This window comes from Amycolatopsis sp. NPDC005003 (assembly GCF_053600695.1).
The window spans coordinates 1-55,425 of record NZ_JBSGAI010000043.1; the positions used below are offsets into that span (position 1 = coordinate 1).

The window sequence follows — 55,425 nt, forward strand, 5'->3', positions numbered from 1 at the left end:
CGGGTTTGTCAAGGCACGCTTTCCCGCCTTGACGAACCCGACCGCCGACTGAAAATCCCACCGGAGGGGCGGGGGAGGTCGGACCCGCTCAGCCGCGGGTTCACCCTGCCACGGCAGACTCCTACCGCAGCTGTCCCCTGCCGCGGCAGCCCTCTACCGCGGCCAAAGCAAAGACAGAACAAGCCCGGACCTTCTACCGCGGCAAAAAGACAAAAGAATGTCCTCGCCGGACGGCAGGCTCCGGGATGACCCCTCCGAGCGTTGTCTCCTCACCTTATGGAGTTGTGCCGCTGGGTGGTCATCCCGTCGCCTGATCGAGGCCTATCACTTTGAGCCGGGCCCGCAAGCCTGCGTCGTCTGGTCGCGTAAGTCTGTTGGTTGCGGGCCCGGCTCAAAGTGATTTCACGGCCTCAGGCGACGGGATGACCACCCTGCTCCTTTATTGGGCTTTGCGCCCTTCAGCGCACCGCGTCCAGGGCGTCTACCAGGCCGTGGCCGTAGTACGAGTTGTTCTTCGCCGGGCCCGTGCATGCGGTTTCGGTGGGTGCGCACTTCACCGCGTCCGCTTCGCTCTCCAAGATCTGCTCGATGAACCGGGGCTGCGCTCCGCGGTACTTCGATGCCAGCAGGGCCGCCACTCCGGCCACGTGTGGGGAGGCCATCGATGTGCCGCACTTCGAGCCGTACCCGCCGCCCACCACTGATGACAGCGGGCAGGCCGGGCCCGCTCCCTCGGGCGGTGTCTGGACGAAGTCGCCGCCCGGGGCCGTCACGTCTATTCCGCCGTAGTTGCTGAAGATCGACTTCGTGCCCGCGTAGCCCACCGATGACACCGTCACCACGCCGTCGAGCATGCCCGGGAGGATGGCGCACGATGCGTCCACCGGGTGTGGGCGGACCTTGTCCGTCGTCTGGTTCGTCGTGTCCAGGCTGTCGTTGCCCGCCGCCGCCACGTTCAGCACGCCTCGGTGCGTCGAATACGCCACCGCGCGGCGGACCGCTTCGAACGCCGCCGCGTCGCCCGGCTGCTTCGGGCAGTAGAACATGCCCGGGTCGATGAAGTAGCTGTTGTTCGTCACCGCGAAGCCGTGCTCGGCCGCCCAGACGAAGCCGCAGACCACCGCCTCCGGGTAGATGTAGCCGGCGTCGTCGACCACCTTCACCGACGCCAGCCGCACGCCCGGGGCGACACCCACGAAGCGTGCCACCGGGTCCCGGCCCGCGATCGTGCCCGCCACGTGCGTGCCGTGGTCCCACGTCGTCGGGGCCCAGGCCGCCGGGGACACGTCCGGCGCGCCGGTCAGGCAGCCCGCGGACGAGCCGGCGTCGACGGCGGCGCGCAGGGCCGGGTGCGTCGCCTCGATGCCCGAGTCGAGCACGCCGACCGTCACCGAACGGCTGCCTGGGAAGATCTTGTTCGCTTCCGGCGCGTGGATCGCCTTCATGTCCCACTGCTGCGCCGACAGGTCACCCGCGGCCGCGACGGACCGCGTGTCCTCCAGCGTCCGCACCGCGCCCAGCGAAGCCCGGGCGGAAGAAGCCGCCGAGGCCACGTCCTTGGCGCCCGAATACGCCCGGTACACGCCGATCTTCTGCTGGAAGTCCGCATTGCGCGAGCTGGCGATCGCGACGCCGATCGGGGCGTAGTAGGCGACCTTGGTGCCGCACTTCGCCGCCAGCTCCTTGTCGACGGCTGAGGCGCGGGTGCCCGGCTGGTAGGTCACGACGTAGGTGTACGGCGTGCTCGTCGTGTCGCAGGCGGCCGGCGCGGCCTCCGCCGCCGGGGCCGCCGCGAACAGGCCGCCTCCGACGGCCAGCACGAGCGGGGCCGCCATTCGACGTAAACGGGACATTCCACCTCCAGGTTCGGTGGCGCCAACGTAAACCGGGCCGCCGGGCCGCGCCACCGACCAAGGAGGGGATTCAGGCAGACGATTCAGGCGTGTGCGCGCGCACCCCGCGCCAGCCGAGCACGCCGATGATCGTGCCGAGCACGAACGACACGACGGTCAGCACGGCGTGCACGACGAAGTAGGCGGTCGGCGAGCCGTCGGGGGTCCAGGCGCGGTCGCTGTCCCACAGGTTCTTCGCGAAGGTGATCCAGATGATCCACGACCACACACCGAAGGCCAGCAGGAACAGCGAGGTGCCTCGTGACATGCGCATGCCCCTGAGTATGCGACGCGGGCCGCGGCGCTAGATTGCGTGGGTGCACTCCGTTGTCTCGCGGTCGCTCAAGGTCTTCACGACGACGCTCGCCGCCGCCCTCCTGGCCCTGAGCACCCCGGCGCTGGCGGCCGCGGCGCCGCAGCAGCAGGGCCAGTGCGCGAACCGGCAGGCTCCCCCGCCGCCGGTCGACACCTCGGAGAAGCCCGCGCCGGGCAAGCAGGTCCCCGCGCCGCTGGCCGTGCCCGCGGTCCCGGTCGGCGGCACCCGGATGGCGGAGTGCGGCCTGATCACCCCGGACGGCGCGCTCAACCCGCCGGACGGCAACACCGCGGCGTCGTGGCTGGTGCAGGACCTCGACACCGGCGCGGTCGTCGCGGCGAAGGACCCGCACGCCCGGCAGCGGCCCGCGTCGCTGATCAAGACGCTGCTCGCGCTGGTCGTCGTCACCCAGCTGGACCCGCAGCAGACGCTCGTCGCGACGAAGGAGGACGCGGAGCAGGAGTGCACCTGCGTCGGCCTCGTCGCCGGCGGCCAGTACACCGTCGACCAGCTGCTGCACGGTCTGCTGATGCACTCGGGCAACGACGTCGCGCACGCGTTCGCCACCGCGCTCGGCGGAGTCGACGCCACCGTGGCGAAGATGAACGCGCTGGCGGCGAAGATCGGCGCGCTCGACACGCGCGCCGCGACGCCGTCGGGCCTGGACGGGCCGGGCATGTCGACCTCGGCCTACGACATCAGCCTGATCTTCCACTACGCGATGAAACAGCCGGAGTTCGCGAAGGTCGTCGCGACGAAGAACTTCGAGTTCCCGGCGGCCGGCGGCAAACCGGCCATCCCGATCTTCAACGACAACAAGCTGCTCGGCGTCTACCCCGGCTTCCTCGGCGGCAAGACCGGCTTCACCGACGACGCCCGCCACACCTACGTCGGCGCGGCGCAGCGCAAGGGCAAGCGGCTCGCGGTCGTCATGCTGCGCGCCGAGCAGAAGCCGACCAGGGTGGTCGACCAGGCGGCGAAGCTGCTCGACTACGGCTTCGCGCTGGAGGACGACCGCGCCGCGCCGGTCGGCCAGATCAGCTACCAGGCGCCGGCCGCGACCCCGGCGGGCGGCGACCCGTCCGTGCTCGCCGACGGCGGCACCGGCAACGGCGGCACGTCCGCGGCCGCGCCGGCGGCGAAGGAGGACCCGTTCGGCGTCACCGGCTGGATCATCACGCTGGTGGTGTTCCTGATCATCGTCGGCGGGTTCGTGGTCGGGAACCAGCGCAAGAAGGCCACGGGCTAGCGGAACCCGGGGCCGGGCTCCGGCGTCACCCGATCGGTGGCGATCGCGCCGCCGCAGTGTCCACAAGCGACGTACGCACCGGCGATCTCGCCACAGTCCTTGTGCCGCAGGAGGATCGGTGGTCCCTCGGGCCCGGCGAGGTGCTTGTCGCCCCACTGCATGAGCGTGACGACGGCGCCGAACAGCTCGCGCCCGGCGGCGGTCAGCACGTACTCGGGCACCGGCTCGACGCGTTCGAGCACACCCGCGTCGACGAGGGTCTTCAGCCGGGCGGACAACGTCGGGCGCGGGATGGCCAGGTTGCGCGCGAACTCGCCGTAGCGGCGCACGCCGAAGAAGCTCTCCCGCAGGATGAGCAGGCTCCACCGCTCGCCGACCAGGTCGAGTGCGCGGCCGACCGAATCCGCCGTGAACCGGTGGCCGAGGCCGGTCACAGCTGGTCCGTCCGGGCCTCGACGCCCAGCAGGAGCTTGCCGGGCAGTTCGTAGCTGGCCGGGTTGACCTGGAAGTGGGCGGTCGCGGTGTGCGCGTCGCGGAACCGGCGCTGCAACGGCGAAGTTTCGTAGATCGCCGCGCCGCCGCCGAGGTCGTACATGCTTGCCGTGACCTTCGCGGCCGTGCGCGTCACGTGCGTGGCGGCCAGCCGGAGGCCGAGCTTGAGCGCGTCCGGGACCGGTTCGGTGCCCTGCGCGGCCTGCCAGGTGTCGTCGATGCTGCCGTAGAAGAGCAGCCGCGCCGCCCGCAGGTCCGCCTCGGCCGCCGCGACGGCGGCCTGCGTCGCCGGCCGCTCGGCCAGCGAGCGGCTGGAGCCGAGGGGGTGCCGGGTCGAGGCGAGTTCGACCAGGTCGTCGATCGCGCCGCGCGCGTTGCCCAGCGCGGCGGCCGCGACCGACAGCGCGAAGAAGCCGAAGAGCGGGAACCGGTGCAGCGCAACGGCTTCCGGCGGCGGACCGGCCATCACCGAGAAGACGCGGTGGTCCGGGACGAACAGCTCGTCGGCGACGCAGTCGTGGCTGCCGGTGCCGCGCAGGCCGTTGGTGTGCCACGTGTCGAGCACGTCGATCTCGGCCTTCGGCAACGCGGCGATGCGAAGCGCTTTCTCGTGCACGAACCCGGCGAAGAGCCAATCGGCGTGCGGGATGCCGCTGCAGAACGCCCACCGGCCGGTGACGACGTACCCGCCGTCGACCTTCCGCCCGGTGCCCCGCGGGGCCCAGACCCCGGCCGCGACCGTTTCGGGGTCGCCGAACACCTCCTCGGCGCACTTCCGCGGGGCGTAGGCCGAGAGCAGGCTGCTCGTCACGGCGATCGAGACGCACCAGCCGGCCGAGGCGTCCCCGCGCGCGACCGTTTCGGCGGTTTCGAGGCTGACCGCGGGCGGCGCTTCGGGGCCGCCGAGGTAGCCGGGGACGCCGGTGCGGAACAGCTGGGCGCCGGTCAGCTTCGCGACCAGTTCGGGCGGCAGGGCGCGCTGCCGCTCGGTGACGGGCGCGAGGGTCTTGGCGAGGTCGGCACACTCGCGGGCGGCGTCCAGCAGCACGAAACCCCTCCGGTTCAGATTTCTTACCGGTTCAGTTTCTTTACTGGCCGGACGGCTGTCAAGACCTGCGGCGGCCACCCAACCACGCGAGCAGCGCGCCGGCGCTGAAGGCGCCCGCGACGGCACCGAGGCCCGGCCCGCGCTGCACGGTGACGCGCTGCTCGAGCCGCACGGGTGGCGGCGGCGCGATGACCTTGCGCTCGTTTTCCTTCGCCGTCGCCGTCCACGCCGTGACGAGCAGGAGGAAGCGGGAGACGAGGTTGGCGAAGACGAGCAGGCCGATGACCGGCCCGAAGAGCGCGAAGGCGGGCGACTTCGTCACGCTGGCCAGGTAAACCGTGGCGGCCTGCTGCAGGATGACGAACCCGACGGCGGCGAACACGGCTCCCTTCACGGCGCTGCGCAGCGCCACGCGCTCGCGGGGCAGGCGGGCGATCACCCAGAGGAAGACGAGGGTGTTGGCGGCCAGCCCGAGCACGATGGTCGCCCCGCGGAGCAGGACGATGGCCCAGGTGGCGTGTTCGAGCCCGACGAGTTCGAGCAGGAACTGCCCGACCCCGCCCCCGACGGCGGTCAGCGCGAAGGAGACGACGAGCGCGACCCCCAGCCCGATCAGCGCGACGAGGTCCTTGAGCGTCTGCTTCACGATCGGCTGCGACTGCTTTTCCTGGCCCCACTGCGCGGTGAGGGCGTCGCGGAGGTTCGACATCCAGCCGATGCCGGAGTAGAGGGCGATGAGCAGACCGAAGATGCCGAGCCCGCTGCCGGACTTGAGCGCGGCGTCGACGATGCCGGTCACCAGGGTCTGCAGCCCGCCGGGCACGGACTTCTTGATGCCGTCGGAGATCTGCCGGATGATCTCCGGATCGTTGTTGACCGCCAGCCCGACCACGGCGAAGGCGACCATCAGGATCGGGATGACCGACAGCACGCTGAAGTAGGTGATGGCGGCGGCGTAGTGGTTGCCGTACCGCTCGGTGAAGGCGTCGTTGGCCCGGATGAGGTGATCGAGCCACGGGTACTTCCGCCGCAGCCGCGGCAGGAGCTTTTCCTTCTCTTCGTTCGCCACCGTGAAACGCTAACCACGCTTGGTGAGCCCCGCAACGCGAGCGGCTCACGTGAGGGAGGCCAGCAGCGCGGGGTAGGCGTCCGCCGCGGTGAGCACTCGCGCCCGGCGGCTCGCGGCGAACGCGGCGACCGCTTCGTAAGCCCGGTCCAGCTCCGCCTCGGTCAGCGGAGCGGCGACCTCGACCTCCGAAGAACCGCGAGCGGCGAAGCGCCGGAGCGTCTCCTCCAGCCCCGGCAGCAGCACGATCTCGTGGAAGCTCGCGCCCGTCTCGCTCGCCAGGGCTTCGAGCCGCTCGGCGAATCCCGGCCGCGCCAGCAGCTGCGGCACCACCACGTCGTGCCCCGCGCCGAGGTGGGTGCGCGCCGCCGCCACCGCGATGTTGCGCGCCAGCAAGCCCGCCTCGTCCGGGGACGCGCGCCAGCCGCCGAGCATTGCGCGGATTCGGTCCACGTCCAGGGCCAGTGCCGGCGGGTGGTCTTCGGCGTAGCGCCGGGCGAGTGTCGACTTGCCGCTGCCCGGCGGGCCGTTGAGCAGGATCAGCTTCACCGCACCGGCGGCAGGAACCCGATTCGCTGGTACGTCTTCGCCAGCGTCTTCGACGCCACCTCGCGCGCTCGTTCGGCACCCACCGCGAGCACCTTGTCCAGCTCCGCCACATCGTCCAAATAGGACTTCGCGCGGTCCTGGATCGGGGTCACCCACTCGACGAAGACCTCGCCGAGGTCCTTCTTCAGGTCGCCGTAGCCCTTGCCCTCGTACGCCGCTTCGAGGTCCGGGATCGGGCGGTCGGTCAGGGCCGAATAGATCGTCAGCAGGTTCGAGACCCCGGCCTTGTTCTCCACGTCGAACCTGACCTCGCGGCCGGTGTCGGTGACCGCCGAGCGGATCTTCTTCGCCGAGCGCTTCGGGTCCTCGAGCAGCTCGATGATCCCGTTGACGTTCGACGCCGACTTGCTCATCTTGGCCGTCGGTTCCTGCAGGTCGTAGATCTTCGCCGTGTCCTTGATGATGTACGGCTCCGGCACCACGAACGTCTTGCCCAGCCGGTTGTTGAAGCGCTGCGCGAGGTCGCGCGTCAGCTCCAGGTGCTGGCGCTGGTCCTCGCCGACCGGCACGGCGTCCGCCTGGTACAGCAGGATGTCCGCCGCCTGCAGGACCGGGTACGTGAACAGGCCGACACTCGAGCGGTCGGAACCCTGCTTCGCCGACTTGTCCTTGAACTGCGTCATCCGGCCGGCCTCGCCGAAACCGGTCTGGCACTCCAGCACCCAGCTCAGCTGGGCGTGCTCCGGGACGTGGCTCTGCACGAACAGGGCGCTGCGCTGGGGGTCGATGCCGATGGCGAGCAGCTGGGCGGCCGAGACGCGGGTGCGCTGCCGCAGCACCTTCGGGTCCTGCTCGACGGTGATCGCGTGCAGGTCGACCACGCTGTAGAAGGTTTCGTGCGTGTCCTGCAGCTTCACCCACTGGCGCAGCGCGCCGAGGTAGTTGCCGAGGTGGAACGAGTCGGCGGTGGGCTGGATCCCGGACAGGACCCGCGGGCGGCGCTCTGCTGCGACGGTCTGCTCTTCGGACACGTCAGGATTCTTCCAGGCCGGGACGAGCGGCGGGCGCCGAGGGCCCTCAGGCGTTCGGGCGCGGCGCGAGGAACGGACGCGTCGGCGTGACGTCGGGGTCGGCGAGCACGGCTTCGGCCATCGCGGTGACCGGCCCCGGGACGTCCGGCACGACCGGAGCGGCCTCGGCGAGCGCCGCGGCGGCCCGGGTCTTGCGACGCTGGCGCAGCACACCCAGCGTCATGCCGACGATGCCGAGCGCGACGGCGACCAGCCCGACGGGGCCGAGCACGCCGAAGCTCGCGGTGTTGGTGTCGGCCTGGGCGGTCGTCGTGACGGCGGCGAACGCGCTGCCACCGGCCAGGAGCAGGCCCGCCGGGACGAGCGCGAGCACAGCGACCGCGCGAGAACCGCGCAGGGTGGACCGCAACAGGGTTCGACCTGGGTTGCGCACCGGAGTGCCTCCCGCGAGTAACGCTCACCCATCCGAGTGAGACGTTGCGTGCTACTGGTCAGAAAACTACCGAGCGTGTCAAGACCTGACGGTGCTGATCAACTCGAGATCGAGGGTAGCGCTCTACCGGTAATACGCTCCGGGGGCCCCCGCGGTTCACTCCGGCCACCCGATTGGGTCAATCACTACTACGCGAAGTAAGGCGTGCCCGGAGCGTGTCCGATCGGGTGACACCCGTCCCTGGGAACGGTCGCTCACGCCGGACCGATGCCGGTCCTTCACCGGATAGTGATTGGTCAATACCTTTGGCGCAGGCTAGCGGGGAAAGTCGATGTCGTAGGTCGCGGTGACCGGCGCGTGGTCGGACCAGCGCTGGTCGTAGGCGGCCGCCCGTTCGACCACGACGTCGACGACCTTTTCGGCCAGTCCGGGCGTCGCGAGCTGGCAGTCGATGCGCCAGCCGGAGTCGTTGTCGAAGGCCTGGCCGCGGTAGGACCACCAGGTGTACGGGCCGGGGCCTTCGGGGTCGAGGCGGCGCTGGACGTCGGTGAAGCCGGCCTCGGTGTAGACGCGGCCGAGCCAGGCGCGTTCTTCGGGCAGGAAGCCGGAGTTCTTGCGGTTGCCGCGCCAGTTCTTGAGGTCGACGGTGTCGTAGGCGATGTTCCAGTCCCCGACGACAACCGCCTCCCGCCCGGCCGCGGCGGCCTTCGCCCGCAGCTCGACGAGGTAGGGCAGGAACGCGGCCATGAAGCGCTCCTTTTCGTCCTGCCGTTCGGTTCCGACGTCCCCGCTCGGCAGGTAAAGGCTCGCCACCACGACGTTCGGCAGGTGCACCTCGAGGTACCGCCCGCTGTCTTCGAACTCGGGCTCACCAAAGCCGACGCGGACCTCTTCGGGCTCGACGCGGCTGTAGACGGCAACCCCGTTGCGCCCCTTGACGGCGGAGGGGGCGTGCACGGAGAACCACCCATCGGGTTCGACGACGGCGGCGGGCAGCTGAGCGGCTTCGGCCCGCACCTCCTGGCAGGCGACGACATCGGCCTTCGTGGCGGCAAGCCACTCGACGAAGCCCTTTTTGGCGGCGGCGCGGAGGCCGTTGACGTTCACGGTGGAGACGGTCAGCACACGGGGCACGCTACCGGCCGACGCGGTGCGGCCGAGGTGTCGGGGCCGCGGCGGCGGTGATCGTGGCCGCGGGGCGGGAAATCGGTGCGGGAGCCAGGACTGCTTTGCCACTCTGCCGCGCATGGCCGAAGCAGCGAGGCGGCGCGCAGCTCGGCGACCGGCCCCGGCCGCTCGGCAGCGGCGACCAAGCCCGGGACCGGTCCGAGCACGGCAACAGGTCACCGCCCGAACACGCGCCCCACGCCACGGCACCCACCCCCGGCGAAGATCCCACCGTCGCGCTCTGACCCCCGTCCGAGCGCGGTCCCCAGGCCCGATCCCCACCGAACCCGCCGTGCCACCAGCCGAGCGCCCGGCCCGCGAGACTCCCCCTGGAGACCCCGCGGACACTCCGGCTCGTGCCGCGATTCAGTTGTCGCCCGCCCCCGGACGTTGCCTCCTTCCCGGCGCGGCCCGACGCCGCCACCTGCGGTTTTCGCTGGGATCAGTTCTAGCACCGCCCACCGACAAAAACCGGGCCTTGACCCGCAAAGCTACGAGCATTAGCTTTAAAGCTATGCCAAGTAGCCACAATGTCACCTAGGGTCGGGCTGACCACCGGCGCGGTGGTCGACCTCGCCATCGGCCTCGTCGACGAACTCGGTCCCGGCGGGCTCACCCTCGCCAAGGTCGCCGAGCGCGCCGGGGTGGCCGCGCCGTCGCTCTACAAACACGTCAAGAACCTCGCCGAACTCCGGCGGCTGATCGATCTGAGAGTCGTCCAGGAAATGGCCGACACCCTCCGCACCGCCGCCACCGGCCGGGAGGGCGGCGATGCGGTCGGCGCCATCGCCGACGCCTATCGCGCCTACCTCCGGCGCTACCCCAACCGCAGCCACGCCCTCGTCACCGCTCCGGACGACACCGACACCGAACTCAGCCGGGCCACCCACGCCGTCGCGGAGGTCGTCTTCGCGGTGCTGCGGCCGTTCGGTTTCGACCACGCCCAGGCCGTGCACGGGACCCGCTGTCTCCGCGCCGCCGTCCAGGGCTTCGCCGGGCTCGAAGCGTCCGGGGGGTTCGGCCGCCCGGAAGACGTCGACAAGAGCTTCGAAGTCCTCAAGAACATGCTCGTCCAAGGACTCACGATCTACGCACGGAAAGCAGAAAAATGACCTTCATCCTCGCCGTTCTCCTCTTCACCGTGGGGCTGGGCGTGCTCGACGCCCGCTTCCCCTGGACGGAGGCCCGCCGATGATCGCCGGACACTTCGGGCTGGCCGCCGCCGTCAAGGCGGGCCGTCCCGCGATCCCCGTCTGGACACTCATGCTCGCCACCGCGTGGCTCGACGTCGTCTTCGTGCCGCTCTACCTGAGCGGTGTCGAGAAGATCGACGGCGAGGGCTACGGCGGCGGTGTCATCCACGCCGACTACACGCACTCCCTCGTCGGCGCACTCGTGCTCGCCGCGCTGTTCGGCGCCGTCGCCGCCAGGTGGCTCGGCCGTGAAGCCGGGCTCATCCTCGGCGGTGTCGTGTTCTCACACTGGCTGCTCGACCTCGTCGTGCACCGTGCCGACCTGCCGATCCTGCCCGGGAACGCCGGCGATCTGCCCGTCTTCGGCTTCGGGCTCTGGCGGCTGCCCGCCGTCTCGGTCGTCGTCGAACTGCTCATGCTCGCGATCGGCATCGGCCTCTACTGGCGCGCCGCCGCCAAACGGGACCCGAAGCGCGCCAGGACGCTCGCCCTGTCGGCCGCGGCCTTCGGCGTCGTCACCCTCGCGGGCGATCTGATCGGCCTCTGAAGGCTCAGCAGGCGGAGCCGGCGACGGGCTGGGTGAACTCGGCCGCCACCCACTTGCCGTCGGCCACCTTGCGGAAGCCGTTCTGCACGCCCGGCATCGCGTCGAACTGGGCGTCGCGCAGGTACTTGCCGACGACCTTCGCGTTGCCGTCGGCCGCCTCACGGGCGTTCAGGACGTCCGCGGTCACCGTCACCTTGCAGCCGGTGGCCGACGCCCCCGACGCCTGCTTGCCCGACGAGTTCACGTAAACGATGACGACCAGGACGAGCGCGCCCAAGATGAGCAGAGTCTTCTTCGACATGCCTTCCTCCAACCCGCGAGCCCGTCCCCACGCCAAGGGTAGGCAATCCTTTACCCGGACGGCAGCGCCGGACGTCGCAACCACCCGGAGGCGCCAGCGGATCACGCGAGAGGTGACAACGCGTGATCAAAGCGGAAGCCCCCTCCCCGGGCGAACCGGGAAGGGGGCCTCCGCGCAAAAACTCAGCCCTGGGCGATCTTCTTCGCCAGGTTGTCGTCCAGCGTCGCGAGGAACTCCTCGGTCGTCTGCCACGGCTGGTCCTTGCTGATCAGCAGGGCCAGGTCCTTCGTCATCTGACCGCTCTCGACGGTCTCGACGACGACCTGCTCCAGCTTGTTCGCGAAGCCGATCAGCTCCTGGTTGCCGTCCAGCTTGCCGCGGTGCTCGAGGCCGCGGGTCCAGGCGTAGATCGACGCGATCGGGTTGGTCGACGTCGGCTTGCCCTGCTGGTGCTGGCGGTAGTGCCGGGTCACCGTGCCGTGCGCGGCCTCGGCCTCGACGGTCCGGCCGTCCGGCGTGCGCAACACCGACGTCATCAGGCCCAGCGAGCCGAAGCCCTGCGCGACCGTGTCGGACTGGACGTCACCGTCGTAGTTCTTGCACGCCCAGACGTAGCCGCCCTCCCACTTCATCGCCGCGGCGACCATGTCGTCGATCAGGCGGTGCTCGTAGGAGATGCCCTTGGCGTCGAAGTCGGCCTTGAACTCGTTCTGGAAGATCTCCTCGAACACGTCCTTGAACTGGCCGTCGTAGGCCTTGAGGATGGTGTTCTTGGTGGAGAGGTACACCGGCAGGCCGCGGTCCAGGCCGTACTGCAGGGACGCGCGCGCGAAGTCCTCGATCGACTTCTTGAAGTTGTACATCCCCATGGCGACGCCGCCGCCCTCGGGGAACTGCGCGACCTGGAACTCCATCGGCTCGGAGCCGTCGTCCGGGGTGTAGGTCACGGTCAGCTTGCCCGGGCCCGGCACCTTGAAGTTGGTCGCCTTGTACTGGTCGCCGTGGGCGTGGCGGCCGATGATGATCGGCTTCGTCCACGTCGGCACCAGCCGCGGGATGTTCTGGATGACGATCGGCTCGCGGAAGATCACGCCACCGAGGATGTTGCGGATCGTCCCGTTCGGGGACAGCCACATCTTCTTGAGGCCGAACTCTTCGACGCGCGCCTCGTCGGGGGTGATCGTGGCGCACTTGACGCCGACGCCGTGCTTCTTGATCGCGTTCGCGGAGTCGACCGTGACCTGGTCGTCGGTGCGGTCCCGCTCCTCGATACCCAGGTCGTAGTAGTCCAGGTTCACGTCCAGGTACGGGTGGATCAGCTTGTCCTTGATGAACTGCCAGATGATGCGGGTCATCTCATCGCCGTCGAGTTCGACGACGGTGCCCTGGACCTTGATCTTGGCCATGAGCAGCGGTGCTCCTTCCGCGGATCTTCGCGTTGCTTCATACGTCTCGCCGGTAGCGGTACAAGCGTACTGCTTGACGGAGCTGGATGGTTCCAGTAGTGGTCGGCATCAAGTCTCCACCCGCGCTTTGTGGCACGGATCACCGGGCACGAACCCGCCGGTCAGCCGATCCGACCGCTTGCCGAGCGACCGTCGCTTTCGGGCCTGAACCAGGGCACGATGCCACCCGTGAATTCATCATGCGGGAGGTGACGGCCATGTCGACCCATCGGTACGCCGACTACGAAGACGACTACCCGGGCTCCGAAAACACCACTGACACCAGCGACGTGCTCGACGAGCGGCCGCGCCGCGGCGCCGCGCACGTCGTCAGCGCGCTCGGGGGGCTCGTGCTCACGCCGGTCGCGCTGGGCCTGCTGAGCTGGGGCGGGCTGCGCCAGCAGCAGCTGATCCAGGCGACGCTGAGCACCAACCGCGACCCGCTCGGCATCGCGCTGCTGGCCGGCGGGGCGATCCTGCTGCTGGTCGTCGCCGCGCTCGGCGCGCTGTCGGCGGTCGGCCCGATCCTCGGCGGCCTGATCTACGGCGTGCTGCCCGGCGTCGCCGCGATGGCGGTGCCCGAATGGGGGTTCCGGCTGGTCAACCTGATGCCGAAGAGCGACATCGCGTACGGCGTCATGGACTTCCTCTTCATCGGCGGCCTGCTCGGCGTGGGCTTCCTGCTGGTCGGCAGCGGGCTGGCCAACGCACTGGTCCGGCGGCGCCGCGAAGGCTGACGCGGGCCGGTGGCATCATCGGGCGATGGGACTGTTCACCGTCGCGGAAGCTCGCGACGAACTGGCACGCCTGCGACCGGTCCTCGACGAACTCGTGCGCGTCCGCGCCGACGCCGCCGAGCTCGCGGCGTCGCTGCGGCCGGGCGGCCGGGCCACCGAGCTGGGCGGGCTGCCCGAGTGGAAGGCCGCGCAGGCCCGCCTCGACGACCTGATGACGACGGTGCAGCACACCGGCGCCGAGCTCAAGGGGTTCGCGCCGCTGCTGGTCGACTTCCCGGCCGAGCTCGACGGCACCGACGTCCTCCTGTGCTGGCTCGAAGGCGACGACGAGCTGGGCTGGTACCACCGCACGGACCTCGGCTTCGCCGGTCGCCGCCCCCTGAAAATCCCTGGTGGCCCTCGCTAGGTTGAGGTTCGTGAGCGACGAATCCCGGGCCGCGTTCTTCGACGGCACAGCCGAGCACTACGACGACGACACGTTCCACGCCCGGGTGGCCGACGCGCTGGTCGAGCCGCTGCCGTCCGAGCCGGAACTCGTGCTGGACGTCGCCACGGGGACCGGCTTCGCGGCGTACGCGGCGTTGCGGCTGAAGCCGGTGCGCGTGCTGGCTGTCGACCTGTCGCCGGCCATGGTCGCGCGGGCCAAGGCGAAAGCGCCCACGCAGGACCCGGACGGGCGGATCGAATGGCGCGTCGGGCCGGCGGTGCCGATGCCGGCACCCGACGGATCGGCCGACGTCGTGATCTGTGCGTCCTCGCTGCACTTCCTGGGCGCGGTGGCGTTCGCCGACTGGCGGCGGGTGCTGAAGCCGGGCGGGCGGCTGGCGTTCTCGGTGGTTTCCGGGGCGCGGTTCAAGCCGTCCGGGCCGTTCGCCGAGTTCGTGCCGAGCGACCTGAAGTTCCCGCTCGACGAGGCCGGGGCCGCCGCGCTGGCCACGGACTTCACCGACGTCTCCGCACGGACGTTCACCGTCGACGACGGCGAGCGGGTGCGGAGCGTCTTCGTGGTGCACGCGACGGCCCCGTGACTCAGGCGTGGAAGTGCACCTCGCCGCGGGTGGCGGGGCCGTCCGGGCTGCCGCAGTGCTGGACGAAGGTCGCGTCGACATCGGTCGTGCGGCCGTCGGCGTCCTTGTCGAGGCGGTCGATGGTGAAGTCCGCGTAGTCGTCACCGCAGCCGAAATGGGTGCTGACCACGAAGATCCCGGGCGTGGTCAGTGCCGGGTCGCTCTGCCCACGCCAACGGGCGCCGGTGTAGGTGCCGGTGTGCAGTGCTTCCCCGGCCGGCGCGCTCAGCTCGACGCGCATGTCCTCGAAACCGGACTGGACGTCGATCTTCAGCACGCCGTTGCTCTCCCAGACGGCGATCTCGTCGCCCGGCGCCGCGTAGTGGGCGCTGCCCTGCAGCGGCCAGGCGCCCTCCTCCGAGACGTAGTCCACCGTCTGCAACGGGTCCGCCGAGGCGACTGGCACGAGGGCCAAGCCCAGCCCGGCCGCCGCCGTCAGGACCACGCACGCACGACGAAGTGAATTCACGGAACCTCCCCAGTTCGAGCCGCCCTCCGCGGCACTGCCGATCATGCTGGCAGTACCCCCCGACCGGGGGACAGAGCAGTTCTACTCAGTGGTGCAGCGACGCCCCCTTGAGGATCTTGTCGACGGCGTTCTTCGGCCCGTGCACCGCCAGCCCGGCCAGCGCCAGCTTCTCCCCCGGCACCTCGCGGACCGCCGCCCGGTTGTCGGCGTCGTTGCCGGTGTGGAACAGCTCGTCGGTGAAGATCGAGAACCGCAGGCCGCGGCCCAGCGCGCGCCCGTGCGCCGCGGTGAGGACGTCCGCCGTGCCGGAGAAGACCAGCACCGGCTGGCCGAACATCGGCAGGTACTCGGTGCCGTCGGCGTCGGCGTACGGCTCGCCCATCAGCTCGGGCGTCACGTGGGCGATCCCGCTCACCAGGAACGCGGTGACGTTCAGCCGCTGCCAGGACGCCAGGTCGTCGCGGAGCAGAACGGCGATCTTCGTGTCGAAGGAACTCATGCCGGTCAGACTCGCCCGGGCGCGGCGCCCGCGTCTTGTACGTTCTTGACATGGCGGACGTCGCGGCTTGGCGGCCGGCGGTCCCGGGGATCGCCGAGGTCTTCCACGCGCGCTTCACCACGCACGCCTACCCGCTGCACACGCACGACACGTGGACGCTGCTGATCGTCGACGACGGCGTCATCCGCTACGACCTCGACCGCCACCACCACGGCGCGCTCGGGCCGGCGGTGACGCTGCTGCCCCCGAACGTCGCCCACGACGGCCGCGCCGCGACCAGCCACGGCTTCCGCAAGCGCGTGCTCTACCTGGACACGCCGGTGCTGGGCGAGGACCTGATCGGCGCGGCGGTCGACCGGCCGAGCCTCGCCGACGGCCTCCTGCGCACCCGCATCCACCAGCTCCACCAGTCGCTCGCCGAGCCCGGCGACGCGCTCGAAGCCGAGAGCCGCCTGGTCCTGGTCGCCGACCGCCTGCGCACCCACCTGGGAAAGCCGGCGGCGCACGAGCCGAAGCGCGGCCTCGCCGACGACCTGCGGGATCTGCTGGACGAGCGCCTGCCGGAAGCGCTGACGCTCGCCGAAGCGGGCGAGACGCTCGGCGCGCACCCGGCGTACCTCGTCCGCTGTTTCGGGGCGCGGTTCGGCCTGCCGCCGCACCGCTACCTGACCGGCCGCCGGGTGGACCGGGCCCGGCGCCTGCTGCTCGACGGCACCCCGGCGGCCGAAGTCGCGACGGCGGCCGGGTTCACCGACCAGGCCCACCTGACCCGGCACTTCAAGCGGTACCTGGGCACGACGCCGTCCCGCTACGCGAAAACCCGGTGACGACGCCGTTACGATCCGGACATGGGGTTCCTCGCCAGGCTCGGCGGCCTGCGGTTCGCGGTCGTCGTCCTCACCGCCATGACCGCGCTCCAGATGGCGCTCATCGCGTTCGGCAACATCACCGACTTCGGCACGAACCAGGCGTTCGTGCAGCACATGCTCGCCATGGACACGACGTTCCGCTCACCGGACATGATGTGGCGCGCGATCACCAGCCCGGCGCTGCAGGACGCGGCGTACGTGGTGATCATCGCGTGGGAGACGCTGACCGCGCTGGCGCTGATCGCCGCCCTGGTCCAGTGGATCCGCGGCCGCGACGGCACGGCCCGGCGGCTGTCGACGCTGGGCTGGGTGATGTGGGTCCTGCTGTTCGGCGTCGGCTTCCTCGCCATCGGCGGCGAGTGGTTCCAGATGTGGCAGTCGGAGAAGTGGAACGGGCTGCAGCCGGCGCTGCAGAACTTCCTCATCGCGACGGTCGCGCTGGTCGTCGCGCACCTGCCGGAGAAGCAGGCTGTGTCAAGATGACCGCATGCTGCGCGAACTGCACCTGACCGGCGACCCGGCGGCCGACAAGCTGCTGAACGACGACCCGTTCGCCCTCCTCGTCGGCATGCTGCTGGACCAGCAGTTCCCGATGGAGCACGCCTTCATGGGCCCGCGGAAGATCGCGGACCGGATGGACGGCTTCTCCCTGGCGAAGATCGCCGCGACCGACGTCGAGGAGTTCGTCGAGCTCTGCGTCGTCCCGCCGGCCATCCACCGCTACGGCGGCTCGATGGCCCGCCGCGTCCACGCGCTCGCCCAGCACATCATCGAGAACTACGACGGCCGCACCGAGGGCATGTGGCTCGACGGCCGCCCGAAGCCCGACGGCCCCGAAGTCCTCAAGCGGCTGAAGGCCCTGCCCGGGTTCGGGGAGCAGAAGGCCAAGATCTTCCTGGCCCTGCTCGGAAAGCAGCGCGGCGTGCAGCCGAAGGGCTGGCGCGAGGCGGCCGGCGCGTACGGCGACCGCGGGTCGCGGCGCTCGATCGCCGACGTCACGAGCGCCGAGACCCTCGCCGAGGTGCGCGCGTTCAAGAAGGCCGCCAAGGCCGCGGCCAAGTCGGGCTAACGCAGCCAGACGCGCAACGGGCCGAGCGGTTCGGCACCGTGCGTGAAGGCGACCTGCAGCGCGTCGCCGTGTTCGTAGCCGACCACCGGGTGGCCCGGGAACGCCGAGGCCACCGCCGCCACCGCGCCGGGCCAGGCGTCGGGCGGTCCCGTGAAGTTGGACAGCCCCACCACGCCGTCGCCGCGGTGGGCGACGACCGTCGCCGGGCCGCGGGACAGCACCGCCACCGAGTCGTCGACCGGGAAGCCGCGGCCGGCCGCCCGTCGCCAGCCCGGCTCGGGCACCCCGGGCCCGCACTCGATCCACGTCGCTTCGAACAGCACCGAGAACCCCGGCAGGTCGAGGCACGCGAAGCTGTCCTTCACCGAACACCCGGCGGTGTCGTCCACGAAGGGGAGGATGTCGGCGGCGGTGGCGTCCGGGGTCAGCGTCACCGCGTCCGGGTAGTACCGCGGGGTGCGGGCGGGCGAAGTCCACGCCCGCGGACCGAACTCCCCGCCGCACACCAGATCGCACCACGCCGCGTTTTCCACGACCGTCCACTCGAGACTCGTCACAGCAACCCGGCCAGCTTGTACAGCACCAGGCTCCCGGCCACCGCGACGTTCAGGCTGGCGCCGGTGCCGACCATCGGGATTTCGACGACGGTGTCGAGCAGGTCGAGCGCCTCCGGCGGGATCCCGGTCTGCTCGTGGCCGAGCACGGCGATGGTGCGGCCGCGGGCGGCGGGCAGGTCGGCCAGCCGGACGGCTTCCTCGGCCAGTTCGACGCCGACCACCTTCGTGCCCGCCGCCCGTTCGCGCGCCACCCAGCCCAACGGGTCGTGCACCCAATGCACACAAGCCGGACGCCGCAACGTGTTTCCTCTCCGCAGTGCTTCGGGCACCCACGGGAACCGCGGCACGGCGAGACACGCGCCGACGGCGTCGCAGGTCCTCAGGAGCGTGCCGAGGTTCGCGCCGTGCAACGGCCACAGCGGGGCGGCCACCAGGTGACGCCAACAGGAATGTGCGTTGCTCCGCCGGGACTTCCGCAGCTCTCGAGGCGTGCGGACCCGGACCGAAGGGCTCACCGGCGCCGAGGCGCGGCGCCTCCGAAGTCGCTGATCATGCCCCGGAGTCTAACCCGTTCGCGGGGTCCACGGGACGAGTTTCCGCTCCTACCCTGGACACGGAGGTGAAGCCCATGCACGCAGGAGTAGGAGACGAAATCCAGGTGCACGGCCGGACGGTCGGCTCGGCCGAGCAGCGCGGCGAGATCCTCGAAGTCCGTGGCCCCGACGGCGCCCCGCCCTATCTGGTGCGGTTCGCCGACGGGCACGAAGGGCTCGTCTACCCCGGGCCCGACTGCGAGGTCCAGGCGCACGCCGACTAAGCGGCGACCTGTTCCCGAGGCTCGCGGACCCGCCCCCACGCCGCGCCCACCAGCAGCAGGGCCACGAGGGTCAGCGCGGCCGCGACCTCGGGCAGCAGCAGCGGGCCGCCCGAAGCGAGCACCGCTCCGCCGACCACGCCGGACAGGCCGACGCCGAGGTAGATCGCCGACGCGTTGAGCGAGAGCACCAGTCCGGCGTGGCCCGGCGACAGCTCGATCAGGCGGTGCTGCACCGGCGGGTTGAACGACCAGGTCGCCAGCCCCCAGACGAACAGCGAGATCCCGGCCGCGACCGGCGTCACCGTCGTCAGCGGCAGCAGTGCCATCACCGCGGTGATGGCCACGGTGACCACCAGCAGCGGCGTCCGGGAGCCCCAGCGGTCGACCGCCCGGCCACCCGCGAAGTTGCCGATCGCGCCGCCGACGCCGTAGCAGAAGAGCAGCACCGTCACAGTCGTGCCGTGCAGGCCCGCGGTCGCGGCCAGCAGCGGCGAGACGAACGTGTAGACCATGAACGCGGCCAGGCAGGCGAGCACCGTCGTGGCCAGCATGACGAGCACCCGCGGGTCGCGCCCGGCGGCGAACCGCTCGGCCAGGCCCACCCGCGGCGGCGCGGCGACCGCGGGCAGCGCGAGCCGCACGGCCAGCGCGCTCGCCAGCGAGAACGCGGCGACCAGCGCGAACGCCGTCCGGTAGCCGAGGTGCTGGGAAATGAGACTGCCGAGCGGGACGCCGAAGATGAGCGCCACGGTCAGGCCGCCGAACACCAGCGCGACGGCGCGGCCCCGGCGCTCGGGAACAGTGAGCTCGGCGGCCACGGCGCTGGCCGCCGGCGTGAACACCGCGGCGCCGATCGCGGTCACCACCCGGGCGACGAGCAGGGAGCCGTAGCCGGGCGCGAGCGCGGCGAACAGGTTGCCGGCGCCGGTGACGGCGAGCGCGGCGACCAGCAGCGTGCGACGTTCCCAGGTGCCGGTGGCGGCGGCGAACAGCGGCGAGCCGACCGCGTACGCGATGGCGAAAGCGGTCACGAGCTGCGCCGCGGCCGTGGCCGAGACGTGCAGCTCGCCGGTCAGCGCGGGCAGCAGCCCGGCGACGATGTAACCGCTGGTCCCGACGCCGAAGGCGCCGAAGGCGAGGACCGAGATCCTCGACGGAGCAGGTGCGGACATGGGCTGGGCCCCCAAGCGAAGCAGGGATAAGTTCGACGAACGTCGTAGTTCGACAGTCACCGTACTACGACTCGCCACCGAATTTCGACCGACGTCGTACAATGAGCGCATGGCCAAGCACGGGACCCTGCCGCCGCTCTACTACCCGGCACGGGACGAGATCACCGTCGAAGGCGTGCTCCGCGCCCTCGCCGACCCGGTGCGGCTGGCCATCGTCCGGCAGCTCGCGGGGACCGATCAGGAGATCTCGTGCAGCGGGCTGACCGTGCCGGTGACGAAGTCCACAATCACCCACCACCTGAGCATCCTGCGCCAGGCCGGCGTCGTGGCCGGCCGCCAGGAAGGCACCACGCGGTTCAACTCGTTGCGCCGCAACGATCTTGACGCCCTGTTCCCGGGCCTACTGGACGGCGTCCTGGCCGCTCCGCGCTGATCGCCGCGTTACGGTGTGGATCGTCACCCGATATCGGGATGACAACCGCCCCCCTCGCTTGTTGGACTGGGCGTAGGCAGCTCACGGCGCTGGGGCCGATTGGCTGCCTTTATTTCTGCCCCCTTACTGAACCGATCCAGAGATCGGCTCGGTAATCGTTTACCCACCCTGGAAGGAGTGCCGTGCCCGTCGCGCTGCTCGCGCTCGCCATCGGAGCTTTCGGCATCGGGACCACCGAGTTCGTCATGATGGGCGTGCTGCCCCAGGCGGCCGCCGACTTCGGCGTCGACATCCCGACCGCCGGCCACCTCATCTCCGCTTACGCCCTCGGCGTCGTCGTCGGCGCCCCCCTGCTCACCGCGGTCGCCGTCCGGCTGCCGCGCAAGACCATGCTGCTGGCCATGATGGGCCTGTTCACGCTGGGCAACGCCCTCTTCGCGCTGTCGCCGAACCAGGAGTTCGGCGTCGCGTTCCGGTTCCTGGCCGGCCTGCCCCACGGCGCGTTCTTCGGCGCCGGGGCCGTCGTCGCCTCCAGCCTCGTCGGCCAGGGCGACCGCGCCAAGGCCGTGTCGCTGATGTTCCTCGGCCTGACCCTGGCGAACGTCATCGGCGTGCCGCTGGGCACCCTGCTCGGCCAGCAGGTCGGCTGGCGCGCCACCTTCGGCGTCGTCGCCGTGATCGGGCTGGTCGCCATCGCGGCCATCGCCAAGCTCGTCCCGCACCAGGGCAAGCCCTCGGCCGACGCGTCGCTGCGGAACGAGCTCGGCGCGTTCAAGCGCCCGCAGGTGCACCTGGCGCTGGCGATCGTCACGTTCGGGCTGGGCGGCGTGTTCGCCTGCCTGTCGTACATCACGCCGATGCTGACCGACGTCGCCGGCTACTCGCCGTCGAACGTCACCCTGCTGCTGTCGCTGGCCGGGGTCGGCATGACGATCGGCAACCTGCTGGGCGGCCGGCTCGCCGACCGCGCGCTGATGCCGAGCCTCTACATCGCGCTGCTGGCGCTGGCGTCGGTGCTGGGCATCTTCACCATCACGGCGCAGGGCAAGATCGGCGCGGCGATCACGATCTTCTTCGTCGGCGTCGCCGGGTTCATGATCGGCCCGATGATGCAGGCGCGGATCATGGAGAAGGCGGGCGGCACGCCGTCCCTGGTGTCGGCCGCCGTCCAGTCCGCGTTCAACATCGCCAACTCGATCGGGGCCTACCTCGGCGGGCTGGTGATCGCCGGCGGCCTCGGCCTGGTCGCCCCGAACTGGGTCGGCGCCCTGCTCGCGGTGTTCGGCCTCACGCTGGCCGTCGTGTCGGGCACTTTGGACCGTCGCGAGGCGAAGGCCGAACGCCGGGAACTCGCCCTGGCTTCCTGACCGCACCTGCCAAAAGCGGCACTTTCCCTGGGAAAGTGCCGCTTTTGGCGTCCTAAGCGGACCCGAGCGGGCCGCCGATGATCGTCAGGGCGACGTACAGCACCGCCGCGGCCAGGCTCGTGAACGTCACCACGTCCACGAGCTTGCCGCGGATGGCCAGCAGGCCCGCCCTGGCCGTCGGCAGCACCGCCCGCAGGACCGCGGCGAGCAGGAGCGCGGCGCCGATCAGCGCCGCACCCTCCCGCCAGTGGTACTGGAAGATCCGCAGCGCCGCGACGGCCACCACCAGCAGGACCACCGCGAACGGCACCTGGGTGAACCGGGACGGCCGGTGACCGGACACCTCCCGCCGGTCCTCGGTCATCGTCATCGGCCCTGTACCGAGCGTTCCGCCGCTTCGACGACGTTGCTGACGAGCATCGCCCGGGTCATCGGGCCGACCCCGCCCGGGTTCGGCGAAATCCAGCCGGCGACCTCGGCGACGCCGGGGTGGACGTCGCCGGTGAGCTTGCCGTCCACATGGGACACGCCGACGTCGAGCACCGCGGCGCCCGGCGCCACCATGTCCGGCGTGATGATCCCCGGCACGCCGGCCGCGGCGATCACGACGTCGGCGCGGCGGACCTCGGCGGCGAGGTCGCGGGTGCCGGTGTGGCAGAGCGTCACGGTGGCGTTCTCGCTGCGGCGGGTCAGCAGCAGGCCCAGGGTGCGGCCGACGGTGATGCCGCGGCCGACCACGGTGACGCGCGCGCCGTCCAGCTCGACGCCGTGGCGCTTGAGCAGCTCGATGATCCCGTACGGCGTGCACGGCAGCGAGCCGGGTTCGCCCAGCGCGAGCCGGCCGAGGCTGATCGGCGCGAGGCCGTCGGCGTCCTTCTCCGGGTCGATCCGCTCGAGCACCGGGTACGGGTTCAGGTGCTTCGGCAGCGGCAGCTGGACCAGGTAGCCGTGGCAGGCCGGGTCGGCGTTCAGCTCGTCGATGACGGCTTCGAGCTTCTCCTGGCTGATGTCGGCCGGCAGGTCGCGGCGGATCGAGTTGATCCCGATCTTGGCGCTGTCGGCGTGCTTCATCCGCACGTACGAGTGCGAGCCCGGGTCGTCGCCGACCAGGACGGTGCCGAGGCCGGGCGTCACCCCCTTCGCGGCGAGGGCCGCGACGCGGGGCTCGAGCTCCGCGAAAATGGCGTTCTTGGTGGCCTTGCCGTCGAGAATCTTCGCCGTCACGTGCCCCATTCTGGCAAAGCGACCCCCGCGCGTCGCTTCCAGGCGCGGCTGGTCGCAGCCCGTAGACTGATCGCTACCCCACACGGTCCAATCGCGACGGTGCCCGCGATCAAGCTGTGACCTACCGCACGTCGCATCACCCGAGGTCAGACCCGGTGCCACCGGGTGGCCGGGCGGCAAAACCCACATGCGGGGTGCACTCGCGCGCGCGAGCAGTCAAAATGTCCCCGTGGCACAACCGACGACGCAGCTGAACGCGACCGAGCAGGACACCCTGGTCAAGCAGATCGGACTTGCCCTGCTCCGTGCCGCCCCGCGCGACTGGCGCAAGGTCACCGCGGAGTACCGAGCGGTCGGCAGGTACCACGAGCTGACCGGCGAGATCGTCACCGAGGACGGAACGGTGCACGAGTGGCTCGCCACCCACGACATCGCCACGCTCTTCGGCAGGCTCCGCGGCGGCATGTACCGCGACGGCCGCGGAACGTGGTTCAACGCGCGCTACCAGCTCGACCACCCGTCCAGTTACAACCTCGAGTACAACCGCGACGAACCGGTCTGGAACCTCGCGCCGCCCCCGCAGGCCTACTCCGACGAGCTGCGGATGTTCCCGCGCACCGAGGAGAACGTGCCCGAGTGGCTGATCCGGCGGATGTCCGGGCTCGGCCCGGAGCAGCCGGGGCCGCACTTCCGGATCGCCCGGATCTTCGACACCGTCGGCCCGGCGGGCCGCCCGGTGATCAACCGGCCCGACCTCGAGGTCGAGGAGCAGGACCGGCTGCTGGAGTACCTGGAGCACGCCCCGCTGGTGGTGCCCGAGCGCGGCTACGACATCGACCGGCTGGCCGCGACGCCGGAAGCGACCGTCCCGGTCGCCTTCCACAGCGACGGCCAGTGGATCTGGCCCGCCGCCGTCAACTTCTACCTTCACAAGTACGGCGTTTCGCCCGAACCGGACCTGGTCGCGCATGTTCGCTCGGTCGGCTTCACGCTGCCGCCGGTGGACGAGCCGACGCTGCAGGCCGCCGCCGCGTACCTCACCCGGGGCAACCAGCCGCCGCCGCAGCAGCGCCCGGCCGGGCCGCCGCCCCAGGGGCCGCCTCCGCCACCCCAGGGCCCGCCGCCGCAGCAGCAGGCGCCCGCGGGTCCGCCGCCGGTCGCACCCCCGCCGGTCGCGCCACCGCTGCCGCAGGAGCCGCCCGCGCCGGTGGAGGCGCCGCTCTCGGTGCACGCCCCGGCCGAACCGGAGGCTCCGGCCGAAGAGCACGAATACGCCGAAGAGAGCTACGACGAGCAGGAGTTCGACGACCGCTTCGCCGAAGAGGACCACCAGTACGGCGAGGAGGGGTACGAGCACCCCGAGCACGCCCCGGGGACGAACGGCACGTCGCCGGAGCCGGGCCGGGTGCCCGACCTCGAGGAGACCGCGGAGTACGTCCCCGACCAGCCGATCGGGCAGGAGCAGCAGCCGCGCGACGGCGAACCCTTCCCGCACCGCGAAGACCAGCACGCCGCGTTCCAGCCCGGCCCGGCCGCCGAGCACGAACCGGCGGGTCACCGCGAAGAGGAGCCGTCGCACGCGGTGTTCGACACCGGTCCGGCCGGGCCGGACGACGAGGCGGGACACGCCTTCGACACCGGCCACGCGGACGCCTTCCAGCCGACGGGCCCCGAGGACGAGCACGCCTTCCAGCCGGGTCAGCCGGACGAACCGGCGCACCCGGCCTTCGAGCCGGGCCAACCCGAAGACCACGACGACGAGCCGGCACACGCCCTCCAGGCCCCGGGCCAGCCGCCGCGCCACGACGACGAGCCGTCGCACGCGGCCTTCCAGCCGCCGCGGCGCGAGGAGGAGCACGCCTTCCAGGCCCAGGGCCAGCCGGACGACGAGCCCCCGTTCCAGCCACCCCGACGTGAGCCGGCCGCGTTCGACCCCGGTCCGCCGACCATGATCACCCACCCCGAGGTGCCCGGGGTGCCGCCGGTGCCGGAACCGCCGGCCCCCCAGCCCGCGGCGCAGGCCGAGCCGCCCGCGGCCCCGCGGCCGGGCCGCCGGGCGCTGCGGCGCGAGACCCCGGACCACCCGGTGCTCGCTGGCCTCCAGGCCAAGCTCGACGAGCTCGACGTCCCGGAAAGCGGCTACAAGCTGGGCGAACCCGCCGAGCACGGGTGGAGCGTCGAAGAGGTCGAGGACGGCTGGCGCGTCGGCTGGTACGACGGCAAGCTCAGCAACCCCGCGGTGTTCGGCGACGCCGAAGACGCGGCCGCGTTCATGCTCGGCAAGCTGCTGCTCAACCCGGAGGGCCACCTGCCCCCGGCGGAGCCGCCCGCGCCGGAGCCCGAGCCGGAACCCGAGCCCGAGCCGGAACCGGCGCCGAAGCGGGTCGTCGCGACGCTTTCGCCCGAGGTCGCGACCGGTTCGTACCCGGTCCGCAAGCCCGAGCCGCCGGTGCCGCCGCAGGAGCAGACGGCGTTCACCAGCGCCGACGAGCTCTTCGGCGACCTCGAGGACGACGAGCCGCCGGCCCCGCCGCGCCAGCCCGCGCCGGTCCCGGCCGGGCCGCCGCCGATGGCGCAGCAGGCCGGCCCGCCGCCGGCGCCGCCGGCCCCGCCCCGGCGCGAACCGCCGTCGGCACCGACCGTCCTGGCCCCGGTGCCGCCGGGTGTCCCGCCGGTGCCGCCGCCCGCTCCGGCGGCCCCGCCTGCGCCGCCGCGCCGGGACGAACCGGCCCGCCCGCCCGTCAACGGCGGCGGGGGCGGTGGCCAGCAGCAGTGGCCGATCGGCCCGCTCGCCGGCGAGCCGCCGCTGACGCTGTTCCGCGGCAAGGAGCTGCGTGAGCTGCCGGCGGGCAGCGAGCTGGACCGCTTCGGCGGCCCGAACGGCAACCTGACGTACGCGGCGGGCACGCCGTTCGCCGAGCGGTCGCTGGTGCCGGAGTGGGTCAACCGCCCGTACCACGTCTACCGGGTGCAGCGGCCGCTGGAGACGCTCGCCGGCGTCGCGATCCCGTGGTTCAACCAGCCGGGTGGCGGTTCGGCGTACCTGCTGCCGGCGTCGATCGAAGAGCTGCTGGCCGAGGGCGACCTGATCGAGCTCGACCCGGGCGAACCCCCGATCGACTGAGTCCCGTTTCGAAGGCCCCCGGCAGCGTGCTGCCGGGGGCCTTCGCCGGTTCAGCGGATGACGAGCCCGTGCGCGGCGGCGAAGGCGATCGCCGTTTCGACGTCGACCTCCGCGCCCCGCAGGTCGGCCTGGACCAGGGCGTTCGCGTCGAGCCGCGCGCCGCGCAGGTCGGCGCCGTCGAGCTTCGCGCCCTGCAGCCGGGCGCCGGTCAGGTCGCTGCCGCGCAGGTCGGCGCCGGTGAGGTCGGCTTCCATCAGGTTGGCCTCCCGCAGCCGCAGGCCGGACAGCCCGAGCTTGCGCAGCCGCGCCTTCGCCAGCGACGCGAGGGAGAGATCGCATTCGGTGAGCGCGATCCCGCCGAACCCGCTGTCGGTGAACGACGTGCCCAGCAGCGAGCACGCCGTCCAGCGGCTTTCGGCGAGCACCGTCCGGTCGAAGGTGCACGAACGGAACGCCGACGCGTCGTGCCGGGAGCGCGACAGGTCGGCCCGGGTGAACACGCAGTCGTCGAACGTGCAGCCGCGCGTCCGCAGCCCGCTCAGGTCCGCGCCGGTGAAGTCGCACCCGGTGAACCGCCGCTTTTCCCACCACTGCCCGGACAACACCGCTTCGCGGTAGTCCTCCCCGGTCTCCAGCACGGGCCCAGGGTGCCACACCGCGGTCAGGGCCTCATGCCCTGCACGTACTCCATCGCCGCGATGTACTCGGGCAGCTGCGCCCGCCGCGCCAGTTCGGCTTCGTCCAGATCTTCCAGGTGGGTGTGGATCCACCACAGGTTGCCGAAGGGATCGCGCACGCGGCCGACCCGGTCGCCGAAGAACAGGACCGTCTGGCGGGTCACCTCGGTCGCGCCCGCTTCGGTCGCGCGCCGCTGGGTTTCTTCGCTGTCCGGCACGTAAAGCCGCAGGAAGGCGGGGGTGTCGGCCCAGCCGTCCGGCGAGTCGAACGCCATCACCACGGCGTCGCCGATGCGCGCCTCGGCGTGCCCGATCTTCCCGTCCTCGCCGACGACCCGCCCGAGTTCTTCGGCGTCGAAGGCGGCCTTCAGGAAGTCGAGCAGGCCGGCGGTGTCGCGGCCGATGATCCACGGGGTGACCGTCGTGTAGCCGTCGGGAACGGGGTTGACCATGTTTCCTCCTCGGGTTGGCTGCCCCGAACCTAAGGCGAAAATAGGTCGATTCCTGACCGCTGTGATCACTACGGTGACCCCATGCCCGACGAGCACTACACCGACGCCGGCCTCGCCTCGCTGTACGACGCGATGAACCCGCGGGAGAGTGGCGGCGACTACCTGTTCTACCTGCCGATGATCATGGCCGCCGGATCGGTGCTGGACGTCGGCTGCGGCACCGGTTCCCTGCTGCACTGGGCGCGCGAGTCCGGCCACACCGGACGGCTCGTCGGGCTCGACCCCGCCGGGGGAATGCTCCTCCAGGCCCGCCGCCGCACCGACATCGAATGGGTGCAGGGCGATTTGTCGACCGCGTCCTGGGACGCGGAGTTCGACTTCGCGGTGATGACCGGGCACGCGTTCCAGGTGCTGCTGACCGACGACGAACTGCGCACGGCGTTCGCCGCGGTCCGGCGGGCCTTGAAGCCCGGCGGCCGGTTCGGCTTCGAGACGCGCAACCCGGCGGCCCGCGCCTGGGAGCGCTGGACGCCGTCGAACGTCTGGGAGGCCGGAACCGTCCGCTCGTGGAACGACGCCGGGCCGTTCGAGAACGGCTTGGTCAGCTTCAAAACCACCTACGAGAGCCCGGATTGGGCCGCGCCGAAGTTCAGCGAAAGCACGTTGCGCTTCCTCGACGTGCCCGCGCTTTCGCTGTTCATCGAGGAAGCCGGGCTGGTCGTCGACGAGCAGTACGGCCACTGGGACCGCTCGCCGGTGACGGACACCAGCCCGGAGATCGTCACGATCGTCCGGCGTCCCCTCACCTGAAGTCGCGCGACTTCGCTTTGATGCGCATCGGCAGCGGCTCGACGCGGTGGGCGAGGACACTGACCACCCCGTCGGCCTTCTCCACCACCCCGCGGATCAGCAACGCCGGGCTGCTGCGCGCGACGCGGTGGTAGCGCTGCCAGAGGCCGAGCGTGCAGATCACGTTGACCATCCCCGTTTCGTCTTCGATGTTGAGGAAGGTGACGCCGCCCGCGGTCGCGGGGCGCTGCCGGTGCGTGACCGCGCCGCCGATCAGCACGCGCGCGCCGTCTTCGAGGTCCGCCAGGCCGCTCGCCGGGACGACGCCGAGCTCGTCGAGGCGGTCGCGGATGAACTCGGTCGGGTAGCTGTCCGGCGACACCCCGGTGGCCCAGACGTCCGCCGCCGCGACGTCGAGCCCGTCCATCCCGGGCAGCACCGGGGCCGGCGCGCCGACCAGGCCGGGCAGCCGCTCCGGGCGTTCCCCGGCGACCGCGCCCGCGGTCCACAGCGCCTGGCGGCGATCCCCGCCGAAGCCGCCGAACGCGCCGGCCGTGGCCAGCGCCTCGATCTGCGGCGTGGTCAGCCGCACGCGGCGGGCGACGTCGGCCATGTCGCGGTAGTCGCCGTTTTCCGCGCGCTCGGCCACGATCCGCTTGGCGAGGTCCTCCCCGATCTTGCGCACGGTGCTCAGCCCGGTGCGCACGTCGTGGAACTTCCCGGCGCCGGCCTCCAGGGTGGCGTGCGGCAGGCTGCGGTTGATGTCCGGGCCGTGCACGGCGACGCCGTGGCGCCGCGCGTCGGCGACCAGCGACTGCGGCGAGTAGAACCCCATCGGCTGGGCGCGCAGCAGGCCCGCGAGGAACGCGTCCGGGTGGTAGAACTTGAAGTAGGCACTGGAAAAGACCAGGTGCGCGAAGCTCAGCGCGTGGCTTTCCGGGAAGCCGAAGTTGGCGAACGCCTTGAGCTTCAGGAAGATCTTCTGCGCGAGTTCGTCGTCGACGCCGTTCGCGGCCGCGCCCGCCAGGAACCGCTGCCGCAGCCGGTCCATCTTCCGGTCCGACCGCTTCGACCCCATCGCGTGCCGCAGCTGATCGGCCTCCGCCGCGGTGAAGTTCGCGACGTCCAGCGCGATCTGCATCATCTGCTCCTGGAACAGCGGCACGCCCTTGGTCTTGTGCAGCGCCTTCTCCAGCAGCGGATGGTCGTAGGACCACTCCTCGCGGCCCTGCTTGCGGCGGATGTACGGGTGCACCGAGCCGCCTTGGATCGGGCCGGGCCGGATCAGCGCGACCTCGACGGCGAGGTCGTAGAACTCGCGGGGCTGCAGCCGCGGCAGCGTCGCCAGCTGGGCGCGGCTCTCGACCTGGAAGACGCCGATCGCGTCGGCGCGGCACAGCATGTCGTAGATCTTTTCGTCGGTGAGGTCGAGTTCGGCGAGGTCGACCTTCTCGCCCTTGTACTCGTCGACGAGGTCGATCATGTAGTGCAGCGCGGACAGCATGCCGAGGCCGAGCAGGTCGAACTTGACCAGCCCGGCGGCGGCGCAGTCCTCCTTCTCCCACTGGATCACGCTGCGGTCGGCCATCCGCGCCCACTCGACCGGGACGACCTGGCTCACCGGCTCGGCGCACATGACCATCCCGCCGGAGTGGATGCCGAGGTGCCGCGGGAAGTCCTCGAGCGCGAAGGCGAGCTGCAGGACCTCGTCCGGGATGTCGTGGTCGTGGTCCTTTTCGGTGTTCTGCAGGGCGCCCCAGCGGTCGATCTGCTTGCTCCAGGCGTCCTGCTGGCCCGGTGAGTAGCCCAGTGCGCGGGCGGCGTCGCGGACGGCGGACCGGGCGCGGTAGGTGATCACGTTCGCGACCTGGGCGGTCCGCAGCCGGCCGTGTTTCCGGAAGACGTACTGGATGGCCTCCTCGCGGCGGTCGGACTCGATGTCGAGGTCGATGTCCGGGTAGCCGTCGCGGTCCGGGGCGAGGAAGCGTTCGAAGAGGAGTTCGTAGGCGACGGAGTCGACCTTGGTGATGCCGAGCGCGTAGCAGACGGCCGAGTTCGCGGCCGACCCGCGGCCCTGGCAGAGGATGTTGTTGTCGTTGCAGAACCGGACGATGTCCCAGACGATGAGGAAGTAGCCGGGGAAGCCGAGCTCTTCGATGATGGCGAGCTCGTGCTCGATCTGCTGTTTCGCCGTTTCTTCGTGGGCCTTGCCTTTGAAGCGCTCCTCGGCGCCCTTCTTCGTGAGTTCCCGGAGGTACGTGGTTTCGGTGTGGCCGTCGGGGACGTCGAAGGGCGGCAGTTCGGGGGCGATCAGCTTCAGCGGGAACGCGCATTCCATGCCGAGCAGGGCGGAGCGGCGGACGGCGCCCGGGTAGCGCCGGAACAGGACGTCCATTTCGGCACCGCTGCGCAGGAAGGCCGTCCCGGCGGCGGGCAGCCAGCCCTCGAGTTCGTCGATTCCCCGCCGGGCCCGGATCGCGGCGAGCGCGTCGGCGAGCGGAGCGCGTTCAGGGCGCGCGTAGTGGGCGGCGGTGGTGGCGACAGTGGGCAGCTTGAGGTCGCTCGCGAGCTGCGTCAGGAGGTCGTTGTGGGTGCTGTCCAAGGGCTGGCGGTGATCGGTGAGCTCGACGTAGACGTTGTCGCGCCCGAAGCGGTCGACGAGGATTTCGAGCTGCTCCGCGGCGGCCGCCGGGCCGCGCGCGACGAGGGCCGAGCGCACCGCGCCTTTGCGGCAGCCCGTCAGCACCACGCACTGCCCGGCGACCTCTTCGGCGACCGCGCCGAGGTCGTAGCTCGGCCGCCCTTTTTCGGCCTGGTGGTGGATCTGGCCGGCGGTGATGGCGCGGCAGAGGGCCCGGTAGCCCTGGTCGCCGCGGGCGAGCAGCAGGAGGTGCTCGCCTTCGGGGTCGGGAACGCCGTTCTGCGGGCTCTGCAGGCCGAAGCTGAGTTCGGTGCCGAAGACGGTGTCGACGCCGAGCTCCCGGGCGGCTTCGGCAAAGCGGACGACGCCGTACATGCCGTCGTGATCGGTGAGGGCGATGGCGTCGAGCTGCAGCCGCGCGGCCTCCTCGACGAGTTCTTCGGGGTGGCTGGCGCCGTCGAGGAAGCTGAAGTTGGAGTGGCAGTGCAGTTCGGCGTAGGGGACGCGGACGGCCTCGGCGCCATCGTCGTTGCGCCGGGCGGGGAGGTCGCCGGGCCGCCGGTAGCCCTCGCGGCGGCGGCCCCAAGCGGGGCTGTCACCGTGATCGCCGGGTGGCAGCCCGCCGGCGAGGGTCCGGGCGAGGTCCTTCCAGCGGACGGGCGGGTTGTTCCAGCCCATTCAGTGACCCCCGGGCTGATCGCGGCGCTCTTCGGCACGGCGGCGATCTTCGGCAGCGCGGCGGTCTTCGGCGGCGCGGCGGCGGTGCCAGTTGGTGGGATGGTTCCACCGGGATCGGGCTTCGGCTTCGGTCATCGGGGCGGCATCCGGCACCTCGGCCCGGCGGTCTGCATTGGCGGGATGGCTCCAGCGGCTACGAACCTCGGCATCGGTCATCGGGCCGGGATCCCGAGCCTCGGCCCGGTGGTCGGCAGTGGCGGGATGGCCCCAGCGGCCGGGAGCCTCGGCCTCCGTCATGGGGCTCGCGGCCGGAGCCTCGGCGCGGCCGCGAGCCGCGTTCGCCGGGCGGTCCCAACGCACGCGGACCTCGGCCCCGCTCATGCGGCAGCCGTTCTCGCGAGACGGGCGTGGGATCGGGAGCACGATCACCGGGCAGACCCAGGCTTCGTCGGCCGGGGTCTGCGGCAGTTCGCCTCGGACCGTCCACCTGTCCGGGGTGTCCGCTTGCTCCTCCGTTGCGGGCTCGGGAATCTCGCGCAGCCACTCGCGCTCCTCCGATGCCCCACCGTGGGCGGCCCCGGGCTCGGCTCGCAGCCAGTTGCGCAGCTTTCGTGCGTAGTCCTCGTCCATGCTCAGTCGTACACTCCCTCGACCGTCCACAGTGGATTTTCCGTGCCTGCGCAGTGCACCAGCACCGCTTCGGGCGGCTCGTCCCCCTCGCCGGCCAGCACCAGCTGCAGCCGCGCCGTTCGCGGCCCCGGCCGTCGGCGGTCGGCCGTCAGGGGCCACGGGCCCGCCCAGCCCACGACCTCCCGGCCCGCGCCGCCCGCGATGGTGAGGCGTCGCGGGGGCGCCGTGACCTGGTCGCGAACCGTGAGGCCGACCGCCCGGCCGTCGTCGTCGAAGACCTGCGCCGGGACCGGCCGGGTGAGGACCGTCGCCGGCGAGGGGGACGGCAGGCGTCCCGGCCAGGTCGCGTCCGGCGGCGTCGTGCGCTCGCGGGGGTTGCCCCAGGGCACCAACCGCACCCGGCCCGCGGGGTCGCGGCCGCCGTCGAGCACCGGGGTGAGCACGCCCTCGGGTCCGAGCAGGCCCTGGACCCGCACGAACGCGCGGGCCGCGCGCTCGTCGGCTTCGTCGGAGCCGCCGCTGCGCCACAGGTCGAGCTGCAGCGACCGGCCTTCGACGACCTCCTCGGGTTCCAGCCGCAGCCGCACGACGCCGGACGTCGGGCGCTCCCCCGGTGCGGCGCGCAGCCAGCCCTCGAACTGCCAGCGCACGCGATCGGCGACGCCGGCGGGCGTCAGCGGTTCGGCGCACCGCCACGCCCGGCCGAGGTGTTCACCTTCTTCGGTGACGGCGTAGATGCCGAGCCGCGTGCAAGCGAGGCCGTGCCGGGCGAGGCCGGCGCAGAACCGCGTCGCCAGCCCCTTGGCGACGAACGCCGCGACGTCGACCCGCTCGATGACGGGGTCGAACTCCTCGGCCAGGGTGAGTTCGGGCGGCGGCCGCCGACGCAGCGGCGGCCGTTCGGAACGGCCCCGCGCCAGCCGGTGGGCGAGCAGCCCGGCCGTCCCGAAGCGGTTGCCGACGTCCCGTTCGGGCAGGGCGGCGAACGCGCCGAGCGTCTTCAGCCCGAGCCGGCGCAGCAGGTCGACGAGCTCCGCGCGCTCGGCGCCGGGCTGGTCGAGTTCGGTGACGGGAAGCGTGGCGAGGAATTCGGCGGCCCGCCCGGGCGCGACCAATTCCCCGCACCGCGCGGCGAGTGTCGCGGCGAAGAGCCCGTCGGCAACGCCGACCTGACACTCGACCCCGGCCGCGGCGGCGACCTCGTCGAGAAGCCGTTCGACGAGCGCGTGTTCCCCGCCGAAGTAGCGGGCGGCGCCGTCGACGGGAACGGCGACCAGCCCGGGCCGCACGACCTCGACCCCGACGACGAGCCCTTCAACGGCCCGCGCGACGGCTTCGAACAGCCGCGCGTCCCGCCCGTCGTCGGCGAGGAAGACGGCGAGTTCCGGGCAGTTCGATTGAGCATCCCGCCGACGCATCCCCCGCCGCACCCCGTTCCGCCGGGCCACGGCGTTGCAGGCAACAACCCGGTTGGAGGTGAAGACGGCAACGGGCAGATCGGCGGCAACCCCACCCACGGCCGCGGCGGCGACGGCGGGCCAGTCGGGGCACCACAGGACCAGCATGCGCGCGGGCGCATCGGGGGTGGCGCGCGGGGAGGGGACGGTCATGTGGCCTCCCGAACCCGGCCGCCGCCCCGACGGGGACGGAGGTGTCGGTGTGGGCTCCCGCTCCCGGAGAGCGCGCCGGTGCGCCCGCGCGATCGGCCCGCGCACCCGGACGGTCGGCTGGCGCACCCGGACGGTCGGCTGGCGTACCCGGACGGTCGGCTGGCGTACCCGGACAGTCGGCTCCGGCGCCCGGGCGGCTGACCCACGTGCTCGTCGGGTCGGCTCGCGTGCCGGGACCGCCGGCCCGCGGACTTGAGCGGTCGACTGGCGTACCCGAACAGTCGGCCCGCCCACCCAGACGGTTGGCCTGCGTGACTGGAGGGGCCACACCCGTGACTGGAGAGGTAACTCGCGTGGTCGGGGACGGGACTCGCGTGACTGGAGGCGGAACTCGCGTGATCGGGGACGAAACTCGCGTGATTGGGGGCGGGACTCGCGTGATTGGGGGCGGGACTCGCGGGGGTGGGGCCTGGGTGGGGGGTGTGGGTGGGTGGGGTCATGCGGTTGCCTCGCGGAGCGAGGGTGCCGGGAGCGCTGTGGTGACCGCTCCGTCCGCCGACGGGAGGCGGAGGTCGGCCGTGACAGGGCGGGCCGCCGAGCCGCGGCCGTGGGCTCGGACCTGTACCCGGCGGGACTGGAGGTGGCCGTACCCCGAAGACGGGCCCGACCAAGGGGAACGGCGGCAGGAAAGCTCCACATCGGCCCCTGGCCAAGCCCCGGCCGACAACAGCACCGCCCCGCGGTGGCGGGCTCGGGCCGACAGCCGCCGCGCCACGGAAGGCTGGAGCGCCACCGAAGGCTGGACCGCCACCAGGTCCACGCCGTCGAGCAACGCCGCGATCACCGCCGGCTGCTCCGGCCCCGGGCTCGGCACCAGGGCCAGCCTGGTGACCTCGACGCCGTACTCGGCCGCCGCCGCGATGCCCAGCGACGGCATGCCGACCACCGCCGCCCAGGAACCCGCCCTCGTCGCCGCGGCGAGGAGGGCGAGCAGCAGCGATGTCCCGCCGTGGACCGCCACCGTGCTCCCGCGCCGGAGCCCGGTGTCGGGCAGCAGCCCGGCCAGCGCCGGGACGACCGGGAGCACCCTTCCCGTCGCCCTGGCCCGCTCGGCCCGGGCCGCCACCCGGCTCGCCGTGCTGACCCCGGGCAGGGCCGCCAGCCGGGCCACCGGCGGCTCCGCCACGGACGTCACGACAGCGGTCACCGCACGCACCTCCCCACCACGGACTAGAGCCGGCGGCCGGGCCTCTCCCAAAAACACGACCGACGACACTGGTTCGCCGCGGGGAAGGCGGCGGTTCCACGTCGAACATCTGTTCGACGTAGTCCAGTCAACCGCGAACCTCCCGGGGTGTCAAGTCACCCACTAGTGGGGTACGCGGCTTGGAAAGCCAGGCGCTCATCGGCGCCGGAAGTGATCCGCTCGAGCTCGTCGTCGAGGGCCAGGAACGTCTCCCACTGCTCCCCGCCGAGCCGCGAAGCGACCCGCTGCTCCAGCTCCGGCAGCCGCTTTCCCTTCCACACCTTGTCGGCCAAGGTGACGAGCAGGTCTTCGAAGGTGACGTCCGGCGCGTCCCAAGAACCGTGCGTCCGCGCGAACCGCGCCAGCTCCTCCTCGACCCCCATCGAAAGCAGCAACGCGTACCCGGCGAGTTCGTGCGCCGATCCCGGGCCGGACAGCTCCTCGGGGTGCCGGATCTTCCCGATGTCGTGCGTGGCCGCGCCGAACAACACGGCCGGGACGTCCACCTTCGGCCCCACCCACCCGGTGAGCGTGACCGCGACGTCGTGCACCACCCGCAGGTGCGCTCCCAGCCGCGGCGGCGCGGCCAGCGTTTCCAGCAGGGTCCGGGCCCGGGACGGCAGCGGGGCGAAGCCGGGGGCGTCGAGAGCGTCGCGCAGGTTCACCCCCGCCAAGGTAATGAAGTTGCCCGCGCCGGGTCCGGTCACTAGACAGACGGCGTGGAGCTCACCGACGCCCGCCCCGAAGACGTCCCGGAACTGCTCGTCCTCCAGCGCTGCTGCTGGGTCCAGGAGGCCGTCCTCAACGAAACCCTCGACATCCCCGCGCTGCACGAAACCCTCGAAGACGTGCGCGACTGGACGAAGACGTGGTCGGTCTGGGTGCTGCGCCAGGACCACCGGCTGGTCGGCGCCGTGCGCGCCCGCCTCGACGGCGACCGCTGGGAACTCGGCAGGCTGATGGTCGCGCCGGACCTCGCCGGGCGCGGGCTGGGCCGGCGGCTGCTCGCCCACGCCGAAGCGCAGGCGCCCGCCGAAGCCCGCCGGTTCGCCCTCTTCACCGGCGCGCGCAGCGCCCGCAACATCGCGCTGTACCAGCGGGCCGGCTACCGGCTCACCGAAATGCGGCCCGTCGACGGCCACATCCGCGGCGCGGTCTACCTGGAGAAGGACGTCACCCTCAGCGAAAAACCCGGTCCGGCCGACTGACGCTGCGGCGTCGGCTAGATTCCCCGGTGGACTTTGGGGGTGGCGATGACCGAACCGCGGAGACGGCCGATCCGCGCGGTCGCCTGCGCGCTCGCCGCGGCCGGAGCCACCGCCGCGGTGGCCGGCTGCGGGGTGCCCGGTTCCACGGCCGCGGCCACGGCACCGACGACCATCGGCGCCCAGTGGCGTTCGTTCCGCGCCGACGTCACCGGGATCCGCCCCGGTCCGGACGACCGCAGCCTCTTCGTGCAGGTCGCGTTGCCCGGCAAGGACCCCGGCTGCGTCCGCGAGCCGCGGATCGAGCAGGTCGTGGAGGCGAAGACCGACATCCGCGCCGACGTCGTCTACTCGACCCGCCCCGCCGCGGGCGGCTGCCAGGACAAGGTGCCCGCGGAGCTGCGGCTGACGACGGCGGACCCGGTCGCGGACCGGACGGTCATCCTCAACGCCGACACCGGCAACGCCTGGCACAAGCTCGGCGCCGGCTGGGGCCACTGCAACAGCCAGGGCGCCTGCGCCCCGCCCGCCGACCACTGCGACCCCGCGTGGATCGGCGCCGCGGTGTCCGCCGCCGGCGCCGCGAGCCCCGGCACCACCCGCGCCTGCGAGCCGGGCTGGCTGATCCTCGACGTCCCGCAGCTCCAAGCCGAGCCGCCGTCCCGCACCGCTTTTCGCTGGAGCGAAACGGGGTGGACGTCGTTCGTGCGGACGCGGTCCGCCGGCTGCGCGGAGATCCGCGCGGCCGAGCCGAAGTTCCCGGCCGCGCTGTGCCGGACGCTGCCCGCGCCCGCTTAGCGCGGCAGCTTCTTGACGATCTCCGCGCCGACCGCCTTCACGGCGGCGTCGGTCTCCTCCTGCGGCATCGGCGAGTTCGTGAAGAACCCCTTGTCCCAGCCGGACACCTCGAGGACGACGACGGTCGTGCCCTTCAGCACGTGCAGTTCGGAGCCGCTGAACGCGCTGCCGGTGGCGAGCCGGACCAGGAGCGCCTTGTCGCCGATGCCGCGCACTTCCGTCGGCGGGATCGGCGGCGCCTTCGGCTGGAACAGGTCGCTCGCCTGCTCGCGCGCGCTTTCCCCGGAGTACCGCGTGATCTGGACGTGCATGGTGGCGTCGCGGACGTTCTCGTCCGGCCCCGGCTTCCAGCTGCAGCCCTGCTGCTTGATGCCCGGCAGGTCCTGGGTGCCCTGGCCGGCCAGGACGAAGCTCGGGAAGCCCGCCTGTTCCAGCACCGGCGCCGGGACCTGGCACTCGGCGGGCACCGGCGACGACGACGGCGCCGCGCCGGTGCTCGCGTAGTAGTCGGCCGCCGTGGTGCCCAGCGGGATGCCCGCGCCGAGCAGCACGACGACGCCGCCGATGACGCCGAGGATCAACCCGGTCCGCTTCTTCTTCGGCGGCGGCACCGCCGCGCCGTACCCGGCGGGCGGGTACCCGGGCGGCGGGTAACCCGGCTGCTGCGGGTACCCGGGCTGCTGTGGGTAACCCTGCTGCGGCGGGTACCCGGGCTGCTGCTGCGGGTAGCCCGGGTACCCCTGCTGACCTTGGCCGTACGGCGGTTGCTGCATCGAGCCCTCCCTCTCGAAGCGCGGGTCAGTGACATCCGGGGCTTCGCTCCGGAGCCCCCGGAAGCGGTCAGTGCGCGAAGTGGCGGGTCCCCGTCAGGTACATGGTGACGCCCGCCTTCTCCGCGGCCGCGATGACCTCGGCGTCGCGGACCGAGCCGCCGGGCTGCACGATCGCGCGGACCCCCGCCTCGACCAGCACCTCCAGGCCGTCCGGGAACGGGAAGAACGCGTCCGACGCGCCGACCGAGCCCTTGGCCCGGTCACCCGCGCGGGCCACCGCGAGCCGCGACGAGTCGACCCGGTTCACCTGGCCCATGCCGACGCCGACGGTCGCGCCGTCGGCGGCCAGCAGGATGGCGTTGGACTTGACCGCGCGCAGTGAGCGCCACGCGAACTCGAGGTCGCGCAGGGTCTGCTCGTCGGCCGCGGCGCCGGTGGCCAGCGTCCAGTTGGCCGGGTCGTCGCCGTCCGCGTCGATCGCGTCGACCGTCTGCAGGAGGACGCCGCCGGAGATCGGCCGGAACTCGACCGGGAACGCCGGGGCCGCCGGCAGCTTCAGCAGGCGGATGTTCTTCTTGCGCTGCAGGATTTCGAGGGCTTCGGCGTCGAAGTCCGGGGCCAGCACGACCTCGGTGAAGACCTCGGCGATCTGCTCGGCGGCCTCACGGCTGACCGGCCGGTTCGTCGCGATGACGCCGCCGTAGGCCGAAACCGGGTCGCACGCGTGCGCCTTGCGGTGCGCCTCGGCGATGTCCGCGCCGATCGCGATGCCGCACGGGTTGGCGTGCTTGATGATCGCGACGGCGGGCGCGTCGAAGTCGAAGGCGGCGCGGCGGGCGGCGTCGGTGTCGACGTAGTTGTTGTAGGACATGGCCTTGCCGTGCAGCTGCTCCGCGTGCGCCAGGCCCGGGTTCTGGCTCTTGTACAGCGCGGCCTTCTGGTGCGGGTTCTCGCCGTAGCGCAGGACGTCGGCGCGCTCCCAGGTGGCGCCCAGGAAGTCCGGGAAGCCGGCGTCATCCGCGGGCGCGTACGCGCTGGCGAACCAGGACGCGACAGCAGTGTCGTACGCCGCCGTGTGCGCGTACGCCCGAGCTGCGAGGCGCTTGCGGTCCTCGAACTCGAAGCCGCCGTCGGCGACGCGCTCGAGCACCCAGCCGTAGCTCGCCGGATCGACGACGACCGCGACGCTGCCGTGGTTCTTCGCGGCCGCGCGGACCATGGCCGGGCCGCCGATGTCGATGTTCTCCACGCAGTCTTCGGGGCTCGCGCCGGAGGCGACGGTCTGCGCGAACGGGTACAGGTTCACGACCAGCAGGTCGAACGCCGCGATGTCCAGCTTGCGCAGCTGCTCGACGTGGTCGGGGTTGCCCTGGTCGGCCAGCAGCCCGGCGTGCACGTTCGGGTGCAGCGTCTTCACGCGCCCGTCCAGGGACTCCGGGAAGCCGGTGACCTGCTCGACCGGCGTGACCGGGACCCCGGCGTCGGCGATCGCCTTCGCCGTCCCGCCGGTGGAGACGATCTCGACGCCGGCCGCGTGCAGGCCGGTCGCGAGGTCCAGGAGGCCCGCCTTGTCCGAGACGCCGATCAGCGCCCGGCGGACCGGGCGCCGTCCCAGGTCAGTGCTCACGAAATGTCACCTTTCGTCCGTCCACGGTGCAGCCACCGCGGCCGAGTCGCTCGATCGTTTCCACCAGCAGCCTGCGTTCGACGGCCTTGATCCGTTCGTGCAGGACGTCTTCGTCGTCGTCGCTCTCCACGACGACCGCCTCCTGGGCGATGATCGGCCCGGTGTCGACCCCGGCGTCCGCGAAGTGCACGGTCGAGCCGGTGACCTTGACACCGGCTTCGAGCGCGTCGCGGACCGCGTGCATCCCGGGGAAGGACGGCAGCAGCGCCGGGTGCGTGTTGATCACCGTGAAGCGGCCGAGGAACTGCTCGCCGAGAATCTTCATGAAACCGGCGGAGACCACCAGGTCGGGGCGGTACGCCGCGACGGCTTCGGTGAGCGCCTTGTCCCAGGCGGCGCGGTCCGGGTGGTCGGCGACGCGGACGGTGAACGAGGGGATGCTCAGGCGCTCGGCGCGGGTGAGGGCTTCGATGCCGGTGCGGTCGGCGCCGACGGCGACGACCTTGGCCGGGAAGCCGGACCGCCCGGTGGCGTCCAGCACCGCCTGCAGGAGGGTGCCGGAGCCCGACGCGAGGACGACGAGCTTCACCGGGGTGGGCAGCTCCAACCGTTGAGACAGAGCGGGCTCCTTGCCGCGGGCGGTGCGCAGCCGGGCGCACGGCGCTTCACCAGGTCACGTAAACCCTAACGGTCGCCCTCGGCCGGCTCGACGTCGCCGCAGGTCTCGGTGCCTCCGGTCACAGCGTCGCCGGTCTCGGGGACGCTGCCGGCCGGTTCGTCGAGACCCAGTTCGGCGTCGGCCTCGGCTTCGAACTCCGCGTCCTCGACGGAAATCCCTTCGTCCTCTTCGGAGAGCTCTTCGGTGGCTTCGGCCGCTTCGAGCTCCTCGACGGCTTCGGATGCTTCTTCGGGGTCGACGGCTTCGGCGTCCTCGAAGGCTTCGTTCTCTTCGAGTGCTTCGGGCGGCGGCGCGGGCGGCTCGTGCTCGCCCGCGAAGAACGCGACGAACGAACCCGGGATGACGATCCAGCAGAACGCGACGACCGAGGCGACGCCGACCGGGACGCTCACCGGGTCGAACGGGCCGTCGCCGAGGCGTCCGCCGGCCAGCGTGCCCAGCACGACGCAGCCGAACGCGACGACGGCCCCGGCGACCGCGACCGCGCGGATGCGCTGCGCCGGATCGGCATCGGCCTTGCGCAGCGTCCAGCCGGCCAGCGCGCCGGTCGCGGCGGGCAGCACCAGCAGCGCCGGCCACCAGGCCGCGTGCTGCGCGGGCAGGCCGCCGAGCAGGGGGACGCCGGGCACGGCGCCACCGCGGTAGCCGAACATGCCGACGGTGAGCGGCCCGATCGAGAACCCGGGCCCGGTGATGAACGACAGCGTCGCCGTAACGGCGTTCGGCAGGTACAGCAGCGAGAGCAGGAAGAGGCCCGCACTGGTGCCGAGCCCGGGCGCGTAGGTGTCGGACACCGTGGCCCAGGAGAGCCCGGTCGCGACGGTGAAGACGGCGGCACCGCAGGCCACCAGGACGGCCAGGCCCATCGCGCCGACGCGGACCCCGCGCAGCGCGAGCGGGTCGAGGCGGTCCGCGACGGCGTCCGGCAGCCCGCACGACCGGATGACGCCGGCGGCCGAAGCCGCGCCGGCGAGCAGGCCCGGCACGGCGAAGGCGACCGCGGGGTTCGCCGTCACCGCCGAACCCTGCGCGCAGAGCGCGATGACCAGCCCGAACACCGCGTGCGCGCCGGTGATCGAGAGCAGCACCGGCCGGGCTTCGCGGAACGAGCGGCAGCCGAGGCGCCGGGTGGCACCGGACGCCGTCCGCGCGGCCAGCGCGAGCACGCCCAGCGTCGGCAGCAGCGGCAGCACCCCGAGCGGGTGGCCGCCGATGCCGAGGCGCACCTGGTGCGCGGCGAGCCAGCCGGGCCCCGAGGCCAGCAGCACCCCGGTGTCGGAGAAGGCGGCGCGGCCCGCGGTGAGGGCGACCAGGACCAGCACGGTCGCGACGGCCGTGTAGCCGGTGACCAGCGGACCGAGGGCGGCGGCGACCAGCACGCGCGTCCGTGACGCCGGGGCGGGCCCGGGCGCGCCCACGTCGTCACCCGGCGGGTGGGTTTCGTCGGCGAGCACGTCCATGATCCGCACCCTGACATCCGGGCTGCTCCGTCCGGGTGAGCCACGCCGCCGCCGGGCGAGCGAGCTCACCCGGTCGGGTCGGCCCGGACGCGAAACACCCGCTGTGACACGGAGCGTCACAGCGGGTGCCCGAGAGGGGGCTGCGTCAGTTCGTCTTGCCGAAGCCCCCGGGCGGCGTGCCCGGGTTCTCCGGCGGCGGCTGCTGGAAGAACTGGCCCTGCTGCGGGGCGTACAGGGTGGCCTGCGGCCCCGGCGGCGGCGTGGTCGACGGCGGGTTCGGCGAGCCGTACTGGCCCGGCTGCGAGAACGGCGCCGACGGCTCCCCGGTCGGGGCGACCGGCCCCGGCTGCTGCTGGCCGAACTGCTGTCCCTGCTGGCCGGGCTGGCCGAACTGCTGCTGGCCCGGCTGGCCGTACTGGCCGCCGTAGGACGGCGCGGCGGGCTTCGGCGACGGCGGCTTGATGACGTCGTGGGCGATCAGCAGCGCGCCGACCGCGACGAGCATCTGCAGGATGCCCAGGATCAGGATGACGGTGACGATGCCGGGCGAGGTCTGCATGCCGACGAGGGTGTCCAGGACCTCGAGGGCGCCGAGGACGCTGAACAGCGCCGCGAACGGCAGCGTCTTCGGGCCCTTGGGCAGCGCGGTCATCGCGGCGAGCAGGCCGCCGCCGAGCAGGAACGTGCCGCCGAGGCCGACTTCGCCGTTGTCGGAGAAGCCGAGGAAGTACTGCACGAGGCCGAGGCCGGCGACGACCAGGGCGAGCAGCAGCGGCAGGTTCTGCGGCAGGCCCGCGCCACCGGAGGACGCCTGGTGCGAATGCGGCGGCTGCTGCGCCGGGAAGCCACTGGACGGCGGTCCGGGGGGCTGCTGGCCGCCACCCTGCTGGGGGTAGCCGGGCCCACCGCTGGGGAAGGTCATCGGATGCACTCCTGTCGGTTCGACCGGCACCCCGGACGCGCACGGGCGCCCGGGGAAAGACGAGGCGGCTGGTGTGCGCAGAACGCTAGCGCACTCCGCGGCCGCCAGCCCACCAGACGTGTGAATACCTCGCCCGGTTTCATACCGGAACGAAGTAGGGCCGGCCACCCGTGTGGGTGCCCGGCCCTACCAGGAGTTACTTCCCGGGGTCAGCCCAGGTTGTTGTACAGCTCACGCGCGAGGACGGCGGTCTCGCTCGGGGTCTTGCCGACCTTGACGCCGGCGGCCTCGAGGGCCTCCTTCTTCGCGGCGGCCGTGCCGGAGGAGCCGGAGACGATGGCGCCCGCGTGGCCCATGGTCTTGCCCTCGGGCGCGGTGAAGCCCGCGACGTAGCCGACGACCGGCTTGGTCACGTTCTCCTTGATGTAGGCCGCGGCGCGCTCTTCGGCGTCGCCGCCGATCTCGCCGATCATCACGATGACCTTGGTCTCGGGGTCCGCCTCGAACGCCTCGAGGGCGTCGATGTGCGTGGTGCCGATGATCGGGTCACCGCCGATGCCGACCGCGGTCGAGAAACCGATGTCCCGCAGCTCGTACATCATCTGGTAGGTCAGCGTGCCGGACTTCGACACGAGGCCGATGGAGCCGGGGCCGGTGATGTCGGCCGGGATGATGCCGGCGTTCGACTTGCCCGGGCTGATCACGCCGGGGCAGTTCGGGCCGATGATCCGGGTCGTGTTGCCCTTGGCGACGGCGTGGGCCCAGAAGTAGGCCGAGTCGTGCACCGGGATGCCCTCGGTGATCACCACGGCGAGCGGGATCTCGGCGTCGATCGCCTCGAGGACCGCGTCCTTGGCGAACTTCGGCGGGACGAAGATGACCGACACGTCGGCGCCGGTCTCCTTGATCGCCTCTTCGACGGTGCCGAAGACCTTGAGGTCCTTGCCCTCGATGGTGACGGTCTGGCCGGCCTTGCGGGCGTTGACGCCACCCACGATGTTCGTGCCGGACTTCAGCATCTTGGTGGCGTGCTTCATGCCCTCGGAGCCGGTGAGCCCCTGGACGATGACCTTGCTGTTCTCGTTCAGGAAGATCGACATCTCACGCACCTGCCGCGGCGAGCTCGGCAGCCTTGTCGGCCGCGTTGTCCATTGTGTCCACCACGGTGACCAGCGGGTGGTTCGCGTCGGCCAGGATCTGGCGACCCTCGACGACGTTGTTGCCGTCCAGGCGGACGACCAGCGGCTTGGTGGCCTCGTCGCCCAGGATCTTCAGGGCCTCGACGATGCCGTTCGCCACCGCGTCGCAGGCGGTGATGCCGCCGAAGACGTTGACGAAGACGCTCTTGACGTCGGTGTCGTTGAGGATGACGTCCAGCCCGGCCGCCATGACCTCCGCCGACGCGCCGCCGCCGATGTCGAGGAAGTTCGCCGGCTTCACGCCGCCGTGCTTCTCGCCCGCGTACGCCACGACGTCCAAAGTGGACATGACCAGGCCCGCGCCGTTGCCGATGATGCCGACCTGGCCGTCGAGCTTGACGTAGTTGAGGTTCTTGGCCTTGGCCTTCGCCTCCAGCGGGTTCTCCGCTTCCTTGTCCACCAGGGCCTCGTGGCCCGGCTGGCGGAAGTCCGCGTTCTCGTCGAGGGTGACCTTGCCGTCGAGGGCGATGATCTTGTCCTGCGGGTCGCGGACCAGCGGGTTGACCTCGACCAGGGTGGCGTCCTCGGAGACGAAGGTCTCCCAGAGCTTCACCACGACGTCGGCGGCTTCGTCGATGATGTCGGCCGGGAAGTGGCCGGCCTTGAGGATCTCGAGCGCCTTCGCCTTGTCGACACCGGCGATCGCGTCGACCGGGATCTTCGCGAGCGCTTCGGGGCGTTCGACCGCGAGCTGCTCGATCTCCATGCCGCCCTCGGAGGACGCCATCGCCAGGAACGTGCGGTTCGCGCGGTCCAGCAGGAAGGAGAAGTAGTACTCGGACGCGATGTCCGAGGCTTCGGCCACCAGCACGCGACGCGTGATGTGGCCCTTGATGTCGAGGCCGAGGATGGCTTCCGCCTTCTCCTTCGCCTCGTCCGGCGTCTGGGCCAGCTTGACGCCGCCCGCCTTCCCGCGGCCGCCGACCTTCACCTGCGCCTTGACGACGACCTGGTTGCCGATCTGCTCCGCGGCGGTCTTGGCTTCTTCGGGGGTGCTAGCCACCGAGCCCGGCAGAACCGGTACTCCGTGGGCGGCGAAGAGATCCCTCGCCTGGTACTCGTAGAGGTCCACTACTCCAGTCTCCTGACGACACGCCACTGTGGTGGTCCGTTGCCGGACCGCGCTGTCGGACCAGTCGAGGTTAGCGACCTGCGCAGACGCAGGGGACTCCGCACCTGGTGAAGTCGGTCACCGTGCGCGGTCAGACGGTGCGTCCGCGGTGTGAGACCGCCCACCGCGCAACCGTTCCACGGCTTTTCCGGGGTCCGCGAGGTCGCCGCCGGCGAAGACGCGAACGCCGTTCAACGCTTCGGCGAGCCCGGGCGGCGGTCCCTCGCCGAGCACGCCGACGGCGTCCGGGTCCTCTTGTTCGGCAATGCCGCGGAGCTGCTCGAGGGTGTCCAGCGGGCCGGCGTGGACGACTTCCATGCCTTCGTCACGCAGCACGCGGGCCAGCGCGACGGCGGCCGGATCGGGCCTGGCGAACTCCACGAGCAGCACCCGGAGGCGCTCACGACCCACGGCGTCCCCCGAGACCGGCGGCCATGCCGGCGGCGAGCAGCAGCGCGGCCGTGGCGGCGAGCGCGACCCAGAACCCGGCGGCCGGGCCGGCGTCGCCCAGCGAGCCGCCGACGAGCGGGAGCTCGGCCGCGTGCAGCGCGGTGAGCAGGGCGGCGCCGGTGAGCAGAGCGGCGGCGGGTTTCGGCCGGGACCGCGTCGCGAGCGCGGCGGCGCCGACGACGACCACAGCGGCGGTCAGCAGCCCCCACGACGGGGTGTCCAGGTGGGACCAGAGGCCGGCGGCGACGTAGCCGGGGACGGCGAAGACGGGCAGCCCGAACGCGGCGACGGCCAGGATCGCCCCGGCCGCGACGGGAGTGAGCACGGTGCTTCGGGCCGCGCCTTCGCCGGCGTCTTCACGTTCGACGACGCCGGTGCCGGCGGCGGCGAGCGCGGCCAGCGCGGCGAGCACGAGCGCGGCGAACGTCCAGGCGGCGCCGGCACCGAGGTCGTAGGTGAAGACGGGGGCGGCCGTGCCCCCGAAGCCGGCGAGGTTGCCGGCCTGGGTGGCGGTGAGAGCGGTGTTGAGGACGGCCGTGCCGGCCAGGACGATCCCGGCCCAGGCCACCCCGAGCACCGGCCGCGCGACGGCGGCGGTCTTCGGGACGAGCACGAGCGCGGCGGGAACGGCGAGCACGACCGCGGCGACGAGCAGGAACCAGCGGGCGGGGCTGTCGGCGGCGACGCTGACGGGCGCGGCGGCGCCCGGGTTCAGCGCGGTGACGGCGACCTGCGGGGCGAAGGCGCCGATGAGCGCGGCGAGCGCGGTGGCGAGGCCGAGCAGGCCGGTGGTGAGCCGCCACCAGAAGAGGCCGGGAAGCTCGGCGTTGCCGGTTTCGGCCTTTTTGGCGCTTTCGGTGAGCCGCGTCCCCGCCAGCCCGGCGATGATCGCCGTCGCGACGATAGCGAGCGAGGGGCCCCAGGTGACGTGCAGATCGTCCCGGAAGAGCCCGGCGAGAACGGGCGGCGCGGCGACGGCGAAGGCGGCGGCCGCCAGCCCGGCGAGAGCACCCCGGGCGACGTGCTCGGCCGGAGCGGCGAGCGCGAGCGCGGCGGCGAGCGGCAGGGCGGCGGCGAGGAGGAGGTACCCGCCGAGGGCGGGCCAGGGACCTTCGAAGGCGGCCCGGGCGAGCAGGAAGCCGTTGTCGGAGTGGACGGGAGCGGTGAGCAGCCCGGCCCCGGCGACGACGGCGAGCAGCGGGACGAGCAGCCGCCAGCGTCGCCGTTCGGGTTCGTCGTGGCTCCGGAGGGCCCGCCAGGCGACCACGCCGGCGGCCCCGGTGAGGAGGTGCCCGGCGACGAGCAGCCAGAACCCGCCGCCGACGGCGGAGCTGTCGAGGAACCGGTCGGCGAGGTAGAGCTCGGGGCGGATGGCGAGCGGGCCGTCGACGGCGAACTGCAGGTCGAGGACCAGCCGCCCGGGAGCGAGCGCGGCCAGGCCGAGCACGAGACCACCGCCGAGGCCGGGCTTTCCGGTGGTGGCGAGCCACCAGGCCGCGGCGACGGGCCCGAGGGCGAGGAGAACGAGCCACGGCCAGCCGGCGAACCCGGGCCCGGCGGCGGGCGAGACGGGGACAAAGGCGGCCACGGCAAGGGCAACGGCACCGAGGGCGGCCAGGGTGAGGGCGGCTTTCAGGGCGCTGGAGGGGTGGGTGTCGTCGGCCCAGGGTTCGGCCGGGTCGCCGCCGGGTGCGGTTCGGGGGGTGGGGGTGGAGGGCGTGGAGGTGCGCCGGGTGGCGGTGGGCGGCTGGGCGGGGCTGCCGGCTCGACGGGAGGTGGCAGAGGCCGGTTTGGTGGAACTGCGCGGGGAGTTTTCGGGGTTTTCGGGCACGCCGGGTACACGTCCCGAGGCGGGCACGGGGCTCGTCGGCGCGTCGGATCCGGCGGATTTTTCGGGCGCCGCCTCGGGCCCCGAGGACGCAGAGCCGGTGGAACTTCCGGACACCGCCGCCGCACCCTCGGCGGTCGGGCCGGGCCGCGAAGGACCGCCCGACCCGCCCTTGCCCGCGGCGCTACCCGCGGAGCCGGCGGAGCTTTCGGATGCCGCCGCCGGGGCATTGGCGGCCGGCACCGGCCGGGTTGGTGCGTCTGGAGCCGGATCGCTTCGGCCTGGGCCTTCGGGGGCCGGCTCGGGCTTGGCCGGGTTGGCCGTCGACGGGCCCTGGGCCGCTCTGTCCGGACCTCGGGCCTCGGGTTCTCGGCGGGGGCCTGGGTTGCTTCCGGTGGGGGGCTCTGCGCGTGGGGGCATCTTGCCCGCGACGCTAGCAAGCTCGATACGCCCTGGAGTGTCGGCAGGGCGCGAGTCGTCGGATGCGCTTAAACCCTCCTCCGCAATTCGTTATTCCGGGCTTCGGGCGCCTCAGGTGCCCCGTTGGGCCCTTCGGGGGACGTTCACCATCCGTTCAGCCTGTAAGGGAAGTCACACCGAACGCCGTAAACCCCCTCTAACTTTGGGTGATTTCCACAGGTGAGCGCCGTGCCGGTTCCACCCGAACGGCCGACTGCGGGGGCACGTCTTGCCGACAGCGGTACCCCTTCGTTACTGTCCCGGGGTCCCCATTACAGTCAGGTCACGAAGTAGGACGCCGAGCAAACCACCCCCGAGGTTGGCTCACCGGGTTCCCCCGCCCGCAGTCCTCGACCCGGCTCCCCGACGATGGAAGGCCCTGTCTTGGCTTCACACCGCTCCCCCGGCGGCCAAGCTCCTTCCCCGGCACTGAAGGACGCGCTCGAAGGCGCGGTCGTCCGTGTCCGGGGCGCGCACCGCATCGCCCCGCCCTCTTCGGCCCTTCGCGGCCGTGTCGTGGTTGCCGCTGTTGCGGCTGGTGCGTTCGCCGCCGCTGCTGCGGGATCGACCCTCAAGACGGTCACCGACTCGAACACCGCCGTCACGCCGCTGGCCAACAGCCAGGACGCCAGCGCTTCGCTGACCGCGGGAGGTGCGGGCTCCGGGGGTGCCCCCGAACTCCTGCCGACCGGCCACACCGTCGACGCCTCCGCCGAGGCCGCCAAGCTCGCCGACAGCGCCTCCATCACGCAGGCCCGCGAGCAGCGTGAAGCCGACGCCGCCAAGAAGGCCGCCGAAGAAGCCAACCGCCCCAAGACCTGCCTGCCCGCGCACGGCACCTTCACCTCGGGCTTCGGTGCCCGGTGGGGCACGAGCCACCTCGGCATCGACATCGCCAACTCCATCGGCACGCCGATCTACGCGGCCTCCGACGGCACCGTGATCGAGGCCGGCCCCGCCAGCGGTTTCGGCCTCTGGGTGCGGATCCAGCTCGACGACGGCACGATCCAGGTCTACGGCCACATGAACAGCTTCTCCGTCAAGGAGGGCCAGAAGGTCAAGTGCGGCCAGCAGATCGCCGAGATCGGCAACCGCGGCCAGAGCACCGGCCCGCACCTGCACTTCGAGGTGTGGCAGAACGGCACCAAGAAGATCGACCCCCGGCCCTGGCTGGCCCAGCGCGGCATCGTTCTCTGATCCTCCCCCCGGAGCAGCTCGCACCACCAACGGAAACCCGGCCACCGGGCGACCACCTGCCTTGGCCGGGACACCGCAGGCAGCCACCGAAGGCGCAGGGCGCTGACAACCCGCGCTCCGCCGAGGCGGCACTCGTGCGCTGAAACCGGTCACAAGATCAAGGTTGGCCATTGGCGGCCAAACACAAACACCCGGATCGGGTACGCCTCGGCGCTCCGGCAGAGGCGACCGGACGACATCGGGCGACCGGACGGCATCGAGCGGATCCGGCACAGCCACTTCTCGGCGTGCGCCGACCGTGCGGAAGATCTCCGGCCAGATCGCACCCACCACCGGAAGCGCCCCGAGCCACGCGGGAAACCACCGGACGGCCGAAACCACTCCCGAGCCGGGAAGAACCGCCCACAGGCGCTTCAGCGCCCGCAACCGCCTATCGCTGCCCACCCGGCAACCGCCGGATGAAGTAGGCCACGGCGACCTGCCACACCGTGCACAGCTCCGCCGGCCGCCGGACCGGCAGCCAGCCCCAGGGCACCGCTCCCCCGGCGCCCCCCGCGGAGCGGACACGCGCGGCACTCCGGGCCCTCGTCGTCCAGCGGCGTCCCCGGCCGCAGGTGACACAGCGCCCGTCCGCGCCGAGCTCGTGCTGCCTGAGCAGCGCTCGCCAAGCGGCGGCCAGCCGGCACGCCTCCGCTCCCGCACGCGAAGGATCTCCTGAAGCCCCCGCAGGTTCCCGACCCCGATCCGGAACCGTCGACCCCAGGACTCCTCGCAGGTATTTCTGTACCCCTTCGGCCAACAGCCCAAACAGCACCGCGTCCACACCACACTACCCCCTCCGTCGAACCTGTGTTCGATCACGGGGTCAGTTGTACCGGGTGGGTACGACGATTCCGGCGGCGATCGGGGAGATCGCCGCCGGATTCACTCGGACGGGTTGCGCGGGAGCTAGAGCTTCACCATCGGGACGCTGCCGATGAGCATCAGCCGGACCTTGCCGGCCTGGCCGAAGTCGATCGTGGCCGTCGCGCGCGGACCGACGCCGTCGCAGGAGATCACCGTGCCGAGGCCGTACTTGTCGTGGCTGACGCGGTCGCCGACGTCGAGCTTCAGCGCCACCGTGTCCTTCCAGCCCTTGCCGAACGACGGCGTGCCCGACGAAGACGGCGAAGAAGACCGGCGGCCGCCCCAGGTGGTCGCCGCCCGCGGGGTGCCGCGCGAACCGGAACCGAACGAGCCGAAGCCACTGCTGGACGGCTCCAGCCGCCGCCAGTCGACCAGGTCCGGCGGCAGCTCGTCGAGGAACCGCGAAGCCGGGTTCATCGACGGCTGACCCCACGCCGACCGCGTGATCGCGCGCGAGACGTACAGCCGCTTCCTGGCTCGGGTGATGGCGACGTACGCGAGCCGCCGCTCCTCGGCCAGCTCGGTCGGGTCGCCCAGCGCCCGCATGTGCGGGAAGACGCCGTCCTCCCAACCGGTGCAGAACACCACCGGGTACTCCAGGCCCTTCGCGGTGTGCACGGTCATCAGCGTGACCACGCCCGCGCCGCCGTCACCTTCCTCGCCGCCGTCGGGCGACGGCACCGAGTCGGCGTCCGCGACCAGTGAAACGCGCTCGAGGAAGGCCGGCAGCGAGCCCGGCGCCGGGACGCCTTCTTCGACCACCAGCTCGGCGTTCTCGTCCGCGACGACCTCGGCGGTGATCTCGGTGAACTCACGGGCCACGGTGACGAGCTCGTCCAGGTTCTCCACGCGCGTGTGGTCCTGCGGGTCCTCCGACTCCTCGAGCTCGACGCGGTAGCCGGTCTTGTCCAGCACGGCTTCCAGGACGTCGTGCACCTCGGCGCCGTCGGAAACCAGCGTCCCCAGCTCGTCGAGCATCGCCACGAACCCGCCGATCGCCTTGACCGAGCGCGGGTTCAGCAGCGGCACCTTGCCCTCGACGGCGTCGCGCAGCGCCTGCGCGAACGAGATCCGCTCGCGCTCGGCGTGCGTCGCCACCACCGCCTCCGCGCGATCGCCGATGCCGCGCTTGGGCACGTTCAGCACGCGCCGCAGGCTGACGGTGTCTTCGGGGTTCGCCAGCACCCGCAGGTACGCGATCATGTCGCGGACCTCGCGGCGCTCGTAGAACCGCACGCCGCCGACGACCTTGTACGGCAGGCCGAGCCGGATGAAGATCTCTTCGAAGACCCGGGACTGGTTGTTGGTGCGGTAGAAGACGGCGACGTCGGAGTAGTCGGCTTCGCCCTTCTCGGCCAGCGCGTCGATCTCGCCCGCGACGAACGCGGCCTCGTCGTGGTCGTTGTCCGCGACGTAACCGACGATCTTCTCGCCGTCGCCCGAATCCGTCCACAGCCGCTTGGCCCGGCGATTCGGGTTGCGCTCGATGACGGCGTTGGCCGCGTTCAGGATCGTCTGCGTGGAGCGGTAGTTCTGCTCCAGCAGGATGGTGTGCGCGTTCGGGAAGTCCCGCTCGAACTCCTCGATGTTGCGGATCGTCGCGCCGCGGAAGGCGTAGATCGACTGGTCCGCGTCACCGACGACGACCAGCTCGGCCGGCTCGACGCCCGCTTCGTTCGGCGCTGTCCCGGCCAGCTCGCGGACCAGCGTGTACTGCGCGTGGTTCGTGTCCTGGTACTCGTCGACCAGCACGTGCCGGAAGCGCCGCCGGTAGTACTCGGCGACGTCCGGGAACGTCTGCAGCAGCGAGACCGTGCGCATGATGAGGTCGTCGAAGTCGAAGGCGTTGGCCTGGTTGAGCCGCCGCTGGTATTCGACGTAGACCTCGGCGACGCGGCGCTCGAGGTCGTTGGCCGCGTTCGCCGCCGCGGTCTCCGGGTCGGTGAGCTCGTTCTTCAGGTTCGAGATGTGCACGGCGAGCGTGCGGGCGGCGTAGCGCTTCGGGTCGATGTCGAGATCCCGTGCCACCAACGTGATCAGCCGCTTGGTGTCGTCGGAGTCGTAGATGGAGAAGCTCGACGACATGTCGAGCGTTTTGGCTTCGCGGCGCAGGATCCGCACGCACATCGAGTGGAACGTCGAGACCCACATGGCGTTCGCGCGGCGCCCGACGAGCGCGGCGACGCGCTCGCGCATTTCGGCGGCGGCCTTGTTGGTGAACGTGATCGCCATGATTTCGCCGGGGTGCACCCGGCGCTGGCCGAGCAGGTAAGCGATCCGGCGGGTCAGCACCCGGGTCTTGCCCGATCCCGCGCCCGCCACCACCAGCAGCGGGCCACCGGCGTGGGTGACGGCTTCGCGCTGGGCGGGGTTGAGGTCGTCGAGCAGCTCGGCCTGCCCGCCGGCGGCGGGCTTGCGCACAGGGGTCGCGGCGGGGAGATCGAAGAGGGTGTCCATCGTGGGTCCACGCTACCCCGGGTGGGCAGGAGTGCGGCACAGCGTGCCGACGCGAGCCGGGCACGGCCTCGCGCGCCAGCGGGCGTGCGGGCGTGCGGGCGAGCGGGCGAGCGGGCGAGCGGGCGAGCGGGCGAGCGGGCGAGCGGGCGGGCATGCCCGCTAGCGGGCGTGCGCGCGAGGACTCACCTCGCGGCACACGGCTACGGCACCGGGCGTACCGCGAGGTGTCGCCTGCCGTCCGACGCGCCGGCGGCCCCCCGCGCGGAGCATCGGCGACATGGAAGACACCCGCCCCGCCCGCATCCGGGCCGCCGACGCCGATCGGGAACGCGTCGCCACGGCCGTCCAGCACGCCGGTTCCGAAGGCCGGCTCACCCTCGAAGAGGTCGAAGAGCGCCTCACCCACGTCTACGCCGCCCGGTTCACCGACGAACTCACCGCGCTCACCCACGACCTGCCGCGGCCGGCGCCGCCACGGCCCGGCTTCCCGCTCACCCGGGACGCCTTGCGGCGGCATCCCGCGCTGCGGCTCCACCTCGCCGTCGTGGTGGCGATCTCGGTGGTCGTGCTCGTCCGGTGGGTCGTGCTGGGCGCCGGCTTCTTCTGGCCGGCCTTCCCGCTGTTCTGGCTCGCGGTGAGCCTCCTGGTCCATGCCCGGGTGCGCGCGTTCCGGGAGCGGCCCGGTGCCGCTGTGCCATACTGACCGTGTGCGGCACCACGCAGAGCGATTTTTTTACGGGATCCGGACTCCGGCTCCCGTGATCGCGTAGTGCCCGAACCGCCATCACGCCAGCCCCGGAGTCCACGGACCCGGGGCTGTCGCCGTCCCTGGGGCCGGGTCCGGGCTTCGAGAAAGAGGTCCCGATGAACGCACACGCGACGAACGCCGACGGCCAGCCCGCCGAGCACACCCCCGCGGGCGACGACATCGCGTCGCTCCGGGAGGAGATCGACTGGCTGGACAAGGAGATCCTGCGGCTGGTCAAACGCCGGGTCGAGGTGTCCAAGACGATCGGGGCCGCGCGGATGGCCGCCGGCGGCACGCGCATCGTCTACAACCGCGAGATGGACGTGCTCGCGCGCTACCGCGAGCTCGGCCCGGAAGGCCGTCAGCTCGCCATGGCGCTGCTGAACCTGGGCCGCGGGCGGCTCGGCCGGTAACGGTTGCGGCGAATTCGGGGACTTCCCCGAGGCACCGGCGGCCCCGCGGCAGGCAGACTGGGGTCATGGACTGGCTCGTGAACCTCATCGCCGTCATCGTCGCGCTCGCGAGCGTGCTGGCCGCGCTGGGCCATGTGGGGTATCTGGCGCTGCTGAACAACGCAGCGGGTAAGCGGGCGGGGGGTGCTCCGGTCGCGCAGTACGTGAAGAGCAGGTGGGCCGTTGCCGGCGGTACCACCGCCGCTTCGCTGTTCGCCTGGTTGCTCACGGCCGGGGGACCGACGCTGGACGTCTTCGCGATCATCGTCGCCGCGGGTAGCGGTGTGGTGGCGACGAAGGCGCTGCAATCCACCCGGGACCGTTACCGCACGGGAGGCTGAAACTCCTGATCAGGGCCGATGGCGCTGCGTGAAACTTCGCAGCGTCACCATCGCCCGTTCGGTCGCGCCCGACCGAGTGAAACCTCTGCAACTTGCAGGTTTGGGGGCGACTTTCTCCGCCGGATGCTCCTAGGGTTTACGGCGTGAGGACCCTTGCGTCTGGGTCGGGCGATGCCCGGGGGACGCGCGGGGGCATCGGCCCCGCGCGCCCACAGTCGCGTGCGCGTGCATTTGCGCAGGATTACGAACGAGATTCCGCGCGTGAGGATGCTCCGATCGGTTGGTCGTGCCGCCGGACGGCGTCAGGACCGCACCGCCGGGTGGTCGAGCCCACATGAGCCAAGGCACGGAGTTCCACGGACGCGCCGCGGCGTCCGCGCATCCCGGGCGGCACCGGCGCGGCGGCGCGGAGAGCTGGACGCCACCACTGCCGCAGCACCGCCCGGTGCGGCACCACGCGGCCGGGGCCGCGCCGGAGCCCGGCTCGCCGCCGCTGCGGCAGCACGCGCCAGCCGAGCCACCGGAGGGCGGGGCTTATTCCTTGGGAAACCGCGGGACGGCCGAGCCACCGGCGGACGGCTTCTACCCCCTGCGGCACCGCGGGTCGGTCGAGCCCGCCGGGTCGAGCTTCCGTCATTGGCCGAACCGCGAGACGGCCGAGCCACCGGCGGACGAGCCGACCGGGTCCGGCTTCTGTCACTGGCCGAACCGCGAAACGGCCGAGCCACCGGCGGACGGCTTCTACCCCCTGCGGCACCGCGGGTCGGTCGAGCCGGCCGGGTCCGGCTTCCGCCACTGGCCGAACCGCGAGACGACCGAGCCACCGGAGGGCGGCGGCCACCCTTTCCGGCCCCACCCCGCCGGCCCCGCGGCCGCCGGGCCGCCGATGGCCGGTTCCGCTCCCTGGCCGCAGCGCGCGCCGGCCGAGCCCTCAGAAGGCGGCAGCCGCCTTTCCCGGCCCCACGCCGGCGATTCCGCGCCCGCCGATCCGCCGGTGTGCGGGTCGCTTCCGCTTCCTCAGCCGTCGCTGCCGCAGCCGCGTGATCCACGGCCCGCCGCGGGGCTTTTCCCGGCGTCGCACGGCAGTCTTCCGCTCGACGCCTGCGAAACCGCCGAAGCCGACGACCTCGAGCCCGGCCGGGACGAGCCGCCGGTCGTCGAAAGCCATGCCGAGCAGGTCGCCCGGCGCACCCGCGTCTCGCTGGCCACCCCCGCGCCGCGGTGTGTGGACTTCGACGAGGACGACGTCCGCATCTACTCCGCGCCGCCCATCGACGGCCTCGGCGGCTTCACGATCGGGTCCGTGCCCGCGTCGGTGACGCCGCCGAAGACGTGGCGGAAGGCTGCCTGGTTCGCCACCGGCGCGTCCGGTGCCGTGGTCGTCGGGCTCCTGTGCGCCGGCTCCTTCCTCGTCGGGAAGCCGCCGATGGACCAGGCCGTGCAGGGCGCCTGGCCCGGCTACCAGGGCGTGCCGACCGTCGGCGACCCGACCGGTGCGCACCGGCCGCCCACGCAGGGCGGTTCCGCGCTCGGCCCGGAGACCCCGTCCCGGCCGGAGCACGCCGCCGGGAAGACCCAGGGCGGCGGTGGCGCCGGGCCGGTCGACGACGCCGCTCCCCCGCCCACCGCCGACACCGGCGCACCCGCCCCGGCGACGACCGGCCCCGCCGCGCCGAGCGCGACGCCGCGGAAGCCGCCGGTCACGCCCGCCCAGCGCGAGACCCCCGTCAAACCGCCGTGGTGGTACTCCTTCCCGCCGGACGCCCAGACCATGGGGGACAACACGGAGAAGTTCTTCAACACCGTCACCACCGACCCGTCCGCGGCGTCGTCGGTGACCACCGGCCACCTGCACGACCAGGGGCCGGAGGCGCTCGCCGACCGGTACGCCGGCATCGCCTACTTCGAGGTCAAGAAGGTCAGCATCGACCAGCAGCGCGGCGTCACGGTCAACACC

At 72.1% G+C, this 55,425-nt stretch carries 56 protein-coding genes (1 of these 56 only partly in view); 21 read left to right on the forward strand and 35 right to left on the reverse strand.

The genetic code is table 11. From position 1 onward, the window contains the following. Positions 1-458 precede the first annotated feature (458 nt). Both ACWED2_RS37285 and ACWED2_RS37290 read right to left on the reverse strand, forming a co-directional pair. The gene (locus ACWED2_RS37285; protein ID WP_449695225.1) at positions 459-1,853 is read right to left on the reverse strand and encodes a S8 family peptidase; all 1,395 of its coding nucleotides are present in this window, start codon (positions 1,851-1,853) and stop codon (positions 459-461) included. Between the two features lie 70 nt (positions 1,854-1,923). Next, positions 1,924-2,166: an SCO4848 family membrane protein gene (locus tag ACWED2_RS37290; protein ID WP_449695226.1), complete on the reverse strand. Its 243-nt coding sequence runs from the start codon at positions 2,164-2,166 to the stop codon at positions 1,924-1,926. Positions 2,167-2,209: 43 nt separating this feature from the next. Between ACWED2_RS37290 and ACWED2_RS37295 the strand changes: the two genes are divergently transcribed. After that, positions 2,210-3,457 (forward strand): D-alanyl-D-alanine carboxypeptidase family protein, encoded by a 1,248-nt coding sequence (locus ACWED2_RS37295; RefSeq protein WP_449695227.1) that lies wholly within the window; start codon positions 2,210-2,212, stop codon positions 3,455-3,457. On the opposite strand, the gene ACWED2_RS37300 is transcribed toward ACWED2_RS37295, so the two are convergent. The 7 genes from ACWED2_RS37300 to ACWED2_RS37330 all read right to left on the reverse strand — a co-directional run bounded on the left by ACWED2_RS37300 (position 3,454) and on the right by ACWED2_RS37330 (position 9,201). Then, positions 3,454-3,891 carry a winged helix-turn-helix transcriptional regulator gene (locus tag ACWED2_RS37300; protein ID WP_449695228.1) on the reverse strand — a complete coding sequence of 146 codons (438 nt, stop codon included), beginning with the start codon at positions 3,889-3,891 and terminating at the stop codon, positions 3,454-3,456. The two genes, ACWED2_RS37295 and ACWED2_RS37300, sit on opposite strands and share 4 nt — an antisense overlap. After that, positions 3,888-4,997 carry an acyl-CoA dehydrogenase family protein gene (locus ACWED2_RS37305; RefSeq protein ID WP_449695229.1) on the reverse strand — a complete coding sequence of 370 codons (1,110 nt, stop codon included), beginning with the start codon at positions 4,995-4,997 and terminating at the stop codon, positions 3,888-3,890. Before ACWED2_RS37305 ends, ACWED2_RS37300 begins: the two co-directional genes overlap by 4 nt. A 58-nt stretch (positions 4,998-5,055) precedes the next feature. Next, the gene (gene yhjD / locus ACWED2_RS37310) at positions 5,056-6,066 is read right to left on the reverse strand and encodes an inner membrane protein YhjD (RefSeq protein ID WP_449695230.1); all 1,011 of its coding nucleotides are present in this window, start codon (positions 6,064-6,066) and stop codon (positions 5,056-5,058) included. 45 nt (positions 6,067-6,111) lie between these two features. Beyond that, entirely contained in the window at positions 6,112-6,612 is a 501-nt protein-coding gene (locus ACWED2_RS37315) for an AAA family ATPase (RefSeq protein ID WP_449695231.1), read from the reverse strand. Next, positions 6,609-7,643 carry a tryptophan--tRNA ligase gene (gene trpS, locus ACWED2_RS37320; RefSeq protein WP_449695232.1) on the reverse strand — a complete coding sequence of 345 codons (1,035 nt, stop codon included), beginning with the start codon at positions 7,641-7,643 and terminating at the stop codon, positions 6,609-6,611. Before trpS ends, ACWED2_RS37315 begins: the two co-directional genes overlap by 4 nt. Before the next feature lie 46 nt (positions 7,644-7,689). Beyond that, complete coding sequence (locus ACWED2_RS37325) at positions 7,690-8,076, reverse strand: hypothetical protein (RefSeq protein ID WP_449695233.1); 387 nt, start codon at positions 8,074-8,076, stop codon at positions 7,690-7,692. Between the two features lie 315 nt (positions 8,077-8,391). Beyond that, entirely contained in the window at positions 8,392-9,201 is an 810-nt protein-coding gene (locus ACWED2_RS37330) for an exodeoxyribonuclease III (RefSeq protein ID WP_449695234.1), read from the reverse strand. A 572-nt stretch (positions 9,202-9,773) separates the two neighbouring features. On the opposite strand from ACWED2_RS37330, the gene ACWED2_RS37335 reads away from it, so the two are divergent. Together ACWED2_RS37335 and ACWED2_RS37340 are read left to right on the forward strand one after the other, a co-directional pair. Then, complete coding sequence (locus tag ACWED2_RS37335) at positions 9,774-10,355, forward strand: TetR/AcrR family transcriptional regulator (RefSeq protein ID WP_449695235.1); 582 nt, start codon at positions 9,774-9,776, stop codon at positions 10,353-10,355. A 79-nt stretch (positions 10,356-10,434) separates the two neighbouring features. Beyond that, entirely contained in the window at positions 10,435-10,983 is a 549-nt protein-coding gene (locus tag ACWED2_RS37340; RefSeq protein ID WP_449695236.1) for a permease, read from the forward strand. 4 nt (positions 10,984-10,987) lie between these two features. Here ACWED2_RS37340 and ACWED2_RS37345 read toward each other — a convergent pair whose 3' ends face one another. Beyond that, complete coding sequence (locus ACWED2_RS37345; protein WP_449695237.1) at positions 10,988-11,284, reverse strand: SH3 domain-containing protein; 297 nt, start codon at positions 11,282-11,284, stop codon at positions 10,988-10,990. Between the two features lie 182 nt (positions 11,285-11,466). Continuing rightward, the gene (locus ACWED2_RS37350; RefSeq protein ID WP_191312247.1) at positions 11,467-12,690 is read right to left on the reverse strand and encodes an NADP-dependent isocitrate dehydrogenase; all 1,224 of its coding nucleotides are present in this window, start codon (positions 12,688-12,690) and stop codon (positions 11,467-11,469) included. 257 nt (positions 12,691-12,947) lie between these two features. Here ACWED2_RS37350 and ACWED2_RS37355 point away from each other — a divergent pair, with 257 nt between their 5' ends. From ACWED2_RS37355 to ACWED2_RS37365, 3 genes are read left to right on the forward strand one after another with little or no spacing between them, the layout of a single operon-like run. Next, on the forward strand, positions 12,948-13,466 hold the full coding sequence (locus ACWED2_RS37355; RefSeq protein ID WP_449695238.1) for a hypothetical protein: 519 nt from the start codon (positions 12,948-12,950) through the stop codon (positions 13,464-13,466). 25 nt (positions 13,467-13,491) lie between these two features. Then, a complete protein-coding gene (locus tag ACWED2_RS37360) occupies positions 13,492-13,872 on the forward strand; it encodes a DUF2203 domain-containing protein (protein WP_449695239.1) in 381 nt (126 codons plus the stop codon). A 10-nt stretch (positions 13,873-13,882) separates the two neighbouring features. After that, positions 13,883-14,494: a class I SAM-dependent methyltransferase gene (locus tag ACWED2_RS37365; RefSeq protein ID WP_449695240.1), complete on the forward strand. Its 612-nt coding sequence runs from the start codon at positions 13,883-13,885 to the stop codon at positions 14,492-14,494. A gap of 1 nt (position 14,495) precedes the next feature. Here ACWED2_RS37365 and ACWED2_RS37370 read toward each other — a convergent pair whose 3' ends face one another. Together ACWED2_RS37370 and ACWED2_RS37375 are read right to left on the reverse strand one after the other, a co-directional pair. Then, complete coding sequence (locus tag ACWED2_RS37370; protein WP_449695241.1) at positions 14,496-15,002, reverse strand: hypothetical protein; 507 nt, start codon at positions 15,000-15,002, stop codon at positions 14,496-14,498. Positions 15,003-15,087: 85 nt separating this feature from the next. After that, positions 15,088-15,501 (reverse strand): DUF2000 family protein, encoded by a 414-nt coding sequence (locus ACWED2_RS37375; protein ID WP_449695242.1) that lies wholly within the window; start codon positions 15,499-15,501, stop codon positions 15,088-15,090. 50 nt (positions 15,502-15,551) lie between these two features. Between ACWED2_RS37375 and ACWED2_RS37380 the strand changes: the two genes are divergently transcribed. The 3 genes from ACWED2_RS37380 to ACWED2_RS37390 are packed head-to-tail and all read left to right on the forward strand — an operon-like array spanning position 15,552 to position 17,439. Next, positions 15,552-16,328: an AraC family transcriptional regulator gene (locus ACWED2_RS37380; RefSeq protein WP_449695243.1), complete on the forward strand. Its 777-nt coding sequence runs from the start codon at positions 15,552-15,554 to the stop codon at positions 16,326-16,328. A gap of 21 nt (positions 16,329-16,349) precedes the next feature. Continuing rightward, positions 16,350-16,853 carry a DUF2165 domain-containing protein gene (locus ACWED2_RS37385; RefSeq protein ID WP_449695244.1) on the forward strand — a complete coding sequence of 168 codons (504 nt, stop codon included), beginning with the start codon at positions 16,350-16,352 and terminating at the stop codon, positions 16,851-16,853. A 4-nt stretch (positions 16,854-16,857) separates the two neighbouring features. Next, positions 16,858-17,439, forward strand: coding sequence for an HhH-GPD-type base excision DNA repair protein (locus tag ACWED2_RS37390; protein ID WP_449695245.1), 582 nt, complete (start codon positions 16,858-16,860; stop codon positions 17,437-17,439). Here the strand turns inward: ACWED2_RS37390 and ACWED2_RS37395 are convergent. Continuing rightward, on the reverse strand, positions 17,436-17,996 hold the full coding sequence (locus tag ACWED2_RS37395) for a hypothetical protein (RefSeq protein WP_449695246.1): 561 nt from the start codon (positions 17,994-17,996) through the stop codon (positions 17,436-17,438). The genes ACWED2_RS37390 and ACWED2_RS37395 overlap by 4 nt on opposite strands. Then, positions 17,993-18,427: a TrmH family RNA methyltransferase gene (locus tag ACWED2_RS37400; RefSeq protein ID WP_449695247.1), complete on the reverse strand. Its 435-nt coding sequence runs from the start codon at positions 18,425-18,427 to the stop codon at positions 17,993-17,995. Before ACWED2_RS37400 ends, ACWED2_RS37395 begins: the two co-directional genes overlap by 4 nt. Positions 18,428-18,624: 197 nt before the next feature. On the opposite strand from ACWED2_RS37400, the gene ACWED2_RS37405 reads away from it, so the two are divergent. Next, positions 18,625-18,813, forward strand: a complete 189-nt coding sequence (locus ACWED2_RS37405) for a DUF1918 domain-containing protein (protein WP_034285998.1) — start codon at positions 18,625-18,627, stop codon at positions 18,811-18,813. Here the strand turns inward: ACWED2_RS37405 and ACWED2_RS37410 are convergent. Continuing rightward, a complete protein-coding gene (locus tag ACWED2_RS37410) occupies positions 18,810-19,985 on the reverse strand; it encodes an MFS transporter (RefSeq protein WP_449695248.1) in 1,176 nt (391 codons plus the stop codon). The genes ACWED2_RS37405 and ACWED2_RS37410 overlap by 4 nt on opposite strands. A gap of 109 nt (positions 19,986-20,094) precedes the next feature. Here ACWED2_RS37410 and ACWED2_RS37415 point away from each other — a divergent pair, with 109 nt between their 5' ends. After that, positions 20,095-20,418, forward strand: coding sequence for an ArsR/SmtB family transcription factor (locus ACWED2_RS37415; protein ID WP_449695249.1), 324 nt, complete (start codon positions 20,095-20,097; stop codon positions 20,416-20,418). 182 nt (positions 20,419-20,600) lie between these two features. Next, positions 20,601-21,785, forward strand: coding sequence for an MFS transporter (locus ACWED2_RS37420; protein ID WP_449695250.1), 1,185 nt, complete (start codon positions 20,601-20,603; stop codon positions 21,783-21,785). 52 nt (positions 21,786-21,837) lie between these two features. Here the strand turns inward: ACWED2_RS37420 and ACWED2_RS37425 are convergent, their stop codons facing one another. Continuing rightward, positions 21,838-22,155 (reverse strand): DUF3017 domain-containing protein, encoded by a 318-nt coding sequence (locus ACWED2_RS37425; protein ID WP_449695251.1) that lies wholly within the window; start codon positions 22,153-22,155, stop codon positions 21,838-21,840. Then, a complete protein-coding gene (locus ACWED2_RS37430) occupies positions 22,152-23,009 on the reverse strand; it encodes a bifunctional methylenetetrahydrofolate dehydrogenase/methenyltetrahydrofolate cyclohydrolase (protein ID WP_449695252.1) in 858 nt (285 codons plus the stop codon). Before ACWED2_RS37430 ends, ACWED2_RS37425 begins: the two co-directional genes overlap by 4 nt. A gap of 187 nt (positions 23,010-23,196) precedes the next feature. On the opposite strand from ACWED2_RS37430, the gene ACWED2_RS37435 reads away from it, so the two are divergent. Further along, positions 23,197-26,133, forward strand: coding sequence for a glycohydrolase toxin TNT-related protein (locus ACWED2_RS37435; protein ID WP_449695253.1), 2,937 nt, complete (start codon positions 23,197-23,199; stop codon positions 26,131-26,133). A gap of 50 nt (positions 26,134-26,183) precedes the next feature. Here the strand turns inward: ACWED2_RS37435 and ACWED2_RS37440 are convergent, their stop codons facing one another. Further along, complete coding sequence (locus tag ACWED2_RS37440) at positions 26,184-26,771, reverse strand: pentapeptide repeat-containing protein (protein WP_449665334.1); 588 nt, start codon at positions 26,769-26,771, stop codon at positions 26,184-26,186. A gap of 23 nt (positions 26,772-26,794) precedes the next feature. Continuing rightward, positions 26,795-27,262, reverse strand: coding sequence for a VOC family protein (locus tag ACWED2_RS37445; protein WP_449695254.1), 468 nt, complete (start codon positions 27,260-27,262; stop codon positions 26,795-26,797). Positions 27,263-27,343: 81 nt separating this feature from the next. Between ACWED2_RS37445 and ACWED2_RS37450 the strand changes: the two genes are divergently transcribed. Next, on the forward strand, positions 27,344-28,072 hold the full coding sequence (locus tag ACWED2_RS37450; RefSeq protein WP_449695255.1) for a class I SAM-dependent methyltransferase: 729 nt from the start codon (positions 27,344-27,346) through the stop codon (positions 28,070-28,072). Here ACWED2_RS37450 and ACWED2_RS37455 read toward each other — a convergent pair. The 5 genes from ACWED2_RS37455 to ACWED2_RS37475 form a co-directional block, all read right to left on the reverse strand. Next, positions 28,065-31,370: an error-prone DNA polymerase gene (locus tag ACWED2_RS37455; RefSeq protein ID WP_449695256.1), complete on the reverse strand. Its 3,306-nt coding sequence runs from the start codon at positions 31,368-31,370 to the stop codon at positions 28,065-28,067. The genes ACWED2_RS37450 and ACWED2_RS37455 overlap by 8 nt on opposite strands. Continuing rightward, positions 31,371-32,000 carry a hypothetical protein gene (locus ACWED2_RS37460; RefSeq protein WP_449695257.1) on the reverse strand — a complete coding sequence of 210 codons (630 nt, stop codon included), beginning with the start codon at positions 31,998-32,000 and terminating at the stop codon, positions 31,371-31,373. 2 nt (positions 32,001-32,002) lie between these two features. Next, on the reverse strand, positions 32,003-33,610 hold the full coding sequence (locus ACWED2_RS37465; RefSeq protein ID WP_449695258.1) for a DNA polymerase Y family protein: 1,608 nt from the start codon (positions 33,608-33,610) through the stop codon (positions 32,003-32,005). 496 nt (positions 33,611-34,106) lie between these two features. After that, complete coding sequence (locus ACWED2_RS37470; RefSeq protein WP_449695303.1) at positions 34,107-34,805, reverse strand: hypothetical protein; 699 nt, start codon at positions 34,803-34,805, stop codon at positions 34,107-34,109. Positions 34,806-34,972: 167 nt separating this feature from the next. Next, complete coding sequence (locus tag ACWED2_RS37475) at positions 34,973-35,521, reverse strand: HD domain-containing protein (RefSeq protein WP_449695259.1); 549 nt, start codon at positions 35,519-35,521, stop codon at positions 34,973-34,975. Positions 35,522-35,575: 54 nt separating this feature from the next. Between ACWED2_RS37475 and ACWED2_RS37480 the strand changes: the two genes are divergently transcribed. Both ACWED2_RS37480 and ACWED2_RS37485 read left to right on the forward strand, forming a co-directional pair. Then, positions 35,576-36,064, forward strand: a complete 489-nt coding sequence (locus tag ACWED2_RS37480; RefSeq protein WP_449695260.1) for a GNAT family N-acetyltransferase — start codon at positions 35,576-35,578, stop codon at positions 36,062-36,064. A gap of 45 nt (positions 36,065-36,109) precedes the next feature. After that, on the forward strand, positions 36,110-36,859 hold the full coding sequence (locus ACWED2_RS37485) for a hypothetical protein (RefSeq protein ID WP_449695261.1): 750 nt from the start codon (positions 36,110-36,112) through the stop codon (positions 36,857-36,859). Here ACWED2_RS37485 and ACWED2_RS37490 read toward each other — a convergent pair. The 9 genes from ACWED2_RS37490 to ACWED2_RS37530 form a co-directional block, all read right to left on the reverse strand. Next, a complete protein-coding gene (locus tag ACWED2_RS37490) occupies positions 36,856-37,632 on the reverse strand; it encodes a hypothetical protein (protein WP_449695262.1) in 777 nt (258 codons plus the stop codon). The genes ACWED2_RS37485 and ACWED2_RS37490 overlap by 4 nt on opposite strands. A 67-nt stretch (positions 37,633-37,699) precedes the next feature. Beyond that, positions 37,700-39,259, reverse strand: a complete 1,560-nt coding sequence (gene purH / locus ACWED2_RS37495; protein ID WP_449695263.1) for a bifunctional phosphoribosylaminoimidazolecarboxamide formyltransferase/IMP cyclohydrolase — start codon at positions 39,257-39,259, stop codon at positions 37,700-37,702. After that, the gene (gene purN, locus ACWED2_RS37500) at positions 39,249-39,866 is read right to left on the reverse strand and encodes a phosphoribosylglycinamide formyltransferase (RefSeq protein WP_361082235.1); all 618 of its coding nucleotides are present in this window, start codon (positions 39,864-39,866) and stop codon (positions 39,249-39,251) included. The genes purH and purN overlap by 11 nt, the downstream gene beginning before the upstream one ends. Positions 39,867-39,943: 77 nt before the next feature. Beyond that, on the reverse strand, positions 39,944-41,407 hold the full coding sequence (locus tag ACWED2_RS37505) for a cell division protein PerM (RefSeq protein WP_449695264.1): 1,464 nt from the start codon (positions 41,405-41,407) through the stop codon (positions 39,944-39,946). Positions 41,408-41,543: 136 nt separating this feature from the next. Then, positions 41,544-42,320 carry a DUF5336 domain-containing protein gene (locus ACWED2_RS37510; RefSeq protein ID WP_449695265.1) on the reverse strand — a complete coding sequence of 259 codons (777 nt, stop codon included), beginning with the start codon at positions 42,318-42,320 and terminating at the stop codon, positions 41,544-41,546. A 209-nt stretch (positions 42,321-42,529) separates the two neighbouring features. Next, positions 42,530-43,420, reverse strand: a complete 891-nt coding sequence (gene sucD / locus ACWED2_RS37515; RefSeq protein WP_449695266.1) for a succinate--CoA ligase subunit alpha — start codon at positions 43,418-43,420, stop codon at positions 42,530-42,532. A 1-nt stretch (position 43,421) separates the two neighbouring features. Next, positions 43,422-44,591 carry an ADP-forming succinate--CoA ligase subunit beta gene (sucC, locus tag ACWED2_RS37520; RefSeq protein ID WP_449695267.1) on the reverse strand — a complete coding sequence of 390 codons (1,170 nt, stop codon included), beginning with the start codon at positions 44,589-44,591 and terminating at the stop codon, positions 43,422-43,424. A gap of 117 nt (positions 44,592-44,708) precedes the next feature. Next, positions 44,709-45,041 (reverse strand): hypothetical protein, encoded by a 333-nt coding sequence (locus ACWED2_RS37525; protein WP_449695268.1) that lies wholly within the window; start codon positions 45,039-45,041, stop codon positions 44,709-44,711. Further along, complete coding sequence (locus ACWED2_RS37530; RefSeq protein ID WP_449695269.1) at positions 45,031-46,938, reverse strand: hypothetical protein; 1,908 nt, start codon at positions 46,936-46,938, stop codon at positions 45,031-45,033. The genes ACWED2_RS37525 and ACWED2_RS37530 overlap by 11 nt, the downstream gene beginning before the upstream one ends. Positions 46,939-47,883: 945 nt before the next feature. Here ACWED2_RS37530 and ACWED2_RS37535 point away from each other — a divergent pair. Further along, positions 47,884-48,564 carry a M23 family metallopeptidase gene (locus ACWED2_RS37535; protein WP_449695270.1) on the forward strand — a complete coding sequence of 227 codons (681 nt, stop codon included), beginning with the start codon at positions 47,884-47,886 and terminating at the stop codon, positions 48,562-48,564. Positions 48,565-49,512: 948 nt separating this feature from the next. On the opposite strand, the gene pcrA is transcribed toward ACWED2_RS37535, so the two are convergent. Then, positions 49,513-51,927 (reverse strand): DNA helicase PcrA, encoded by a 2,415-nt coding sequence (pcrA, locus tag ACWED2_RS37540; RefSeq protein WP_449695271.1) that lies wholly within the window; start codon positions 51,925-51,927, stop codon positions 49,513-49,515. Between the two features lie 277 nt (positions 51,928-52,204). Here pcrA and ACWED2_RS37545 point away from each other — a divergent pair, with 277 nt between their 5' ends. The 4 genes from ACWED2_RS37545 to ACWED2_RS37560 form a co-directional block, all read left to right on the forward strand. Continuing rightward, positions 52,205-52,630 (forward strand): DUF1707 SHOCT-like domain-containing protein, encoded by a 426-nt coding sequence (locus tag ACWED2_RS37545; RefSeq protein WP_449695272.1) that lies wholly within the window; start codon positions 52,205-52,207, stop codon positions 52,628-52,630. Positions 52,631-52,791: 161 nt separating this feature from the next. After that, positions 52,792-53,088: a chorismate mutase gene (locus tag ACWED2_RS37550; RefSeq protein ID WP_354825454.1), complete on the forward strand. Its 297-nt coding sequence runs from the start codon at positions 52,792-52,794 to the stop codon at positions 53,086-53,088. A 65-nt stretch (positions 53,089-53,153) separates the two neighbouring features. Beyond that, complete coding sequence (locus ACWED2_RS37555; protein WP_086844131.1) at positions 53,154-53,468, forward strand: hypothetical protein; 315 nt, start codon at positions 53,154-53,156, stop codon at positions 53,466-53,468. Between the two features lie 334 nt (positions 53,469-53,802). Beyond that, a protein-coding gene (locus ACWED2_RS37560) for a hypothetical protein (protein ID WP_449695273.1) crosses the window boundary here: on the forward strand, positions 53,803-55,425 show its 5' portion. Its footprint extends 93 nt past the window's final position; the window shows 1,623 of its 1,716 coding nt (coding positions 1-1,623); the start codon lies at positions 53,803-53,805; its stop codon lies beyond the right edge, outside the window.

Excerpts from the sequence above, each read along its gene's own strand:
- ACWED2_RS37285 (WP_449695225.1), bottom strand. The coding sequence starts at position 1,853 with ATGTCCCGTTTACGTCGAATGGCGGCCCCGCTCGTGCTGGCCGTCGGA.
- ACWED2_RS37290 (WP_449695226.1), bottom strand. The coding sequence starts at position 2,166 with ATGCGCATGTCACGAGGCACCTCGCTGTTCCTGCTGGCCTTCGGTGTG.
- ACWED2_RS37335 (WP_449695235.1), top strand. The coding sequence starts at position 9,774 with ATGTCACCTAGGGTCGGGCTGACCACCGGCGCGGTGGTCGACCTCGCC.
- ACWED2_RS37340 (WP_449695236.1), top strand. The coding sequence starts at position 10,435 with ATGATCGCCGGACACTTCGGGCTGGCCGCCGCCGTCAAGGCGGGCCGT.
- ACWED2_RS37345 (WP_449695237.1), bottom strand. The coding sequence starts at position 11,284 with ATGTCGAAGAAGACTCTGCTCATCTTGGGCGCGCTCGTCCTGGTCGTC.
- ACWED2_RS37350 (WP_191312247.1), bottom strand. The coding sequence starts at position 12,690 with ATGGCCAAGATCAAGGTCCAGGGCACCGTCGTCGAACTCGACGGCGAT.
- ACWED2_RS37355 (WP_449695238.1), top strand. The coding sequence starts at position 12,948 with ATGTCGACCCATCGGTACGCCGACTACGAAGACGACTACCCGGGCTCC.
- ACWED2_RS37360 (WP_449695239.1), top strand. The coding sequence starts at position 13,492 with ATGGGACTGTTCACCGTCGCGGAAGCTCGCGACGAACTGGCACGCCTG.
- ACWED2_RS37375 (WP_449695242.1), bottom strand. The coding sequence starts at position 15,501 with ATGAGTTCCTTCGACACGAAGATCGCCGTTCTGCTCCGCGACGACCTG.
- ACWED2_RS37380 (WP_449695243.1), top strand. The coding sequence starts at position 15,552 with ATGGCGGACGTCGCGGCTTGGCGGCCGGCGGTCCCGGGGATCGCCGAG.
- ACWED2_RS37385 (WP_449695244.1), top strand. The coding sequence starts at position 16,350 with ATGGGGTTCCTCGCCAGGCTCGGCGGCCTGCGGTTCGCGGTCGTCGTC.
- ACWED2_RS37390 (WP_449695245.1), top strand. The coding sequence starts at position 16,858 with ATGCTGCGCGAACTGCACCTGACCGGCGACCCGGCGGCCGACAAGCTG.
- ACWED2_RS37405 (WP_034285998.1), top strand. The coding sequence starts at position 18,625 with ATGCACGCAGGAGTAGGAGACGAAATCCAGGTGCACGGCCGGACGGTC.
- ACWED2_RS37410 (WP_449695248.1), bottom strand. The coding sequence starts at position 19,985 with ATGTCCGCACCTGCTCCGTCGAGGATCTCGGTCCTCGCCTTCGGCGCC.
- ACWED2_RS37415 (WP_449695249.1), top strand. The coding sequence starts at position 20,095 with ATGGCCAAGCACGGGACCCTGCCGCCGCTCTACTACCCGGCACGGGAC.
- ACWED2_RS37425 (WP_449695251.1), bottom strand. The coding sequence starts at position 22,155 with ATGACGATGACCGAGGACCGGCGGGAGGTGTCCGGTCACCGGCCGTCC.
- ACWED2_RS37435 (WP_449695253.1), top strand. The coding sequence starts at position 23,197 with ATGCGGGGTGCACTCGCGCGCGCGAGCAGTCAAAATGTCCCCGTGGCA.
- ACWED2_RS37445 (WP_449695254.1), bottom strand. The coding sequence starts at position 27,262 with ATGGTCAACCCCGTTCCCGACGGCTACACGACGGTCACCCCGTGGATC.
- ACWED2_RS37450 (WP_449695255.1), top strand. The coding sequence starts at position 27,344 with ATGCCCGACGAGCACTACACCGACGCCGGCCTCGCCTCGCTGTACGAC.
- ACWED2_RS37455 (WP_449695256.1), bottom strand. The coding sequence starts at position 31,370 with ATGGGCTGGAACAACCCGCCCGTCCGCTGGAAGGACCTCGCCCGGACC.
- ACWED2_RS37460 (WP_449695257.1), bottom strand. The coding sequence starts at position 32,000 with ATGGACGAGGACTACGCACGAAAGCTGCGCAACTGGCTGCGAGCCGAG.
- ACWED2_RS37465 (WP_449695258.1), bottom strand. The coding sequence starts at position 33,610 with ATGACCGTCCCCTCCCCGCGCGCCACCCCCGATGCGCCCGCGCGCATG.
- ACWED2_RS37485 (WP_449695261.1), top strand. The coding sequence starts at position 36,110 with ATGACCGAACCGCGGAGACGGCCGATCCGCGCGGTCGCCTGCGCGCTC.
- ACWED2_RS37490 (WP_449695262.1), bottom strand. The coding sequence starts at position 37,632 with ATGCAGCAACCGCCGTACGGCCAAGGTCAGCAGGGGTACCCGGGCTAC.
- ACWED2_RS37510 (WP_449695265.1), bottom strand. The coding sequence starts at position 42,320 with ATGACCTTCCCCAGCGGTGGGCCCGGCTACCCCCAGCAGGGTGGCGGC.
- sucD (WP_449695266.1), bottom strand. The coding sequence starts at position 43,420 with ATGTCGATCTTCCTGAACGAGAACAGCAAGGTCATCGTCCAGGGGCTC.
- pcrA (WP_449695271.1), bottom strand. The coding sequence starts at position 51,927 with ATGGACACCCTCTTCGATCTCCCCGCCGCGACCCCTGTGCGCAAGCCC.
- ACWED2_RS37545 (WP_449695272.1), top strand. The coding sequence starts at position 52,205 with ATGGAAGACACCCGCCCCGCCCGCATCCGGGCCGCCGACGCCGATCGG.
- ACWED2_RS37550 (WP_354825454.1), top strand. The coding sequence starts at position 52,792 with ATGAACGCACACGCGACGAACGCCGACGGCCAGCCCGCCGAGCACACC.
- ACWED2_RS37555 (WP_086844131.1), top strand. The coding sequence starts at position 53,154 with ATGGACTGGCTCGTGAACCTCATCGCCGTCATCGTCGCGCTCGCGAGC.